Origin of the sequence: Agrobacterium burrii, from assembly GCF_017313405.1 — a bacterium.
Lineage (GTDB): Bacteria > Pseudomonadota > Alphaproteobacteria > Rhizobiales > Rhizobiaceae > Agrobacterium > Agrobacterium burrii.
On sequence record NZ_JAFLNA010000008.1, the window covers coordinates 172336 to 230006 of the forward strand.

The window sequence follows — 57671 nt, forward strand, 5'->3', positions numbered from 1 at the left end:
TACGTGCGTGAAATACGCGAGTTCGATGACCTCGCAGGCCGGGTCCGTGCCCTATTAGACCTCACATCCGGGTCGGATATAGCGGTCTTTCCCGAGCTATTCACGATCGAGCTGTTCACGACCTTCAAGGACTGGCAAACCCGGCCGATCTCGGAACTCGGCGTCATCGATGAGTACACCCAGGCGTACAAGGCGCTCTTCCGCGACGAAGCGAAGAAGCGCGGTCAGTTTATCGCCGCTGGGTCGCACCTCGAGCAAGTTTCCGACGGCCGATTCGAGAACATCGCCTACATCTTCGGCCCGGACGGAGAAGTCTTTAGCCATGTGAAGACCCACATCTTCCCGGCCGAAGCGAACTGGAACACTGCCGAGGGCAACAGGATGGAGGCAATCCAGCTGCCGTTCGCAAAGGTAGGCTTCAACGTCTGCTACGAGACCGAGATTCCCGAATGCTCTTCGTCCTTGGTCGAACAAGGTGCAGAGATCATCCTGACGCCGTCTGCCACGTTCACCGAACAAGGTTTTTGGCGCGTTCGTCACTGCGCACAGTCGCGCTGCATCGAGAATCAGGTCTATCTCGTCCACAGCTGCCTTGGCGGGCAGCCGGGCGCGCCGCTACCTAACGCATGGGCTCGCAGTTCCGTCCTCGGCCCCTGTGACCTCGCCTGGAAAAACCCGGCAGGCATCATTGCCGAAGCTGAGGCAAACGTCGAAACGGTTGCCACGGGCACCGTCAATCTCGACCTTCTCTACGAGAACCGTCTCAAGGGGGCTGCGCCCACATATCGGGATCGCCGCCGGCAGGTAGCTCTCTACCAATCCTGGCCCTCGCACATCCGCGCCTAGAACGACTGCCCAATCAAAGATCGCACGCAATCTCCCATGGAGCCCATGGGAGGAACCCGAACCTATTTGGAGGAGAAAATGGGTCACATCAAACTGCCAGCAGGCAAACGCATCGCGGTCAATCTGGGCGTAGACTTCGACGCCCAATCGCTTTGGCTTGGCGGATTCAACCGCCCCTCACCTTCGTTCATGTCCCGCGGCGAATTCGGCGCGGAAGTCGGAACACCCCGGCTTTTGGCCTTGTTCCGGAAGCACGACATTCGGACGACGTTTTTCACCCCAGGCCACACAGTCGACACGTTCCCTGAAATCAATCGGAAAGTATTCGACGCCGGCCATGAGATCGCGCATCACGGCTACTATCATGAGAACCCCACGCTGATCGGTCGCGAAACCGAACGCCGTCTGATGGACCTTGCCTTTGCGACCTACAAGAAGCACTTCGGCATCCGTCCGAGCGGCTATCGTTCTCCTTATTGGGACTACAGCGAGAACACCCTCGACCTCATCGAGGAGTCTGGTTTCCTCTACGACAGCAGCCTGATGGCCCGTGATCTCGTGCCCTACCGCCCGCAACGGTGGCAGGTGAACTGGGAGAAGGGCAACGTCGCCGGCCCGGCCAGCAAAGTCCTGGAAATCCCCGTTAGCTGGTATCTCGATGACTTCCCGGCGCTCGCCTACACCGGAAATCAGGAAGGCATGTCCGACACCGACGCCGTCTTGCGCCGTTGGAAGGACATCTTCGACTATGCGTACAACAACCAGGAAAACGGCGTCTACGCGATGGCGTTGCATCCGCAGATCATCGGCCAGGCGCACCACATGATCATGTTCGAGCGCCTGATCGAGCACATCAAGGGGCACGAAGGCGTCTGGTTCGCGACCTGCGATGAAATCGCGCGGGCATGGGTGGACGATGAGGATGACCATCGTCGCATGTCCCTGCAGGACGTCCGCGGCGTGACACCGATGCCGGACGACTACGGATGGCCCGGCAAGAAATAAGACTTGGGACCGGAGGCCCGGACTTGCCGTCCGGGCCTTTCCCCTACCCCAGCATGTGCCTCCTAGCCTCGCACTTGACATTGGAGGGCGGACCCAATCTCCTTCTCGGTGAACCTGCTCTGCTTGAGGCAACAAGGAGCACCGACATAGGCGACACCGCAAAGCGCGATAGATGGACCTGCCTCATCGACGAAGGCGGTCAGTTGGAGGAATTGGAGGATCGCACGGGTGCCGAATATGTCGGCCGCCTCGACGACGTCGTGCGGTACGCGCGCGCATTCTTGTCCACTGACCGAGATCAGTTGGCTTTCCATCTTTCTGACCCGAGCGGTCAGTGGCTGCGCGTGTCGCTGTGGCGCAGTAGCGTGGGGCAAAAGCTCCGCGCCGCCGTGCAGGTCTGCGTGATCGATCCTCCGTTTGACCTGACCTGGCGCGAACTCGACATATTGACGCTCGTCGCCGCTGGGTTTGCGAATGAGACAATCGCCGCCCGACTTGAGATAAGCCTGCGCACGGTGGCGAAACACGTCGAGCATATGTTCAGAAAGACTGACATATGGACCCGGGCGGGCCTTGCCAGCCACGCCGTGGACAACGATCTCTTGCGGCTGCCGATCCCCGGCGGGCCCTCCGGGTATCCGTTGGCCATCGGCGGTGTGCATGCGATCGCCGATCACCTACGGCTGGCTACTCCCCCGGCCCGAACTCGATCGCGCGCTCTATCATTACGTCCGTTGATCATCGGTATGCCATTTGCGAGCGAGGGGCGTGGCGCGGCCGATTCAGCCGAGATGCTCAACGGCGCGGAACTCGCGATAGCCGAAGCCAACGAGCGAGGCGGCGTCATGGGGCGTCCTGTCGCCCTGCATGCTGTGTCGTACCGAAGCGGTGATGAGGAAAGTGCTCTTTCGGCTTATCGCGATCTGGTCGAAAACGAAGTGGACGCCATCACCGCTGGATATGCCTGCTACTCGCCTAAAGTCCATGACCTCGTCGGCGATGCTCGAATACCATACCTTCATGCGGCCACCATGCGTCGGGCGGTCGAGCGGGTCCGGGATAGCAGACTACGCCTTGGCAACATCTTCCAGACGTGCGCCAGCGACGTGAACTACGGTTTGGGTCTGGTACGGTTCATCAAGCAGATGCGAGCCGGCGTGGAGAGGAAGAACCTCTCAATCGTTCTTCCCTATTGGCCGGGACTGGATATCGGCCTTGATTTCGTCGACACGGCCCTGGGCCGTCATGGATGGCGCGTCGATGTGGTTGACGTGAAGGTCGACGAGCCCGGCTGTTGGGAGCGGACAGTCGCTGAGCTTCATCGAAACGATCCATCGGTCATCGTACTGGCATCATTTTTCGTCGAAGACGCCATCGGGTTCCAGCGGGCCTTTCTTGAGAACCCGCTCCGCGCGCTGATTTACGACATCTACAGCCCGTCCGTACCGCAATTCCTCGCCGAGCTTGGTAACCGCGCAGAGGGCGTGGTGTGGGCAACGACGAGCGGTGTCTATTCCGACGCGATAGGCGACAGGTTCCGCCAGCGCTACGAGAGCCATTTCCACAGATCGCCCGGTAGTTCCCAAGCTGGCCTCGCCTATGATCGTGTCGGACTTCTTCTTGGCGCGTGGTTGAGAACCGGTCATCCGCGAATTTTCAAGGAGGTTCTCCACGACTTGCGGACCACGATAAGCCGAGGCGTCAATGGTGCTTATTACCTCGGAAACGAGGGACAGGTCGGCCTCGCATTTCCCGACGATACCCGTGATCACTCCATCAGCCAGGCTCACCTTGTGTTCCAGGTCCAGAACGGACGCAACACAATCATCGCTCCGGATGTATATGCTCACGGCAGATTCCGATTGCCGCCCTGGTTCTAGCTTGAGGAATTAGACACCGCGACGCCGGCACTGGCCTCAGCCGCCTTGCAGAATCCACTCGATTGCAATTATTTTGCGTTGGCAACTGACGGTTCAGTCGCTCGGGGCGACATACACGAACCGTCTCGGAGGGGGCACTGTTGTTTTTATGAAGCTAGAAGCGGCCCGCGTTTATGACGACGGCGTCAAAGACGCGCCTCGGACCCATGTGCTTATAATTGGAGTGGGCCACTATTCTCATGGAGACGATGGCGAGCAGCCAACCGTGGTTGGCAGCGGGCTTGGACAACTGACGTCGCCACCAAAATCTGCGTTGGCTGTCGCTGAATGGTTCATAGAGGAGTTTCAAAACCCCGATCACCCGTTGGGCACGGTAACCATGCTCCTGTCAGACGAAAAACCACCAGTTCTCAATGGTCCCGAACTACCCGCCGCGACCTGGGCCAATGTGCGGTTGGCACTGTCCGATTGGCACGACGCGTTTCAAACGCACTCCGGCAATATGACCGTATTCTATTTTTGCGGCCACGGCGTTTCTCTCGGTCAGAAGGCGGCGCTTTTGCTGAGTGATTTCGGCAACGAAGACAACGCTTATGAACCCGCCATCGACATCGATGCGCTGCGCGGTACGATGCGGAACGCGCAACCCGGTAAGCAAGTTTTTCTTGTCGATTGCTGCCGGACAACGGCGGACGCGCTCTACCGGAACGAAACCAACATCGGCGGTCGGACCCTTTCGATTCAGCCCAATGTTAAGCAGCCCGGCGCACTCGTCAGACAGTTCCTTCTTTTCCCGTCGATCGACGGACAGCAGGCGTTTGGCCTTCCCAATGAGGTCAGTGTCTTCACTTCCTGTTTTCTTGACGCGGTCAGATTCGCTGGTTTCGACAACGAAACCGGGCAATGGGTAAGTACCACCGCGCTGATCTTGAACGCGATCGACAGGCTGGTGACATGCAGGCTCCCGGCAGACATGCTCAGCCGGACAGTGCCGACGGCCATGAATTCGGTAAGCTTCGAGTTCAACCACATTGATGAGCCTCAGACCGCGCGATCGGTTGTGACAATCGATCCCGCGGTGCCTTGGCCCACCGGCGTGTTTACTGCCTCCTGCATCAACAACGCGGACCTGGCTCAGCAACAACTGCCATCGTCGCGCGATGATCCCTACAGATGCTGCGTATTCGAGGTCGAATATGGCAAGTGGGAATTCTCTGGCGTGCCTGCGACGACACCGCCGAGAATCCAGCCGGCTCAGAGAACGGTCACACGACCCGTCGCGTACGTGAAACTCGAGGTGACGCCATGATCGAACTTGAGATCGCGGTCACCGTGAGTGACGCTCAAGATGCGCTTCAGCGGGGCGCAATCGTAACGGTTGCACAGCTCGCTGATTTGGATGGGGAAAGGGTCGCATCGCGTCAGCAACGAACCCAAGCAGTTGACATTGTCAGCGGTGAGCCAGAGTACCGCGTCTTTTCGTTCGAAAACCGTGGGATATATGAGATCACGATCCGTTCACCCTCTGGGACGGATGCTCATGAACTCACAGTGCAGCAATCGCTGAAATTGTCGTTTGAAGTGCCATCTCGACGCAGCGCCACGGAATTCGCGGCCGGGATGGATTGGTCACGCCTTATCGAGCCCTCGAGCGTGCTCGTTCCTCGGCCGCAGTTCGAGGGCCCTCCACATTATGCAGCCCAAGCCCTTGAGGATGCTATCGGGGGCGCTCGCGTGATGAATTATCTTAATGTTTTGGCGACAAGCGAGATGGTTGCTCCTGGCTACGGCAGTTTCGCGGATACGAAACTTCTCGTGCCACGCCTCGACGTCAAGGCGGACGGTATAGTGCAACGTTTCGAAACTCCCCGCTACTCGCACTCAACGGTCATCGCGTCTCCCACTTTCCACGAGCTGAATGAACTCTACTTTGAGCTTCGAGGCCTGCCCACCAACGGCGATCCGCCCATCCGGTGGATCAATTCTTTCGGTATTTCTGGACGCGATCTAGTCTCCATACCTTGGACTTGGTTTCCCTTCCCCGATGATCCTGAACGTGCCGTGGAGCTCAAGCTTTCGAAGAAGGATGCCAGATCGGGACCGATGACGGCGTTGATAGTGCGGGACACCAAATGGGGCGCGTTGCTGGATTTCGTGACGCAGGGTCGTATGCAGGACGCCGCATTGGTCGCTGACAGCCTACTCGAAGGGCATGGCTCCCCGCGCGGCGGACGTAGTCTTCCGGAATACGCTTTGGAAGGTAAACTTCAGGAGCCTTTGGTGGCTGCGCTTGGTGGAATCATACTGGTTTCCAATATAGCCAACCTTCAACGAAAACGGTGGGATGAGTGGCTTGAGAACCTCGCGAACTGGTTTCCCAATATGCCGGACGCCGCGGCGATCTTTGGCTATCGCTGCCTACAGATGGGTGAGATCGAAAAAGCCCATGTTTGGCTGACCCGCTCGGTCAGTCAGGGACTTCCCTTCTTCTCCGCAACCTTCCGACTTCTCACGCTAGGTTTCGCGCAGCTCGAAGATCGGCGTTCACTTGACCTCATATCTGCCGCAGCGGCCGCGGTGGACGTCACCCAGCCGTTTACCGTCATTCACGTGCCTTGGGGAACCACCACCCGAGACCCTGCAACCACCGAAGGTCATGGCTGATGTTGAAGCTTACTATGTATCCAGCCACAGACGGCGATTGCCTCGTTGTGAGTTGGGGTGACGATCTCAAGGTCTGGAACGCCATCGTCGATCTCGGCCGCGGTGCCACGTGGAAGGCGGTTCAGCCGACCTTCGCTGCCTTGAAGAATATCGAACTCTTCACGATCAGCCACGTCGACGCTGATCACATCGCGGGTGCGGTGCCCCTGGTTCGGGAGACGGTTCCTCCCTTCAAACCCCGCCGAGTTTGGTTCAATTCATTGCAGCAACTGGAACGGGCGGCCAACCGGAACAAGTTCGAGGCTTTCAGCCCCGCGGATGGCGAAAAGCTCTCTCAAGGAATCTCGAAGTTCCACTGGCCGCGAAACGCAGAGTTCGAAAGTCGGGTCGTCTCGACCGATAGCCCTGAAGCCGGCGGCTGGATGGATATGGGTGGGGGCTTAAAGCTTCTGCTCCTGTCCCCCGATGACAAGAGCCTGGCAAAAATGCTTCCGGTTTGGGAGACAGCTCTCAAGGAAGCCGGAATCAGTCCCTTCGAGCCGGATATGGACGACGACGAGGGCAGCGCCGGCAAATTTGAGGCCTTTGGCGGTGTTCCGGATGTCGATACGCTGGCCGCCGTTCCGTTCGAAACGGATGACAAAGCGGCCAATATGACGTCGATCGGTTTTGTCGCCGAGTACGGCGGCAAGCGTATCATGTTGGCGGGTGATGCCAATTCCGAAGTCGTGGAGACTCGCCTACGCCCCTTCGCAGACGCGGAGGGCGGTCGGTTCAAGGTTGACCTGCTCAAGGTCTCGCACCATGGATCGAGAAAGAACACATCTCCGAAGCTCTTCCAAATGATCGACTGTAAAGCGTTCGCCTTCTCGACAGACGGCTCTCGCAGTCATGGCCATCCGCATCCGGAGACCATTGCCCGTATTCTCAGCAATGACCCGAAAAGGCAGAAAACCCTGTACTTCAACTACCAGGGACCGCATGCCAAGGTGTGGAAAAACGCTCTGCTTGAAGCGCAGTGGAAGTATCGACCAGTGTTTCCCAGTGATACCAATCCAGGCACTCTTGAAATAGCCGTCTAGGAATTTCGCGTACGCATCCGAAGGTCAAAACCGATCTTCCGTCTGCTTCATCGTGAAGCTGGCAGGGGTGACGACGCTGTGCCATCACCGCGATCTGGCAATTTGCGGCGGTTTGAGACCGTTTAAACGGCCGGTCTCGCCGCGTCGTCTTGCCGGGACGTGCACGCCGGTAGTTTCAGCGAGCGACCGAATTCGCCGCCGCTGCAAGCTTCGGTTAACCGTGGAGTGGCAATCTTTCCGCGCTCATCCTCATTGCCAAGGGTCGGACGCTTCTCCTAAAGAGCTGCCGGAGTTGACCTAAGCGACGGGGCGGCTCACCCTTCAACCATGAGCAGCGCGCACATGAAAAACAATCGAGGCCTCGTCACGAACGACGGCATGATCCGCGAAGCGGTGCGTGCGCGGCTCGCGCGTGCGCACGCTGGCGAAGACGCCGTCATCGTGGATGAGCTCAAGGTGGCGCGCGGTAGCTCCAGGATGGACGTCGCGGTAATCAACGGCCGTATCGAGGGTTACGAGATCAAAAGCGACAAGGACACCCTCGACCGCCTGCCGAAACAAGCTGAAATGTTCGGTCAGGTCGCTGATCGGATGACGCTCGTCGTTGGTGAAAGGCACCTTGCCCAGGCGAGCGCTATCGTCCCGGATTGGTGGGGCATCATGACGCCGGAACCTTCAGCGACTGGCGCGCTCCGCCTTCGGGAAGTCCGAAAGGGCCGCACCAACAAATGCCGGGACAACACTGCTATGGTCCAATCGCTGGAACGGGATGAGATTGTCGCACTGCTCTCCCTTCACGGTATCGCCAAAGGCATGCGAACCGCGGGGTACGCCACATTGGTCCGCCATGCCGTGGCGTCGCTCACTCGCGATCAGATCGCCGACCATTTAAAGCACATGCTCAAAGTGCGGGCGAAGCTGGGCGCACGCTTCTGCGACCGAGCGTTCGGTAGAAACGCGATCATCTGTTCAATGCCATCTGAGTGACGTGCTGATTGGCCCGAACCGTCAGCCAGGAAGTCGGTGTCGTGAATCTCTTGCCATCTATCGCAAGAGATCGCTCGGACGAAACACGCTCGATGATCGTAGCTCCCCAGCAGTTCTCGCGCTTCCTCCAATACTCGCCTTTCACGATGTCGACAGCGGCGTCTATGTATTTGGTCTCATCGCTGTTGTTCTCGTAAAGTGAGATGTGCCAGTGGTCCGGAGACACCAAATCCACATGCGGGAACCAGCCGTTTGCCGTAATTCCGCTGCCCCGGCGAGGCGGTATGGACATGTAGTCCCCGTAGTGGGTCGCGAACGTGGTGGAGAGCTCACGATGGAACCTGGTGTCTTCAATTTCCAGGTTCCTCGCAACGTCTTTGAGTGGCGGCTTAGGAAAGCTGTTCGATAACAAAATCGTCTGGAGTGTGTCGGCCGCATCGCCCAGCCCTTCATAAAGCTGCGAGTAAAACGTCTTTGCCGCTTCCAGGGTCGGACTTATTCGCCCTCTAACGTCTTCGAAGTCCACCACCACGGCAATAGAGTTTGCGTTGTCGCGCACCGCAGCGATGCTTTCCAGGAACATTCGCGTCTGATTGGGATCGCGAGCCTTGATGCGAAAGGCACCCCGCATGCCCTTTCGCCGGACGATGTCGATCTGGGGTTCGATCTGACCCGGCGCGATTTGAATTACAGGGATGAGGGTCGGGAACTCCGAAATCATCTCGATCCAACGTGAGGCTCCCCCTCGAGGATCGATGAGGTCACTGACGTGTTGGTTGAAAACCTCGGTGCGGTGGCGGTTCTCTGCGTCGTTGCCAAGTTGCTTAATGCTTCGGGGGCGCGCTGGCGGTTCGCCCTTGGCCATCCGAGCCTCGGCATTTCGCTTTCGGCGCTCTGCGGCCTCTTCGGCGGAAGTAGTGGGCCGTGGTTCTGGGTCGAAGTCAACGATAGCCGACCTGCCACCCAGATCGCTCAATAGGACGCTTGCAGTTTCCGCTAGCGTCTCGCTCTTCTTGTATCTCGTCAACGTGACGATCGGGACCATGGCGTCCTTTACGTCGTCGGGGCATTTTGCATAGGCCAGCTGCTCGTGAACGCGGGTGCTCATCGCTGGGAAATATGGACTGCCGTCGAACATAGACATCGATTTCCTGTAGACGCGAATCAATCTCCGACTGCAACCTTACCACGAAATGCGGTGAAACCCGTAAGATTAAGGAGGTGGGACGAGCCATTCCGAAATACGCGCCCGGCAAGAAACGGTCGACGTGACCGTCTGGACGACAAGGGCGGTAAGTTCATTGTGATTGACGCCGAAGATTCGGCTTCTGAAAATCCACCGTTGAAGAACTACTGATCCCTCTCCAGGCCGCTTAGGACGACGTAGGAGCGATCCTTGGTCGGGACGAGCTCGTGGGAGCCTCGTTGCGGGAGGGTGACTTGTCCAGTTCGTGCCCGAACATAATCCCCCCTTCCCGTGGTGTGCATCCGTGCGGCGGGCAAGGCCCATCTGTTTGCGGACTTGCTCGTCAAGAGGACTTGGGCCCCTCCGTCCCGGTTTCCCGGGCGTGAGCGGTCGAAACACAAGTTGTGTGCAGGCTAACCGAACGTTTCCTTTTGACCTTCTATGAAAACGGCATCTCGGTCCACGGAGCTTAAATGACGACGCCGCTAGACGATCCTGACGTCCCCATTTCCCATAAAGACTATCTTCGTCAGAAAACCGACGGCGGTGCCGACGGTCGGAGCGGGACCGAGTACGAAGTTTTCGTTGCCGCATTCGAACTGATTAAGTTGGCGAAAAGGGTCTTGCTTGGGAAGCTCGATGCGACAGCCGTTCACATTACGTGGCAAGCAGCGGGAATGTATATCGACGACGTCGTCATCAGGAAGGGCAATCTCTTTCGACACTTCGAGATGAAGACTGGCAAAGAAATCTGGGGCAAAGCTCCAAAGACGATCCGCTGGAACTTCCACAATCAAAAATTGTTCAATGAGAGGCATAGCCGCCCCTCCTCTTATCGCCTCGTTCTCGCGAACCCGGACGTCTTCCACACGCTGAATGGCTCCCGCGCTGAGTGGATTGACGTCATCTTTTTCCCCAACACGTCTAAGCCGACTGAGATTAACCTTCAGGTCCCCGGGTTCATTCAATCGGTTACAGACCTATTGCCTTTCGAAAAACAAGGCCCCCTCCTGGAGAAGCTCGCAGGAAAGAGACGCATTTACCTCGAGTTCGACCACAATTGTGTTCCGGCGTGCAAATTTGACCCCCTTGGCGGGGTAATCGGCGTCCAATTTTGACCCCCCTCAGATTTCATCTGACCATCCGGCTTTTTGCGGCGGATGGAGCGGGAGTTGAAGCGAGTGGATACGATTGCGCGTGTTCGACGGGCCTTCCATGTGCAGGGCTGGTCGATGAAGAAGATCGTCCGGGAACTCCACGTGTCGCGCAACACGGTTCGCAAGATACTGCGCTCCGACGAGACCGATTTTACCTATGAACGCGCACGGCAACCGCTGCCAAGGATCGGAGCCTGGAAGGCCGAGATCGAGCGGTTTCTGACAGCCAATGAGGGAAAGCCGTCGCGTGAACGGCTGACGTTGATCCGGATTTACGAGGAGGTTCGGGCACTCGGCTACGATGGCAGTTATGACGCGATCCGGCGATATGCCAAGACCTGGGCGAAGAACCGGGGAGCCGTGACGGCGGAAGCCTATGTACCGCTCTACTACGCGCCTGGTGAGGCTTACCAGTTCGACTGGAGCCACGAAATCATTCTGATCAACGGCGTGACGACGACCGTGAAGGTGGCGCATGTCCGGCTCTGCCACAGCCGGATGATGTTCGTCCGGGCCTACATGCGCGAGAGTCAGGAGATGGTGTTCGACGCACACGACAAGGCGTTCGCTTTCTTCCATGGCACCTGCACGCGCGGCATCTACGACAACATGAAGACAGCGGTCGAAGCGGTGTTCGTTGGAAAGGAGCGGCAATACAATCGCCGCTTCCTGCAGATGTGCAGCCATTATCTGGTCCACCCGGTCGCCTGCACGCCCGCATCCGGATGGGAGAAGGGACAGGTCGAGAACCAGGTTGGTCTCGTGCGCGAACGCTTCTTCACCCCACGCCTGCGGGTCAAAAGCCTGGAAGAGCTGAACGTCTGGCTGCTCGATAAGTGCATCGCCTACGCCAAGGCACACCGCCATCCCGAGCAGACCGAGCGGATGATCTGGCAGATGTTCGAGGCGGAGCGCGGCAGCCTGGTGCAGTATGTCGGCCCGTTCGACGGTTTCCACTGCGTTCCGGCCTCGGTGTCGAAGACCTGCACCGTCCGCTTCGACAACAACAAATACTCCGTCCTCTCGACTGCGGTCGGCCGCCCTGTCGAGGTTCATGCCTATGCCGAGAAGATCGTGATCCGGCAGGATGGCGTGAACGTCGGTGAGCATACTCGTTGCTTTGGCCGTGGCGAGACGGTCTACGATCCCTGGCATTATGTCCCTGTTCTGGCCCGAAAACCCGGTGCTTTGCGCAACGGAGCGCCGTTCCGGGAATGGGTCTTGCCCGCAGCCATGGAGAAAGTGCGCCGGCGGCTGAAGAGCGTCCATGACGGTGATCGGCAAATGGTCACCATCCTCGGCTGTGTTCCCACCGACGGTCTGGCGGCCGTCGATGCTGCCTGTCAGGAGGCTTTGGAGCACGGCGTCTGCTCGGCCTCGGTAATCCTCAACATTCTGGCCCGGAGCCGTGATCCGGCTCCGACCGCAACCCTGCAAACCCCGGATGCGCTACGACTGACCCATGAGCCGGTCGCCGACTGCGCCCGCTATGACAGCCTCAGGAGGGCAAGCTGATGGAACGCACACAGGTTCTCGAACTGATGAGCACGCTGAAGCTCTATGGAATGCGTAGCGCTTACGACGAGGTCATGGGCAACGGCATCAAGCGGCAGCACGAACCGCCCCGCATCGTCGGCGAACTCTTGCAGTCGGAGATCGCCGAGAAGCAGGCACGCTCCATTCGCTACCAGCTCAGCATCGCCAAGCTGCCGCTCGCCAAGGACATCGACGACTTCGACTTCGCCGATACGCCCGTCAATGAATCCCTGGTGCGGGAGCTGGCCACCGGCACCTTCGTCGCCGATCAGCGCAACGTCGTCCTCGTCGGCGGCACGGGAACCGGAAAGAGCCATCTGGCCATCGCGATTGCCCGTGCACTGATCCGCAATGGGACACGCGGGCGCTTCTTCAATGTCGTCGATCTGGTCAATCGGTTGGAAACGGAAACCCGCAGCGGCAAGCAGGGGCGGACGGCCGACAATCTCAACCGTCTCGACTTCATCATCCTCGACGAACTCGGCTATCTGCCATTTGCCCAGGCCGGTGGCCAACTGCTGTTCCATCTGATCAGCAGGCTCTACGAGCGCACCTCGGTCATCGTCACCACGAACCTGGCCTTTGGAGAATGGCCGACAGTGTTCGGCGACGCCAAAATGACGACGGCGCTCCTCGACCGCCTGACCCACCACTGCGAGATCGTCGAAACCGGGAACGAGTCCTGGCGCTTCAAAAACCGCTCTCAAAGCTAAAGTCGAAGACACCCATCACCCGCACTTGGCCTACCCTCTGCAACCCCGGCCAGCGCCGGGCAGGCCAAGCGCTGATCTACACCACCAGGGGGGTCAAAATTGGATGCCGATAAGGGGTGAATTTTGGACGCTGATTGACAACCACAATGATGTTGCGACGGCATACGAAGGATTCCAGCGGGCTTTTCAGGACCTCGCGTCAGGCTGTGAGGAGACGGTCGACAGAGTCTTAGCTGACGTTGCGCGGCTCACCCACGGTTTAGTGCGATACCAGCAGCAGGGTTTCAACGAAGGAGTGCAAGAGAAACTTGACCAGATCGACGGCATTAAGTTTGTCGCTTTCAACGGAGTAATATTTTTTACGAGTGTGGAAAATATTTCTGGCCGGGCTCCGATCGAACTGGGCGGTCTTTCCGGCGAAGTTTTCCAGGATTTGGTGATGGATAACCACTTCACGAATGCCCAACAGCTTCGGGCATACATGGAAGAGCGGGCTGAGGAGGAGGACGGGGATGGCTGTGGCGACGATGACTGATTCCGAAGTTGACGATATGATCGCTCTCCTGCTCGATCAGAGATCGCCTGGCTCCGAAGCGTTCGAGCACAACATGAAAATCGCCGGGGCTTCCCTTGCGGTGAAATTCGCTGAGCAGGCCGACACAACCGACAAGTCGTTCGCTATCGTCACCTCTGCTCAAGACCGCGAGTTTTTCGCACTGGGATTCGCAGAAGCGTTGGCAAAGAATGGAGCCAGGGTGACCATTTCCACGCTCTGGAACAAGTTCTTGCCGCCGAAAGGCTTCGTAAGAAGCACGACGATTTTGCTTGCGCAGCATCACGACCCGCATCCGGAACGCGTCGACTGTGTCGCATACGTCTGCTCGTCGTTGGCCGAAGACGCCACCGTCGCCGACGCGTTAAGCCGGGTGTCAGGCGTCATCGAGGCCGACGATTTCCTGGTCTTCTCTTTGACCGGCTCGGAAACAGAGAGGGGCAACCTCGACGATCACCTGGACTACCGTGATTGCCCTCGTCCGGCCATTCATCTCCTCGAGGGAGATCGCTCCTTCGATCTTGCGTCGAGGGGCGCTAGCATTCGGAAAGGTCTGCGAGACCATCTCAAGAGAGCCTACGGTTGGAAAGGACTCGCCTACATTCCTCAGTCCTTAGGTGGACCAAAGCCAGATTACGTCTCGGAATATGTACCCGGCCTGCAATTCTAGCCGCTCCTAGATTTCGACGATGAACGCTGGGTCGAAGTTCGTCCTCTCGCCCGGATATCCCCTTGGGTTCGAGACGACCCGGCAGCTGCCGATCGAATAGTCGTTCCGATGATGGACGTGGCCGTGAACCCACAGCGCCGGTGGCGTTTCGAAGATCAGGTTTTCGAGATCAGATGCGTAGCACGGCGCAAGTGGATCGCTCCGAAACTCGTTCGAAATGGAGCGCGCCGACGGAGCATGATGCGAAACGACCACGGTCTTTTTTGTCCGTGCCTTCTCCAGTTCCGAGGCAACGAACGCTCGCGTCTCCATATGTTTGCGGTAGGCGTGGATGGGTTTGAATTTTTGGAATGGCACCTTCGCGAACTTGATCTTTCGAAAGTCGTTCATGCCGGATTGGGCGGCCGTCATTGCAAATTGAGGGTCGCTGCTGAGAAGACGGAAGTCGGTCCATAAGGTGCCGCCGATGAACCGAACGCCTGAGATTTCGACCGCGTCATTTTCGAGAAAGTGCAAATTGGGATGGCGGCTGGCGGCTTCGCGCGCATTCCGGAGACCTTCCTGAATCGAGCCTCCGTAGAACTCGTGATTTCCGGCGACACAAACGACCGGACGCGAAGGGGCGATGTTATGCGCCAGCCATTCGATGCTCGCGACAACCCCGCGTGTCAGCAAATCGCCGGCACAGACCAGGACATCCGCGTCTGCGGGAGCAGGCTTGCCAAAGGGAACGCCAAACTCAAGGTGTAGGTCGGAGATGGTCCAAATCTTCATGCTTGGGACCTCCGTCTTCGAAGCCGGCTGGTTTTCACGCCTGGCGTCTGCGCGAAGACCTCGCGGACCTCTTCCACGCCAAGTTCGAGGGTTTCGGATAAGCGACTGGCCAGGAGTTCCAACGCGCTTTTGCTGGCCAGGAGAATGGCTGCGGCACGTTGGTATTCGGTATCGAGCCGTTGGCGAACCGCTTCCCTGAGCATTGGGTCAGCCAAGCGCAGGCTTTCGAGCGGGCGGCTTCCCGTTCCCATGTCCGTCAGCAGCCCGTCTCCGAAACCGAAGCTCCGTTCGATCATGGTCGCGAAGTCGGTCGCGATCGCCAGGTCGGCCGAGGCGTCGCCTCCGGAGCCGGCCGAATGATCTCCGAATACAGCGCGTTCTGCCGCCATGCCGGCTAGAAAGATCGCGATGACATCTTGGAAATGTTTAGCGGTAGGCATGAACGGGAACGGTTCTTCGAATTGCGTCGTGCCAATCTGGCTCCAGCTTTTCGTCGCAGGCCTCCTCCCAGTGATCGTGACCTTCACGAGACTGTCGGGCCTGAGGGAATACCCTACGATAGCATGGCCCATCTCATGTACGGCCAGACGAAAGCGTTCATCTTGGGTGAGATGTACCACGGGCGGCATAACGGCGAGGATGTCGCCTTCCGTCACCTCTGGCCGTTCGGCCTGGCGCGCCAGACGGCGAGCATCTCGGGCAAGCTTTTCGATTTCTGCTCCGGACCACCCCTCCGTCGCGCTTCGGAACTGTTCAACGTTGCCCGTGTATTCGTGACGAAGATGAAACTCCAAGATCGCTTTCCGCGCGTCCGCGTCCGGCAGCGCAATGTCGATAACCCGTTCCAGCCGCCCCGGCCGGAGGAAGGCGGGGTCGATTGCTTTGGCATTGTTTGTCGTGGCGATCACAACAACGCCTTCGCGCCCGTCGCTGGGATCGAGGCACTCCAGGAGGCCATTTACCACCTGGACCTTGTAGTCATAGTTTTGGCCGTCTGTGGCGAACCCGCGATGGCCGAAACTGTCGAATTCATCAAGAAGCAGGATGCATGGCTGGGCACCGCGTGCTGTTGCGAACGATTTACGCATGGCCTTGAGCATGTCGCCGAGATGACCTCTCGCCTGCCAAGATGCGGCAGATTCCGCAATAAGCGCAATCCCACAGGTGTTCGCCAGAGCCCGGGCATAAGTCGTTTTCCCCGACCCCGGTGGCCCGTTCAAGAGGATACCGCGATCAACGTCCCTCCACTCGATCTCGCCCCGCATCCACCGTTTGATATCCTCGGCCAGTTGAAGGCCCCAGCTCTTTGCTTGCCCGTATCCATACATGCGTTCGAGCAGAACCGCGCCCGGTGCGAGGACCTTGGGAGCCGGCTCGACATCTCTTTCGGGGAGTGCTTGCAAGTGCCGAACGAGGCGACGGACGGGTCGTCCTGGACGGATCGCAAGGCGCACGTCCCGCAAGGGCTTCGTAGCCAGATATGCGGCATCTTCCTCGGCCATCGGTACTCCGAGCCGTTTTGCGGCCGCCGCGAAGTGAACTCCACGCGGAGAGGCAATGGACGTCCGGTAGTCAATCATGACAGCCAGGTCCGAAGAGATTTCGTCCTCGTCCGTGTAGAAGATGACAACACGGCCGACATCCCGAAATTTGGAAATCAGATTCCAGCCCGTCTGACTGACCTCCGTCGCCTCATTGACGATCACTCCATCGTCGATTTCGATAATGTGGTCCCGCTTCAGCAACTGGCGCGTGGCCGCTTCATACAGTTCAACGTCGATCCTGTCCGGAATCTTGATTGCCACCATAAAATTCGAAGCAGTCAGGAATGGTCGGATGCTAGCTCTGATGAGCATGGTGGCAACGAGTGTCGCCAGGTTCTGCGCAGGTTTGGTGCGCGTCGCGTGGTAAGTCATGATGAGCCTCTGCGATGGGATGGACGACTAGGGGCGGCATCAAGCTCGTATTCGACGCACCATCGTTTCCGGCCCGATAAGGGACTCGTCAAGGTCGACCTCGACCAACCCCTGAAGAATGAGAGAGGCGAGTGCCGCAACCGGCTGGGTTTCCCGCAGGACCTGCAGGCAATCGGCAAAGGACAATGATCCGTTCTCGTCGAGAATGGCGAGGAGTCTCACGCGATCCCCCAACGGGACATTATGGCCGGCATACCGGAGAAGGTCGCTGGCGTTCCTTAAACGAAAACCATCGTAGATTTCGGATCGATCGACGATCCGATAGCGACCGGACTGCTGGGCTGCTGCTGCAGCGACAACCTCGGCGTCAGCCGGAAGCTTGCGATCGAATGCATCAAGCATCCACCAACCGCCATCCGCGTCCTGCATGCGGAGATCGGGGGCGTAATCCCTGCCGCCGACCGCGAAGGGCGGAGGATTGCAGGACCAAGAGAGGACACTGCGGTTAAGGTCCAAAATAGTCGAAAGGTCGCGGACGACCTTGGATCGGAACGTAGGACGTGCCGGTCCTTTCACTGTTGGCCGAAAATTTGTGTGCTGAGGTGTAGCTTCAACGATACCGCGAAGCTTCTGCTGAATGTGATCTGAGGATGCCATAGATGACCTCGATACAAATCGTATGGGAACTTCCGCTGGCGCGGCAGTTGCTCAACCTATTCGTATCGGAAACATCAAGTCCTGGGTCATGCGGGGAACGTTTAGAGAACATTCTCGGAGAAGTCAATTCCTCCGGACAAGTTTGGTTAATCGCCAAGGCGATTTACACGGTATTAACCACAAGCGGCGACCGTGAGTCGGAAAATTCAGCGGACGTTGGGAAGCATGGCTACCGATATTTTCCTGCTCGACACCAATATACTTAGTGAGTCCAGTAAACCCCGCCCTCACCCCAGGATTTCGGCCTGGCTCCGGCAGCAGCATCGCGTCGCCATCCCGTTTGCGGTCCTCCTCGAGGTGGAAACCGGGATCGCAGACAAACACCGCTCCGACCCCGATAAAGCCGAAGAACTCTGGCGATGGATGGACGGGTTACTTGAAACCGACTTCGAGTACCCGGTGGCAACGCCTGAAGTAGCTCGCGTTTTGGGCAAGCTGCTTTGTTGCAAGCCGTTGACACACTTGTGGCTAGTGAACGAGAACGCAGACAGGAAAAAACCGGGTCAGGACCTCTTCATCGCTGCGACGTCAATCGTCTACGACATGCCGATCGCCACGATGAACGTCAGGGATTTCGAAACGATCAATCGCTTCTTTCCTCTTCCCGGCGTCTACAATCCGGCGAATGGAATGTGGGCGCTGCCGCGATACGACGCCGATGCGTTGGGGAGCGACGCTGTGCCCGTCATGGTCGCCTGATCAGGCAAATAGAGTTGGGCAACTTATCTCGACTATCGTGCGAGACGACGCGAGTGATGACGGTTGTTCACAATTCAAGTGCAGCGATTGAGCGATTTAGGGCCGCGGGGCGGACCGTCGAAGTCGGCGCTACTCGTTATCGGGACCTCCGCGCGCGAGAAAGTCTCCTGCGTGTTCTTTTCCTGAAGCGCCGACGAAGCGTATTTCGAACGAACCGTCAACGTCGCGGATCGTCTGCGGATGGCCGGCCTTAGCGTTGTCGAGAACCTCACGGATTCGCCGCTCGCCTTCGACCCTGCTCCATTCGTGCATCCCACGTTTCAAAATCGAGTCCCTCATTTATGCTCGCGATTGTAATGCGTCCGAGAGAACGTGAAAAGAAGACTTCGCGGCAATTCTGTCAGGTAAAACCCGCAGGAAATCGCGTGCTCTGCACCGGGATGCCGGAACACGCTTTCAAAAGCAAGTTGTATCGGCATATTGCGGGAGCGAGTGTGGCGTGGCTGTTTGGCCCGGGCCTCAATCGTCTTGGCGAGGCTTGCGGACAGTCGGCTTTGGGGAGCGTTCGCGACTGTTTCGTGCAACCAATTTGGGGTGGTTTCGACCCGGGGCTACCAAAATACGCTTCCCGAGCGGTTTGAAGTCCGTACCCAGCCCGGACCCGAACGAATCAACACCCAATTTTCCTGGCTGCTTGACGCCCTGATCCTCGGACATGCCGGCAACTCCACCCTTTCGACATTCACCACCTTACTCAGGGTGAACTTGGTTGTCGACTGGCACGGACGAAGGTCCACCCGGCCAAGCGTACTTGTGCAAAACCCTGAGACTACAACAGCCACCAGTTGTAGTTAGGTGATTCTTGATTTCAACTTTCTAAATTTCGTTTGGGGGAGTCGAAATGAGGAAGTCTGGATACCTGATAGTCGCCGGAACGATGCTGTCGGGCTGCACAAATGTGCCGGCGTTCGATCTTACACCGACAGAAAAAGCGTACGGAAGCCCGATAGTGCGCGTCGCTTCCATTATGGCCAACCTGAAGTGCGAATTATGGGACGCTGCCAACAGCCACGAGGAGATGCCCCAGTTCCTAAACGATCCGTCACTCCGGCTTGCTGATCGCGTCACCGATGACGAGAGCCGTAAATTTACGATGAAAAACATCTTTGGTGCTATCGCGTACGTGGGCGAAGTGGAACTTACCATCGACGCCACCCAGACAACGGGTAGCAATCCGTCTCTGTCATTCCCTGGCCTCGGGTCGAGCGCCCATCCCTTCGAGATCGGCGTGAATGCCGAGGTTAGTCAAAAGGGGCATAGATCGAACACGACCTATCATTCGGTTGACTTCGAGCGTCTCGTCGCGGGGTCGGAGCAGCCGCCTGCTGCCAAACCTTCTGTGCCATGCGGCCAAGGTCGTGAGCTGGCGGGCCGCATTGGGCTTGAGGAGAACCTGAAAATGGGTCTCGTAGCGTCGAGCATGAACGACATTTCCGTCTGGCCGAAAAGCGCGTCCTATCCCAACGTCAGCAGCACCGTCGAGGACAAGTATACCGGCGGTCAGATTCATGCGGTGATCGATTTCACGACCACCATGAGCGTGAGCGGGGGGCCAAGTTGGGAACTTAAACACTTTGAAGGCCCAAACAGCGATAGCGGCCTCTTCAATCACAGGCGGGAGGCTCTAAATCAGGTTGCGTTCACGTTCCTCCCCGTCTGCATCAGAGACGCATATGCAGGCACCCGGAATGGAACCCGATGGGAGTACAAACCTAAGCTTCCACACGGCACCCCCGCTTGGGCCAACTACTTGCCACCTTGCCGCGCCCCTGGCGTCGCGCAGCGGAAGAATCAGGCGCTGAATCAAGCGCACGACACCAATATCAGGTCGCTCGACAACATTCGGTTTAGGGCATTCTAGTCGCTGAGGTGTGGCGTGCGAGGTGCGCCACACAACTGGCAGCCCTGAACCCCTTGACTGGTCGCGCCGGCCTCGCCGCAACCCGCGTCAAGCGACCGTGGCGGGTGATAATCTAGGTATGCAGTCGGCCTCCTAGATGCTCAAGCAGAGGTACTTGATCTCGACATAGTCTTCGATGCCGTATTTCGAGCCCTCGCGACCCTGTCCTGACTGCTTGATCCCGCCGAAGGGGGCGACTTCCGTGGAAATCAGCCCGGTATTGATCCCGACGATGCCGTATTCGAGCGCTTCGGCCACCCGGAAGATTTTTGAAGCGTCCTTGGAGTAGAAGTAGGAAGCCAAGCCGAACTCGGTATTGTTTGCCATCTCGATGACGTCATCTTCGGTCTCGAACTTGAAGAGCGGTGCGACCGGGCCGAAGGTTTCCTCAGACGCCACCTTCATGTCCGAGGTAACCTCCGTCAGGATCGTGGGCTGATAGAAGAGGCCACCGTTCCGGTGAGGCTTGCCGCCGACCTTGACGGTCGCCCCCTTCTCCAGGGCGTCCGCGATATGCTCCTCTACCTTGGTCACGGCTTTTTCAGTGATAAGGGGCCCGGCACCAACGCCAGGCTCGAAACCGTCGCCGACTTTGATGGCCGCCACTTTGGCTGCGAGCTTGTCGGCGAAAGCGTCATAGACGCCTGATTGAATGTAGAGACGATTGGCGCAGACGCACGTCTGACCGTTGTTGCGGTACTTGGACACCATTGCGCCCTCTACGGCAGCATCCACGTCTGCGTCATCGAAGACGATGAAGGGTGCGTTGCCGCCCAGTTCGAGTCCGAGCTTCATGATCTGGTCGGCACCCTGCCGCATCAGAATCTTGCCGACCCCCGTTGAACCGGTGAAGGTGAGCTTGCGGACCTTGTCATTCTCGGTGAATTCCTTGCCGATCGAAGCCGAATCCGCGGACGTGATCACGTTGAAGACGGCGGCGGGCAGGCCTGCGCGCTCCGCGAGCACGGCCAGTGACAACGCTGAAAGTGGTGTCTCCGCTGCGGGCTTTGCGACCATGGAGCACCCGGCCGCTACTGCCGGTGCAAACTTGCGGGCCAGCATGGCGTTCGGGAAATTCCACGGCGTTATGGCCGCAACTACACCGACAGGCTGCTTGATAACAATTATGCGTTTGTCCTGTTGATGGCCGGGGATCGTGTCACCATAGACACGCTTGGCCTCCTCTCCGAACCATTCGACATAGGACGCGCCGTAAAGAATCTCTCCGCGTGCCTCGGAGAGAGGTTTGCCCATCTCCATCGTCAATATTGTCGCCAAGTCATCGGCGTTGGCTACCATTAGGTCGTAGAGGTTCCGAAGGACCGCAGCGCGTTCTTTGCCGGTCTTTTTAGCCCATTCTTTCTGAGCTTTGTTCGCAGCTTCGATGGCTCTAGCAGTTTCGGCTCGCCCCATGTCCGGCAATGTTGCGATGACCTCGCCGTCGGACGGGTTGGTCACTTCGAAAACGTCGCCGCTATCGCTGCGGGGAATCCATTGACCTGCGATCAGGGCCTTGTCGGTGACCAAGGATGGGTCCTTGAGCTTGGCGAGTAGGCGATGGGAAATGGTCATCGAAGCTTCCTCCCTACACGTGCGATCCAAAAACCAGAAAAGCTGCCCGACATCGTTTTCCTCCATTCTACGAAGACAGGGCGAACGCTAACACCTCTCTCATGAGGGACCAACGATCCGGGCATAGTGCGATCGAACAGTTCTTTAGCTTCAATTCCTATGATCGAATGATTGACCCTTCGGCACCCCGGATGAACTATATCGCCATCGTTCAAACATCTGCATGCAAGGGAGGTAGAGATGTGGAGAGTTGGCATTGACGTTGGTGGTACTTTTACCGATCTGTTCGCTTGGGAAGAGAGAACAGGTAAGCAAGTTACCGCCAAGGTTCTGACAACCAAGCAAGATCGTTCAATAGCGGTGCTTGAGTCGATCGTAAAAGCCGGAATCGATATTTCAGATATTTCGTATCTGATGCACGGAACTACTACGGCGACGAACGCTTTGATCGAGCGCAGTTATCCGGACGCGGCCTTCATCACGACGGAAGGCTTCCGCGATACGATCGAGATCGGGCGACAGCACCGTCAGCACCTCTACGATCCCTACCAGACGAAGCCAAAGCCCATCATCAAGCGGCGCTTCCGGTTTACGGTTCCCGAGCGTACCAACGTCCACGGTGAAACCGAACGGCCGCTCGACGTTGCCGCGGCACGCGACGTTGCCCAGAAGATCAAGGCCTCTGGCATCCAGTCTGTTGCCATCGGCTTCATCAATTCTTACGCCAGCGGCAACCACGAAGCGCAGATGCGCGACATCCTTCGCGAGTATTGCCCCAACGTCCACATCGTGTTGTCGGCCGAAACCCGCCCCATCTTCCGCGAGCATGGCCGTTTCGTCACGACAGCCGTCCGCGCTGCCTGCATGCCGGTCATGGTCAAGTACATGGACGACCTAGAAAATCGTCTGAGCCAGAACGGATTCACGGGGAAGCTGCTCATCCTCAAGAGCAGCGGCGGCGTGATGTCGGCAGACGCAGCTCGCCAGCACCCCGAAGACATGCTGGAATCCGGCCCCGCTGGCGGCGTCGCCTACGCCGGATACCTAATGGAGCAGAGCGGCTTCGACCGCATTCTGCACACGGATGTCGGTGGCACGAGCTTTGACGTTTCCATCGTCGAGCACGGCAAGGGCCTGATCACGCGTGACCATGAACTGGAATGGGAAGTGCCGATCGTCGTGCCTATGCTCGACATTCACAGCGTCGGTTCGGGCGGTGGCTCGATCGGCTGGGTCGACGCGGGCGGTTCGTTGCGCGTAGGTCCCAAGAGTGCGGGCTCGGAGCCAGGTCCCGTCTGCTATGGCCGCGGCGGCACCCAGCCCACCATCACCGACGCCAACCTCCTGCTCGGTCGACTGGACCCGACGCTGAACGGCAAGATCGATCTCGACGTGGCGGCGGCGAAGAAGGCGATGGACAAGCTCGCTGACCAGATCGGCCTGTCGACCCTCGCCACCGCAGAAGGCATGATTCGCATTGGCTGCGAATACATGGCGCAGGCGGTGAAGAAGGTCCTGGTCGCCCGCGGCCGTGATCCACGCGATTTCGTCTATGCCAGCTTCGGCGGCGCTGGCGCGCTGCATGCCTGCATCGTGGCGAAGTCTATGAACATTCCCAAGGTCATTGTACCGCCGCACGCGGGCGTCGCCTCGGCCTTTGGCGCAACGGTGATGGACCTGCGCCAGGACATCGAGCAGTTCTACTACTCTCCGGTGAAGGACGCCGATCTCGGCAAGGTCAATGAAATCCTGAACGGCCTGGAAGCGAGGGCCAAGAAGGAGCTGCTCCAGCAGGGATTCGCCAACGAGCAGGAAATCGAGATCGTCCGCAGCGCGCAGATGCGCTACGTGGGGCAATCGTACGAAGTCGATACTCCGCTGCCGAACGGCGTACTGACTGCCGGCCACCTGCCCGGCATCGAGAATGAATTCCATGGGGTCCACCTCCAGGAATTCGGCGTCAGCTCCGACGACTTTGCTCCAGCGTTCGTGTCGTTCAGCGTCACGGCGATCGGCCGGATGGATGATCCGCCGCCGGTCGAGCTACATTATTCTGCCGACGACAGAGCCGCCCGTAAGGGAGCGCGCGACGTCTATTTCGACGGCAAGTGGACCAACTGCGATGTCTATGAAGGCGAAGCGCTTACCACTCACCACAGGATCGATGGCCCGGCGATCATCGAATACGAGCACGCCTGCACCGTTCTCCCGCCCAAAACCTCGGCACACGTGAATGCGATGGGCGCGTTGATCATCGAAATCGAAGTTTAATGGGAGGAAAAGCCATGAGCCAACAGATCGTTCAGACCGATATCGATATCGACCCGATCACCTTCGAGGTGATGCGCAGCATCTTCGAGTTCGCCTCGGACCGGATGGCCACCGTTCTACAGCGGTCGTCGTTTTCGCCGATCCTCGCGGATATGCTCGACTTCTCGAACGCGATTTACGACGCGGACCTGCAACTGCTCAGCCAGGCCGCGAATTGCCCGGTTCATCTGGCCGCGATGAAGTTCTCGGCCGAGGAGGCTGTGAAAGGCATCGGCAAGGACAATGTCTATGAAGGTGACGTGCTGGTGCTCAACGATCCCTATCGGGGTGGCACGCACATCAACGATATCACCTTTACCAAACCGATCTTCTACAAGAAGGAGCTGATCGGGTATGGCGTTAGCCGCGGTCACTGGATGGACCTGGGCGGCGGCGGGGCTGGCGGTCAGGCCTTCAGCACCCATATCGCTGCCGAGGGCCTGCGCCTGCCCCCGCTGAAAATCTACACGGGTGGTAAGCTCAACGAAGACCTTCTCGCCATCATCCTCAACAACACTCGCACGCCTCACTTTATCAAGGGCGACGTGCAGGCCCACCTCGGGGCGTTGTTGGCAGCCGAGCAGGAAATGCAGCGCGCTTGCGACCGTTATGGAGTCCACACCGTCCGGGCGGCCATGAAGAAAATCCAGGCCTATACCGAGAAGATGGTCCGGGAGAGCATCCGCACGATCCCGAACGGCGTCTATGAAGCCGAGGACTATGCCGATACCGACGGGATCACGCAGAAGCGCGTCAAGGTGAAGGTGCGTCTGGAAATCGAGGACACCTCGATCAAGGTCGACTTCACCGGAACCGATCCGATGTGCCAGGGTGCGATCAATTCACCCAAGGCCAATACGATGTCGGCGGCGCTTTATTCTCTGCAGTTCTTCCTTGCGCCGGACGCACCGCAGAACCAGGGCCTTTTCAACCCGATCGAGGTGATCCTCCCGGAAGGGTGCTGGTTGAACGCGCAGTGGCCCGCACCGACGATCGGCTGCACGACGTTGACGGCCTCGAAGATCACCAGCGCCATCTGGCAGGCCCTCGCCAAGGCCATTCCGGAGCGGGTGACGGGATCGACATGTTCGGATGCCAACTGGTTCGTTGCAAGCTGCATCGACGCAAGCGGCAAGTCCGACGTGTTCTCCGACCTGCCGGCGGGTGGCTGGGGCGGAACGCCCTACTCAGACGGCATGAATGTCACCATGGACCCGCTCGGCAACTGCATGAACATGGCAGCCGAAACGGCTGAGCTGTTCTTCCCCATCGCTTACGAAGCATTCGAGCTCAGGACGGATTCGGCCGGAGCTGGCCAGTACCGTGGTGGCCTCGGCTCCGTGTTCAAGGTCCGGTTCTTCGGAGGCGGCGAGCTGGGCATGGAGACTTCCCGAACCCTGGCTGGCAGCCCCGGCGCTGCCGGCGGCCTTGAGAGTGCCGTGCAGCGGGCAAGCCATATCCGGTCGGACGGGTCGCTGGAGGTCATCGGCGGGATTGACGCCGCGGGTGAGTGGCACAATCCCCTGCTTGCCTCACACAAGTTCGGTGCAGGTGAGACGTTCATGTTCGAAAGCACGGGCGGCGGTGGCTGGGGCAACCCCAAGAAGCGTCCGGCGGCCGATGTGCTTGAGGACGTACTCGACGAGTACATCACCATCGACTCCGCAAAAAGCCACTACGGCGTCGTCATCGATCCCAAGACTTTGACGGTCGATGAAGCTGCTACCTCACGGCTAAGGGCCTGAGACCCGGCAACTCTGTGAATGGCTAGTCACTGGGATGCGCGGCACGTCATGGTGCCGCGCCACCCGAAGGTATTGGACTGCGACGGCCGCTCTGGGGTTGGACATCTCTCAAGGCGATGCTCCCTGCCCGCTTGCGCCGATCATGGCAGAACCAATCCGAAGCAAATCCCTGAAGCAGGCCCGCCAACATGGGTAGGACGAGATCATGAAGTTCCGGTTCGCAAAACCGCTCAAGCGCAGCTACTGGCAGGAGTCTATCGAACCCACCGATCCGTGTTCGGCGTTGGCCGGCATCCATCAGGCCGACGTCGCCATCGTGGGCGGCGGTTTCGTTGGTCTCTGGACTGCCCTGACCATCAAGGAACATGAGCCCGACTGCAATGTCGTCATACTCGAACAGGATGTCTGTGGTGGTGGCGCGTCGGGAAGGAACGGCGGCTTCGTCATGTCCTGGTGGCCCAAGATCGGCACCCTGACCTCGTTTTGCAGCCGAGAGGAAGCAGTGTTCCTCGGGCGCAGTTCCGAGCAGGCAATCTCAGAACTCGGTGAATTTTGTCGTGAGCATGCCATCGACGCTCATTTCGTGCAGAAGGGCTGGCTATGGACAGCGACCACACCCGCCCACGTGGACTCGTGGAACGGCACGCTCGACGCCTGCGAACGACTGGGCGTTCGTCCCTTCGAGAGATTGACACGTGAAGAAGTGCAACGGCGCACCGGCTCTCCGACGCACCTGTCGGGTGTCTTCGAACCCTCCAACGCCACCGTTCAACCTGCCGCGCTCGTGCAAGGAATGCGTCGCGTCGCGATCGAACGCGGTGTCACCATCTATGAACGCTCCGGCGTAGTGAGAATTGATCCTGGTGGCCCGGTTCGTTTGCATACCAACGCGGGAACAATCTCGGCCGGCAAAGTCGTCCTGGCTACGAACGCGTGGTCGTCGGCGCTCCCGGAGCTCGCCCGCCTGATTACTCCCGTCAACAGCTCGATCGTCGTGACGAAGCCTCTGGGAAAGCGGCTGGAGGAACTCGGCTGGACCGGAGGCGAATCCATCACTGACTCTCAATTGATGGTCGACTATTACCGGACGACCCACGACGGACGGATCGCATTCGGCAAGGGCACCGGCGCGATAAGCTACCGATCGGAGATCAACGGGGTTTTCAGCGAAGATGAGGACAGCATCGAACTGACGAAAGCCGATCTGTTGTCCACCTACCCCGACCTGAACAAGGACGCGGTGGCACACAGCTGGTCCGGGCCGATCGACCGCACCTACGACAGTCTGCCGGTCTTCGGCAACTTGAACCGTCATCCAAGCATTTTCTACGGCATTGGATGGAGTGGCAACGGTGTCGGGCCAAGTCGGATGGGCGGCCGGATACTCGCGAGCCTGGCGCTAGCGCGCGACGATGCATGGAGCCGATCCTCGCTGGTTGGCCGGCGCTGCAAGACGTTTCCTCCCGAACCCCTGCGCTATCTCGGAGGTAACCTCGTGCGCGGCGCTGTCATCAGAAAGGAGACGGCGGAAATGCAAGGTCGACCGCCGGCAACTCTCGATAGAATGCTGGCCAGCCTCGCGCCTTCCGGTCTCGAAGACAAATCCTAAGGAGCCTTTTCATGACGCCGATCATTATCCGTGTCGAAGACAAAAATTCGTTCAGCGTTCCCTCGCCCGTCGGGGTTCCGACGAGCGAACAGGTCGCGATGGTTCGAACCGCCGCTCATCAGGATATCCCGGTAGGCAGCACCGGCATTTGGGAATGCAGCGAGGGTCGGTTTCGCCGCGGCGTTGCGCAGGCTGAGTACAGCTATTTCATCACTGGCGAAGGAAGCTTCACGGTGGACGGAGGAGACACCGTGCAGTTCCGCGCCGGCGATGCGATCTATTTCGCCGCCAACACGCAGGGTGAATGGGAAATCCGCCAAACTGTTCGAAAAGCGTATGTAATCTTCAGTTGACGAAACCGCAGCCTCGAACTTCAAGCGTTCCTGGGAAGTAGGTAGCGCAAACGGCTCAAAGCCAGCGTCTTCTTTGTGGCCAAACCCATGACGACAAATATACTCGCGCAGGTCAAACACGAGGTGGAACCGGCGCATGCCCTTGCGGATCATAGATATCATCAACACGCCGGAACTCCGGACCAGAATGGTGAGCGGGGAACCGGGGCGGGATCGCCTTGTGCGCTGGGCACACGTTTGCGAGTTGCCCGATCCGACGGAATGGCTTGGCGATGGCGATCTACTGATGACGACCGGAATTGGTATTCCCGCCGATCCGGTTGATCAGACCCGGTACGTCGAGGCGCTCTCCCAGGCGGGACTGGCCGGGATGATGATCGGCGAGAACATGCAGGCACCCAGCAACCTGGATGCGCTGGAAGAGACTGCCGAACGGTTGGGCTTCCCGTTGTTGTTGACCCAGTATGGCGTTCCCTTTGCCAGCGTGACGAAGGCCATTGTCGACGCGACGCGGGCGGAGGAGTTCGAGCGCCGCAACGCTATCGCTAGGGTTTGCATAAGCGCCCGAATGGCTATTGAGGGCCTCGAGCTCGAAGCGCTTCTGTTGCGCCTGGAAAAAGACGTGCACGCCGGACTATCGTTGTGGGACCCGCAGATGCAACAGCTCTGGTTGCCTCGCCAAGCCGAGCTCACCCCTAAGCTGCTCCAGTTTCTTCAGCAACAGAAGCCGGATGCGGCAGATTCCCAGCCCGTCGTCCGCCGGCACTCGGACGAAGATGGAGAAGCACTCGCGATTTCGATACCGTCACGTCGAAAATGCGTCTTGCTGGCGCGGCGCGTAGGCAAAGACTATCTGGACTATAGCCTCCTAAACTACATGTCCGCGGTTTTGGGCATCGCGCTTGAACGTTCGCATGTTGAGAATGAAAGGAGCCTTAGGTCCGGTTCGGAACTGATGGACGACCTGTTGAACCAGCGCTTGTCGGGGAACCGGGCCAGCAAACGCGTGGAGCAGTTCGGTATCAAACTGGAGTCTGCGCATCTCGCTGTAACACCAAGAGGCGAACTGCAATTCGCGGAATGGGCTTTGATGTTCGAGCGGACAGATGCTCCCATCTTGCTGAATCCCCGGGAACATGAGCTTCTCTTGATGGTGCCTCGAGAGTCGGCTGCGGCAGTGCAAGCCATTCTCGGAACGAAACTCGGACTGAGCAATCAGATCGAGGGCTGTGACCGACTGGAGGACGCGCTTCGGGAGGCGCGACTTGCCCTTGCCCATGCGAGCGCCGATCAGGCGTCGGTATTCTATTCAGAGGTTGCGGACAAGTTCCCCTGGCTTCCTCAGAACCTCGATGACGCCACCCAGACGTTCCGTCATGTCCTGGGCAACGTTGCCGATCATGATGAAGAGTCCCAGACATCGCTCATCTACACCTTGAAGATTTTCCTTGAGCACAATCGATCCTGGCAGTCCGCCGCGGAGAAGCTCCATATCCACAAGACCAGCCTGACCTACCGAATACGACGCATCGAAGCGTTGACCGGGCGGTCGCTGAACAACACCGCAGACGTTGCTGCGATGTGGCTCGCTTTGCAGTCCGCGGAGATTTTGGGCCTTCCCCAAGTCCGAGAAAAACGACGCTGACGAATAATTCCAAGACTTTGCGTTGCGGCAGTGTTGCCTCAAGAGCACACGCAGACCTTGAGCACAATTTAAACGGATCGAAGCAAGTACCGGAAACTGCAGCGTAAGTGTTCGGTGCCTACAAATTTAATAAAATCTCCTCAAAAAATCAAAGTGGTACGGGGGTCTTCTCAGGTGAGAAATCACCTTGAAGGGCCCAGTTCAATGTGTATTTTGAAAACACTTCGGAGACGTGCCGCGGGCTTAGGTTGGTAGCCGCGCGGAAATCCATTAACTCCCAAGATGAGCGCGCGGCCCAGACAACAACCTGTCCCCGCAGAATGCTGAAGGCTGGTAACTTCAGCGGCATGCTGCCTGGTGAGGGTCAAACCAGGGAGAGTTTTGTCTCTGCAAACGCTCGCAAAGGTGACCCCATGAACTATCCTCCCTCCTAACGATCCCTTTCGAGCATTCGGTCGCTCGGCTGTCGCAGCCGTATTCTCCGAAGCACGCAATTCCACGCGTGCAAGGACGAATGCGCGCTCGGCATCCGAGCTGACCTCCCCTCGACGTTGAACTGAAAAACGGGCCCGCATCCGGCGTCTCCGAACGACGCGTCGCGCCGGTCGTTTGCCCGCTCTGAAAGGTACTGACGTGACTGATACTTCATCGACCATCTCTCAGATCGCCGACTTCTTCGACGATGAAAACCGCGAACGTCTCCTCGACATCCTCGGCACAGCTGTGGAAGCGGCCGAGGATTTCATGGTCGCCATCGACGAAATGGCGATCTCACCCCGCGTGTTCGCAAAACCATGCCTCGAACTCCGTTCGCCGCGGTTCGTCCTCGACGAATATCATGAACTTTGTGAGCGCCCGCAATCGGATGCGTTTCGCAAGCTAGTGGTGATGGAAGGCTTCGAGGAGATGGCCGCCTCCGAGATCGCCCGGCTGATCCAGGCTGACAAGCCGGGGGCGTTTACAGCCTTGTTGCACGTCGGCCTTGCCACGCGTGCTCTCGCCGATCTGGGCGGCGACAACGGACGCCAGGTTATCTTCCACCAAAAGGTCGAGCACTTCCTTGGTGGCCTTCGCAATCTCTATCGTTCGGAGCAGTAACATGATCAGCCCCTACCAGCGTCTCAGCACCGCAATCATCGACCTTGAGTCCAACCCGGAAGTGCAGGCCGTTCTCGCCTTCGCGAAAGAAATCGTCGATCGTTTCTGCGACGATCTGCGAACCGCGGCTACGAAGGGCGAAAAGTACAAGCTCGGGTTTCTCCTCATGTCGTTCGACAAGGTGACATTTGGCGACCCTCCAGTAGCGAGCGAGGAGCATTTCGCTGCCACGTCGACCGGCAAGGTCGGCCGGTTCATGTGCTTTCCGGATGAAGTTACTGCAAAGGAGGTATTGCGCGTCTTCACCGCCGAGGAGATGGACATCCAGACCTTCCTCATCATGACGCTCGTGAGCCTGCGCCAGATCGAAGTCGAAGGCCCATCGCACATGGCCAACTTTCTGCTCGACGACTCGTACAATCGCCTGAAGGGGTTTCTTGCGCGTGCTCTTTTCGACAAAGTGGAGAGTTAACGCCAGGAATCCAGCACCTACCTCGCCTGAAGTGTTGCGCCCACGCACCCCGCAACCGGACTATCGACGCATCAACGAGAGGATTGGGGTAGCATGCTTCTCGGAGGTGGAACCTCCGCAGCCAACAGCGTGTGTAAGGTCGCTCCACATTTCGCCCACTGCAGCCACTACGTCTGGATGGTCAGATATCCTAAGTCGACCATAGAAGGCGGTTTCCGGTCCTGGCTTGTCCGCATTCCACGTCGAGATAAACATGCTAGCCTGATGTCGCGTCAGTTCGTCGAGCGACATCACGCCTACGTCTCGCTCGAGGTCGCCGCTAAACAGGAAGGTCATGGCCCAATCCCGCTGCCCATCGTGGTGCTGTTGGCCGGAGATGAAGGCCCCTTCGAGGCGTAAGGTTTCAGAGCCAACTGAAATTGAGGGAAACTGATTAAGCCGCAAGTAGTGCGTCCCGCGTGTCACATCGCGGGCGTCTATCTCCCCCTGCCGTATGATCCTGCGTCCGTACTTCCACCACTCATAGAATGTTGACTTTGCGGCAACGCAAGCCTGTTCGATCCTTGAGTTGTCGGTACCTAGAGCACTGCCGAAACCTGCGCTCCCCAGCGCGCGCCGGAACGAAAACTCCGGGTTCGAAACGCCACGCTGCGTTTCAGCGGCCTGGGCCGCGATCCGGCCGAACTGAAAGTCGATCGCATCTGATATAGCGCCGATAAGGTATGGCTGCATTGGATATGACATTGATTTCCCCTCTTGGGGGAATTCGAAACCGTCAGTCTGCAATTCACAACTGGCGCACCCAAATTGGCGTGGTGGGCGGGCGTTAACCATTTTCATAGAAACGTTCCGTTCCGGTGCACTGCACGGCGCTTTTTTCGAGGTTCTTGGCGGAGGGGCACTTCCCAAGACGAAGTAAAACTGCTTTTAGATGGCCAGCTGACGACGGAGTAATGCATGCGCACGATCGGAATACAAACCAAGTAACGCGAAGCAGACGGAAGTCTTGCTGGTCGTTGATGGCTGTGTGTCGATGATGTGTTTTAAGCCCGAGGAGGCTGCATGTTTTACGCAGGTCAGTTATCCGAAAACCGATTGAAGCGCTCTGCTTGCCTCGTCGAAGGCAAGTTGCTCGTCGCTGTCTTCCTCATGCGTCACCACACCATACCTCTGGCAAGCGCCAGAGCCGGTCGGTCCTTGCCGTCCGTTTTGTCAACGTGTGGAGCTGTGCATGAAGAACGCCGCGCTTGCCATCGATTACCTTCACAGCCTTCGCCACGGCTGGGACCCGCTCGCGATCGAATTTCACCACGAAACCCTCTTCGGTGAAGCTGACGCCGCGGAGGTAGGCGGCTATACCACCGAAAGGAGCTGGGCGATAACGAGGCTGGCCCTTCCCTTGAGGAGCGCGCCGGCTTTGAAGTTCATCGTCTCCCCTGCTGGCGTTCTGTTGATCGCGATGTCACGCTCAAGTCGACCACGAATTGCCGCGTCGCGATCCACGACAAAGCGCGCGATCAGTTTTTGCGTTGCGAAAGCCTGATTGAGGCGAACTTCGTCCTTCACCTTATGGCCGATAGGAACGTCGTTGATATTGAGACGCAAGTCTTGGTCGACTTCGAGCGCGAGACCGGACCGACGAAGCAGTTCGTCGACGTCCGAGCCACCTATCGCAACGGCCGTGTGAAGCTTTTTCCCGTGCGCCCATCGACGCTCGACAAATCTGGCCGCCTCAAGGCCGACGTCGAGCTGATGCGCGACCAGGTACTGGGTGTCATCGCCCATGATATCGAAATTGTTGACGAAATGATCGTCACTGAAGGTCTTGTTTACCGGGCCTGTGCCATTTTGCGGGCGCGCGATCTCAGGAACAGCCGAGACATTCACCGAATGAGTGAGCTCTTGGAGGGCAAGAGCCAGCCCGTGCAGGTTTTTCGGCTTCTTCAGGAGTTTGGCGACCTTGGACTCGGTTGGAACGCGATGTGGAATCTTATCGACGACGGCATGATCGAGCATGACTGCCCCGATCCGACCAACATGCGACTGACCCACATTTCCTGGCTGCGGACCAATTTGTAGTGCGTGTGGGGCGACATGGGCGAACCTGAAAAACTGTCGAGCACAGTCTTCACGATCGGATCGGAAGACCGGGTGAAATTCGCGGAGCGGTTCTTTACGGCCGAGCCTTACCCTAACGGCTACGTGCTCCGTGAAGTTGACGGCAACGGACGGTTCGAATTCGAAAACTGGCAGATCAGCGAACATGTGATCCGTCAGATCATCGAAATCGAGAAGGGCTTCTTCGGCATCGACGCCATGAACGCCCGCGCTCTTAAATATGCCCTCGACACGCCGCACCTGCCGCAGGATGTCGTCTATCGCATGCGTATGGTTCACATGTTCCTGGAGGGCATTCAGCGCGGGCGGTGGAAGCGCTCGAAGGAATGCGTCAACGAGTTTTATAGCGTCTTCGATGCCATCGAAGCGGAAAACCGCAAGAGTCGAGGTGGCACCGATAGGATCGAAGCCACGGACAAGAACAGGGTTGCTTGGCGTCAGTTTCTTCGCATTGTCAAGCAATTCGAGCAACGCGGCCGGACGCCAAACGCGCTTGTGAAAAACTACACAGGCAAGAACCTCCACACGAAAAACGTGGACTACGAACTCGAAGCCTACGTGCGATCGTGGGCAGCGAAGAAGGCGACGCGCCTCAAGAGCTCGGCGGAAGTCCTTTATGGCGAAATGGTCAGCGACAACGAAACAAGAGAGGTACCCTTCAAGCTTCCGAATGTACGGACTTTCCAACGACGCGTAAAAGCTTTGGAGTACCTTCGGGTTCAGGCTGGAATGCACAGCCCAGAGGTTGCCAAGGCAAGGCTCGCGATCTCGCGGGGTGGTCTGGAGATCACCAGGCCACTGGAACGCGTCGAAATGGACGAAAAGGTGGTCGACCTGATCGTTTTCCTTATGGACACCGGAATCTGGGACGCGTTGCACTCTGACGTTCAGAAGGTAATTCGTGGAGTCAAACGCCCGTACCTATCGTTGGCTATGGACCACGCCAGTCGTTCTGTTCTCGCGATGAGGTTGCTAAGAGAAGCTCCCAAGGCGTCCACGGCGATCGAGACGCTACGCATGGCCCTGCTGCCAAAGACCGATTACGCCAAGAAAGCCGGCGCGCAAAGTGACTGGCCGCAATGCGGCACCATGGAGTGCGTCAGTACCGATGCCGGCAGTTCCTGGTCAAACGAGGACTTTCAGGCCTGCGTTCTGCTGACGACGGGCCGTCATTTGATCCCGCCTTCGAAGACGCCCATCTTGCGAGGAACTATCGAGCGGTTTTTCAAGACCGTCGACGACCGTTATATGCATCTGTTTTCAGGAAGGACTTTCGGCAACGTTGTTGCTCGAGGAAACTACAATTCCGTCGCGAATGCCTCGATGAAGTTCGAAGACCTAGCCGACGCGCTCGTACGCTTGATCGTCGATTGTTACCATCACACCCCCCACGATAGCCTCAACGGCGAGACGCCGATCGACGCCTGGTCGCGCCTGAACAAGCTTTATCGGGTGAAGTCGTTTCCCACCCAAGAAGAAATGGCGAAGATTTTTTCCCTAACTATCAACCGAAAGATTGGAGACAACGGCCTAGTCTTTCTCGGCATCCCATACGGCAACGAACCACTGCAGAAGCTTCGAGACCTTCTGGGCGGTGCTACGGTGCAGATGCGCGTCAATACCTACGACTTGGGTTCCGTCAGGATGCTCACCCAGGACGGGCGAGGATACGTCACCATCCCATGCGCGCGGCATGGCTTCGAGGGCGTGAAAGCCCAGGAATGGATCGCGGTCTTGAGGACTATCGATAAGCGTTTCTCCGATCGCTCGAAAATCCACGGCGAGTCGGTCCGCCGAGCGATGAGCGAGGTCAAAGCCATGTCAAGCGCAGCCATGGCCGGTGCTGGCATCGGGGAACCAGTCATGTCGCAGGAGGAATACGAGAGGGTGGAGCGGCAACTCGTGCGTGGGTGGGTGATGCCAGATCGGTCACGACCCGACTATCCGGAGGTGTCGCACGCGCCCATCCCGCCCTCTTCTGCAACGCAGGCTTCTATCAAATCCTCTGAAGCAGCCGAGCGACGTAAGGCCGTACTCGGTATGGGTGATGCACCCGCGGAGCCGTTGTCCGGTCTACGCACCAATGGTGATGGTCGCCCTGCTTTCCGTCCCGCGTCGGCCGATTTCGAAAAGAACCAGCCTCTCCGACCAGTCAGCGAGGCTATGCAAGTAGAACCGAAGCCAGCCGCGCCCTCAAAGCCATGGACCTTCGAGAAGAAGTAGGAACGCACGATGTCAGATGATCAATTGAGCCCACAGGACATCGTCATGGCCCGCATCTTTGACGATTTGTCGGAGGATGATGTCCGCATCTCCAGAATCATGGAGACCATCGAGTCGGAATATGTTCGCACTCCGAATGATGATGTCGTGGAAAGCGAAATCCGCCTCCTTGTCCGCGCGGTAACCCGCAAAACGCGCGACGGACATGTGCTTATTTTCACGGGCGAATCCGGCGCGGGCAAATCGACGACGATCCATCATCATCTGAACAAGTACAAATCGTTGCGGCCCAGCGTGGATCAATACGGCGACACACTTGTGCCGCTGATCAGAGTCAAGGCCCCTTCGGATTGTACGATGCGCGACCTGGGTCTCGAGATGCTCGGAAGGATGGACTACGAGGTCAAGCGTGAACTTTCAGAAGCCGCGGTCTACCGTTATGTTCGCGAGCGTCTCAAGATTCTGGGGACGAAAGTCGTGTTCATCGACGAGTTCCAGCACATCCTCGACGCACCAACAATCAAAGGCGTGCGGCATCTTACAGACCAGCTCAAGAACCTCCTGCAGGAAGAAGGTTATCCGATCTACATCATCGTCGCCGGGCTACCCGAGATCGCCACGGTCGTACATCGCGATCCGAAAGAGCAGATGGAAGGCCGCACCGTCGTCTGGAGGTTTCCTGACCTTTCGTTCGAGAAAGACAAGGAGTTTCTTTGCGAGGTGGTCTGCCACTACGCCGCTTTGGCGGAAATGGAACTCGCCGTGGAGCCGACCGACGACTTCATTAGTCGGATGCTACATGCAGGGCGGCACAGGTTGGGCATTGTGATGAGGATTGTCATGTTCGCTATCGAGGATGCACTCGACCGAGGTGACAAGATGATCGCAAACGAACACTGGACAAGGTCTTATCATCGCCTGGCCAAGCGCGGGAGGAATGTCTTCAGCGATGACGAGTGGTGGACGATCAAGCGTAACGTGATGAGAGACGGAACCCTCGGACCCGAAGGCATCGAGGAACAACCAAAGCCCTCACGATCACGAAGCGCCAAGAGGAAGGCCTGACATGAAAAGGCTACGTACGGCCGCTCTCCAACCGGACGAGACGTTGACGAGTTTCTGCTCGCGTGTGGCCGCCGCCAACGGTCGTCTCATGGACGATCTGTGCCGCGACATCGGTATTCGAACCCGCGGAATCGTGGAAGGAGACCGATCGGCGATTGAGGCGCTCTCGGGGTTTGCGGGTGTAGCGTATGAGGCACTATCCGAGAGAAAGATCACGAAGAAAGGCAAGCTCTGGGTTATCGGTGGCGAGGAATTCGGTTACCGGAGTTTGATCAGAACGAATTTCAGATTTTGCCCGAAATGCTTCGAAGCCGACCAGTCCAACGACGCGATTCATCCGCGACTGAGGAAATATCAGCGAATCAATTGGTCCTCGCGGTTCATCCGGACGTGTCCCGATCACCACTGGTCGATCGCAGACGCAGGAAGGCAAATCAACTCTCGCCTATCGTACGATACGGCTTATAACCTTATCGACATGCGTTCGGAACTCACGAAGGCGGCGTCTCAGTCTCATCATCAAGAGCCAACTGCCTTCGAACACTACGTCGCCGAGCGGCTGAAAGGCGTGAGCAATCACGGTGATTTCCTCGACCGCCAGCCGCTTCAGATCGGTGCAGAGCTATGCGAGTTGGTCGGTATGGTGTTGATCCACGGCAAGCACTGCCAGATCAAAGAACGTCGAGAGCACGAGTGGCATGCCGCTGGACAAGAAGGTTTCGCGAAGCTCAAGCAGGGTCAGGCCGGATGGGAAAACATCCTTGCTGAACTCTGTGCTTCGACGGACCCTTCGAAATCGCTCCTTGGCGGAAATGTTATCTATGGAACGCTCCATACTTCATTGGGCGGAAGTCGCGACGCCGCATACTACGGCAAAATCCAAGACGAAATGAGAGATTTCGCGACGAGCCGCCTTGAGCTTGGAAGCGAAACGATCATCTTCCGCAAACGGGTGCCGTCGCAAAAGATGACACTTGGGCGCGCCGAAGTCGAATTTGGTTGTCATACCAAGCTCATCAAGAAATTCATGGTTGTAAACGGTGATCTTCCCCGTGTGATCCCGCCAGGTCGCTTCACCGTCGAAAGAGCGGCGGTTATCAAAGCTGTAGAACGGATCAAGGGTTCCGTGAAAGGGCTCGAAGCGGGCGAGATTTTAGGTGTCCGTAGGGGAACGTATAACGTCGTCATGGACGAGTGCTTCCTCGTCCCCCGTATTCAGTCGGACGAGGAGATCAGTCTCGGTCACTACTACGCGCGCAGTGATGTCGAGGCCCTCCTGAAATCGGTAATGCCAGCCCATCCTGTCGCTGACACAAGCGCATTGGTCCCGCTCACCTCGGCGGCCAAGATCGCGCGAGTTAAACAGGGCGACATTTTGCGGCTCCTGATCGCCAAGAAGCTCGAGCGCGTTGGAACCGACCGCGCGCTTAACGGCATCGGAAGCTTGCTCCTGGACCCGGCGGAGATCGTAAAGAAATCTGGCAGACAGGATCGCGAATTTCTCTCCATCAAGGAAGTGGCCGTTCGTTTGAAAACGGCTTTCCAGGCGGTGTCCTTCCTGGTCAACAGCCGGTACTTGGAAAGCGAGATTGTGCGTAATCCTGTGTCCAACGCGCTTCAGCGCGGAATTCTGCCATCCGCTTACATGCGGTTCCGTACTGACCACGTCACCCTTCAGGACTGGTGCAAGGAAGTGGGCACCCCTGTAAGGGGGAAGAAGAAGTTGATGGAGGCTCACGGCATCACTTCGATCATCCCGCCTGAAGTTGTGGGATCGCGCTTCTATCGGCGATCGGATTTGGAGCGCCTCCCTGTTTGAGGCGTCGGCGGCGCAGCACGTGTAATCTCACTTCCTAGCAACCGAGCCTTCCCATCATCCGCAAGAATTGAAAGTGCATGCCTTCCGCGGCGTGGCTCGGCTCTCGTATGGGGGCCAAAATTCGTTTGAATCTCCGATTCATCGCCGGACCTACGGTCCGCCCCATCGCGTTCCGTCGCATTCGGATTTTTGTGTCAAACCGATGTGTCGTTGTGTCATCCGGTATGTCGCCGGACGATCGCAGAATCCCGGTTTTGCTGGTGTCGAAAGAACGATTTGTGTCAAACTCATTGTCGCCCCACACCCGAGGAAACTCGGGCTAAAAATCCAAAGAACAAATAGTGAATGAAGATGGCATCCGTTACATACTTTGGAGAAGCGCGTATTGGGTTCGACAACTGAGCAGTTGAAGGGAGCAATCATAGGCGCTTTTGCGACCGTACTTGTAACAACGACTTTCTTTTTCTTCCAAGAGCAGATTAAGGCTTATTGGGAAGAAAATATCGAAGTTTCATACGAATACACCGAGCTCGTCGTCCCTACACCCATCGTGGAATCACTTCCCAGCTCTGCGGAAGCAGACGCATTAGAGGGTTTATTTAAGAGGCTAAAAACTGTCGGAGACGCCGAATTCAAATACGATTACGAATTAAATAACTATTACGAGAGGATCAAATCCCTCAAATTATTCTATTTGGAAAACGGTGGATTCGACAAATCATTTACAAGCAAAAATATATTTAGTGCATACAATATCGAAATAAAAAATACGACGGAAAAAACAGTTTCGAGTCTCAAATTCCCTATTCCAACAGGATACAATTTGGGATCAAGTAGAAAAAATATAGATATCTCCGCAGAGTCAGCCACTATTAAAGACATACTGCCCAATGAAAAAATAAATATTTATCTTTTTAGTATCGGAAATCAATTATCTATATACAGTAATGAAATCACATTTACAGCGAATGATAAGAAATTAAGCTCCAAAAATAGGTCATCAGATACGTATAGACCTACTGAATATCCATCATTTATAGAGTTTACACTCCCTATTTTCACTATTTTCACCATTTTCATGACGGTAGGTTTTATCGGAACAATAGTAATTGACGCGAATACAGGACTTAGAAGGAAAACCCAAAATAGAACCATCATTGATCGGATGAAAAGCGATCTTCTGTATCATTCGGAAAAAGGTGAAATTGATCTCCCTTCTAATCCGTCAAATGATAAACCTTAAATATCAGGTCGCAAATAATTTCCACCCACGACCTGTCTCGCTTCGCCACCTTTGATAGGTTGCAAGTTTGGGCCGCGGCAGTAACGGACCATGTTTGTATATGTGCCTCATCGATGTCAATTCACACAGCACTTTCAAAGCGCTTCTTAAACCCGTAGCCTGACCCGCCTCACCCCATAAAATCCAGCAGCAACTTCACATTCAGCGCCGCGATCACCACCGCAATCAGCCACGCAAAAGCCGAGAGCCAGAGCGGCGCTTTCAGTGCGCCCATCTTGGCCTTGTCGGAGGTGAACATCACCAGCGGGAAGACGGCGAAGGAGAGTTGTAGGCTGAGCACCACCTGCGTCAGGATCAAGAGTTCCGCCGTGCCGCTGTCGCCGTAAAAGATGGTCACGCCGGCGGCCGGGATGATGGCGATGCCGCGGGTGATGAGGCGGCGCAGCCAGGGGGCGAGCTGCATCTTGAGGAACCCCTCCATCACGATCTGGCCGGCAAGTGTCGCCGTGACGGTGGAATTGATGCCGCAGCATAAAAGCGCCACGCCGAACAGCGTCGGCGCAATCGCAAGACCCAGCAGCGGCGCGAGCAGATTATGCGCTTCGCCAAGTTCGGCGACATTGGTCTGCCCCGTCTTGTGAAAGGTCGCTGCCGCGAGAATGAGAATCGAGGCGTTGATGGTGAGGGCGAACATCAGCGCGATGGTGGAATCGAGCGTCGCAAATTTCAGCGCCTCGCGTTTTTCGGCAAGCGTTTCACCGATTTCGCGGGTCTGCACGATGCCCGAATGCAGATAGAGATTATGCGGCATGACAGTCGCCCCCAGAATGCCGAGCGCCAGATACAGCATGTCCGGATTGGTGACGATCTCGGTCGTCGGTGCGAAGCCGAGGATCACCTGCCCCCAGTCGGGGTCGGCAAGCGCCACCTGAATGGCGAAACACACGGCGATGACGCCAAGCAGCGTGATGACCATCGCTTCCACCCAGCGGAAACCGAGCTTCTGCAGATAAAGGATCAGGAACACATCAAGCGCGGTGATGAGAACACCGAGTTCAAGCGGAATGCCGAAAATCAGGTTGAGGCCGATCGCCGTGCCGATGACTTCGGCAATATCCGTGGCGATAATGGCGATTTCGGCCAGCACCCACAGCACCATCGCCACGGGCTTTGGATAGGCATCACGGCAGGCCTGGGCGAGATCGCGGCCGGAAGCAATCGCCAGACGGGCGCAGAGCGATTGCAGCACAATCGCCATGATGTTGGAAACCAGCGCGACTGTCAGCAGCGTATAGCCGAATTTGGAGCCGCCGGCGAGCGATGTCGCCCAGTTTCCGGGATCCATATAACCGACGGCAACGAGATATCCCGGCCCGAAAAAGGCCATCGCCCGGCGAAACGTGCCGGCATTCGGCTTGACCTTGATCGAACCGTGCACGTCGGACAACGACAGATCGTCGCCATTCCGCCGCCATCCAAAGACTGGCTTGTCCATTCCAAGAACTTTCAATTGGGAAATTGAGTTTATGCAATTGCAAATCATTCGCATAAACTGCATGGGCTGGCAAGCGGGCTTTTGGACCTTGTATTATTGCAGGGGATTGCGGGCATTTCGCCGCAAGGATCACTTCGCCGGATGCCCTCGAATCGACGGGATCAAAAGCGTCGCATAAGAACCGGCAGGATCAGTCTCGCCAGAAAACCCCGGCTTTCAGGTGGCCAAGCGGCCCGATTGCGTCTGGCCGTTGACAGCATCGATGTCGTGGCGTGTACACAGATAGCCAATAGACTTCGGACATATTTCAGAAGGAACAACCGCGTGAACCTGATTGCCCATGTCGAAATTCCCGTGCTTGATATTGAAAGGGCGATGCGTTTCTACGGTGTCGTTTTTGATGTGCGCTTTGCGGAAATCGTCACGATCCACGACAACAGGATGGCCTATTTCCCCTTCGAGGAGGGCAAGGATGGGGCAAGCGGCGCGCTTGCCGAGGGTGAGACCTATGTTCCAACGAAAGACGGGGCGATCATCTATCTCGGTGTGAAGAACATTGACGGTGTGCTTGAGAGAGCCGTGCAGCAGGGCAGCGAAATCCTGTTTCCCAAAACGCCGGTCGATGACAATCTCTTCGTCGCCGAAATTTCCGATAGCGAAGGAAACCGCATCGCGGTGCAATCCGCCTGATCCGGCCGTCTCCGTTGTAAATTGAAGAATGGCCGGGGCATCATTCCGTTTTCGATGCCCGGCCTTTGATGACAAGGGTCGGCCGTTCAGGTGAGCGCCCTCACGGCCTTGTCATCACCCTGCCCCTGCCGGTGCGGAACAGCGGCGCTCGCGCCTGCGTTATCTTTCAGGAAGCAATCCAGTTCCGGGGAAGTTCATGCAAGACGGCAGTAAATTCAGCCTGGCGAACCGTCCAAGGCGATGGCCCAGATATATCATGGCACATAGAAGGCCGCGTGACTGGCTGATGACGATCAGCGGCATCGTGCTGCTCTTCGTGGTCGCCGCCGCGGTCGCCATGGGTTATCTCGTCACCAGCCATCCCGGCAAGCCGGAACCCAATCCCGGCATCGTTGAGGAACAGGCAGCGGAAAACGGCGGATAAGCGGGCAGCGCAGAAAGCGCCGCTCTCAATCAGCTCAGCTGAGGCCCGCAAGATGCCCGCTGAACTGCGCCTCATGCAGCCGGCTATAGTGGCCCTTGGCGGCCAGAAGCTCGGCATGCGCGCCGGTTTCGGCAATGCCGGTCTGGTCCACCACCACGATGCGCGAGGCATCACGGATCGTTGCCAGCCGATGGGCGATGACGAGCGTCGTGCGGCCCCTGGCAAGCTCCGTCAGCGATTGCTGGATGGCCCGCTCCGTTTCCGTATCGAGCGCCGAGGTTGCTTCGTCCAGAATGAGGATCGGCGGGTTCTTGAGGAACATGCGGGCAATGGCGAGGCGCTGCTTCTGCCCACCGGAAAGCTTCACGCCGCGCTCGCCGATGACGGTGTCGAGCCCAAGCGGCATGGCCTCGATGACGCCATCCAGCCGCGCACGCCGCGCCGCATCCATGATCTGCGCATCCGACGCGCCAAGCCGGCCATATTCGATATTCTCGCGGATTGTGCCGCCGAACAGAAAGACATCCTGCTGCACGATGCCGATCTGGTTACGCAGCGAGGCAAGCTTCATCTTGCGGATATCAATGCCGTCAATGGTGATCGCACCGCTGGTGACATCATAAAAGCGCGGTAGAAGCGAGCAGAGCGTCGTCTTGCCGGCACCCGACGGACCGACAAAAGCCACGGTCTCGCCGGCGCTGATCTTCAGCTCGATATTGTCGAGAACCCGCTTGCCCTCGGCATAACCGAAACCGACATTGCGATATTCGATGGCACCGGACAGTGCCGGCGCATCGATCGCATCCGGCGCATCGACGATATCGGGCGCGGTATCCAGAAGCTCGGTGAAGCGACGGAAACCGGCAATGCCCTTCGGATAGGTCTCGATGACCGAATTGATCTTTTCCACCGGGCGGAAAAACACGCCGACCAGCAGCAGGAACCCGACGAAACCGCCTTCCGTCAGGTCGCCGTTGATGACGAACCATGCACCGCAGATCATCACGATCATCTGCGTCAGGCGCATGCTCATATAGCTCAGCGAGGTGCTGGCCGCCATGATCTTGTAAGCGTCGAGCTTCGTGCGGCGGTATTTCTGGTTGTCCTTCTCGAACAGCGCGCGCTCGTGGTCTTCATTGGCAAAGGCCTGCACAACCCGCATGCCGCCGACATTTTCCTCGATGCGCGCGTTGAAATCCCCGACACGACCATAGAGCGCACGAAAGTTCTGCGTCATGCGGCCGCCGTAACGGCTGGTCACCCAGGCGGTGACGGGCACGACGGCGGCGGTGATGAGCGCCAGCTGCACATTGACCGACATCATCAGCAGAAACGCGCCGATGAAGGTCATGATGGCGATGAACAGATCCTCAGGCCCGTGATGGGCCACTTCGCCGATCTCTTCCAGATCCTTGGTCAGCCGCCCGACCAGATGGCCGGTCTTCTGGTTGTCGAAGTAACGGAAGGAGAGTTTTTGCAGGTGATCGAAGGCCAGACGCCGCATGTCGGTCTCGATATTGATGCCGAGCATATGTCCCCAATAGGTGACTGTCGCCATCAGCCCGGTATTCAGCACGTAGATGACCAGCAGGCCCACCGAGGCGGCAAGAATGATCGCCCATTCACCGCCCGGCAAAAGCACGTCAACGAAGGCCTTCACCGCCATTGGAAAACCGAGTTCGAGCACACCCGACAAGACCGCGCAGGAAAAGTCGAGAATGAAGAGACCACGATAGGGACGATAATAGGCGAAGAAACGGCGAAGCATGGCATGACCTGGAGAGCGGGCGCGGCAAAATTCGCGCCGTAGAAAACGGGAGTTCAATTGTCATATTTCAATGCGCGCGCCAAGACCGATGTTCTATTTTTACCAAAATCGTTCAATAGCTTCGGCAATAAACACACAACGGTAATGTGATCGGGTTATATTGCACTTATATGTATCGGTGTGACAGAGTGAATGCACCCCTTGCGGGGAGAATGCGAGAAAGAGCCTGCCGTGAGTAACAATGACAGTCGTAAGCAGAGTGGCGAACCGAGATGGCTTGGTCCCGCCAGTCCGACGCGGATCGCCCTGATCCCGCCCATCTCGGCTGCGCGCTGGCTGCTCGTTCTCGTCGCGCTTGCGGGCACCTATTTCTTCCACGGCTTTCTGGTTCCGGTTCTCGCCGCCCTCGTCATCGGTTTTGCCAGCTGGCCGGTCTACACGCGGCTTCTGCGGCAGGTGGGCGGCAACACCACGCTCGGCGCATCCATCGCCATCGTCCTCATCCTTACCTTTCTCGTGGTGCCGATCTTTATCGCCGCTTCCTATACGGCAAGCGAAATTCGCGAATGGTTCGGCTGGGCGGTGCATGTCAACAAGGCGGGCGCTCCCGTACCGGACTGGATCGCGGCGCTGCCCGGCATAGGCCCGTGGCTCGGCGAACAATGGGTGAAATATATCGGTACGCCGGGCGCCATCGGTGAAGTCATTCAGCTCGTTAGCGGCGCCAATATCGGCAATATCTACCGGGCGATCCTTGCCGCCGGCAACGGTGCCTTCCACCTTGTCCTTACCCTGCTGTTCATGCTGATCGCGCTGTTCTTCGTTTATCGCAACGGCGCCGGCTTCTCCCGTCAGGTCGATCTCGTCGGTGAGCGCATCCTGCCGACACGCTGGGAGCGCATCTCCCGCGTCGTGCCGGCCACCATCAGCTCCACCGTGACAGGCATGACGCTGATCGCCATCGGCGAAGGCATCATCCTCGGCATCGCCTACTGGATTGCCGGCGTGCCCTCGCCCGTCACGCTCGGCGTACTCACCGGCGTCATGGCGCTCATTCCGGGCGGCGCGCCGCTCTCCTTTACGCTGGTGTCGATCTACCTGGTCGCCAGCGGCTCCCCGGCTTACGGTCTGGCGCTGTTCGTCTGGGGTTCGGTCGAACTTTTCATCGTCGACAAGACCATCCGCCCGAAACTCGTCGGCGGACCTATCAAGCTGCCTTTCCTGCCGACCTTTTTCGGTCTCGTCGGCGGCGTCAAGACCATGGGTTTCCTCGGCCTGTTCATCGGCCCGGTGCTGATGGCGCTGCTGGTGGCAATCTGGCGCGAATGGGTGCGTGAAGTGGAAATCTCCGCCGCCGTAAGCACCGAGACCCCGCCCCCGCCACCCACGCAGGACGACCCGGTCGCAGATGCCATCTCGCGTGAAGACGAAAGCGACGAAACGACGGCGTTTCGAAAAGCGGCGTTTTGATGCTGAAGCCCGCGGCGAAGGGCGATTGCCTGAAACGCCAGATGGCAGGCCAAAGTCGATTCTCTCTTCTTCGTCATGCCGGACCTGATCCAGCATCCAAGCTACGGCGCGTCTGCGCCGTGCACAACGTGTCTTCGCGATCAGGGCTTGATCGCAACAGACCCCGAATCTGGTCCGGGGTGACGCGGGGCTGATGCTGCTGCCAACGCCTCCTCATCCCCGAACCATTCGAATCTGCGCCCGGCCCCTAAAGCGCCTTTTCCATGAACATGCTGAGCGGATCCGGCCTGTAGGGCGCAAAGGCCTCGATCTCCACAAACCCCGCCTTGCGGTAAAGACCGATCGCTTCCGGCTGGCTGATGCCGGTTTCGAGCCGGATGGCGGTAAGGCCAAGTTCGATGCCGCGCGCAACAAGCGTATCCATGATCAGCTTGCCGATCCGCAATCCCCGCGCGTCGGGATCAACGAACATGCGCTTGATTTCCGCCGTACCGTCGCCCGCTTCCACCAGCGCGCCGCATCCAACGACACGCCCCTCATGGCGCGCCACAAAAAACGAGACATTGTCCTTTTCCAGCAGGCCGATATCGACCAGATGGTTGCTCTCGGCGGGATAAAGTGACGCCATGTAAGCATTGGAAAGATCAATGAGGCGCAGAACCGCTTCCTGCCGGGGTGTTTCAAGTTTGATTTCGATGGCCAATGCGATGCCTGCTTTCTCTCAAAAAATGCGTATTTCGTCGTAATGTCACTGCAATCCGGATAGATGAGTTTCTAGAACAGATTTCCCGACAGAGGCAACACACCCATGAAAACAGCCCTCGTTCTCATGACCTTCCTTGGCTGCGACGACAGCGCCACCGACTGCCATTACCTTGCCACCTCGCAGCAGCGCTGGACCAGCATCGAGCTTTGCGACGCCGTGTCGGAAAAGGAGCTGGAACGTTACGCCAATGCCTCTTATCCGGTCGTGGTGGCCGTCTGCCAGACACCGGACGAGCAAACGCCGCAGACGGCGGGTAACGCTCCCGGCGCACAGCCGCCTGCCGCTGCGGCACCCGCAGGAACGCAACAGGCGATGGAACAGGTGACGCCAAAGGAAGAAGAGAGCCTCACCAAGCGGGCAATCAGCCGCGTCAGCCGCATCCTGCCTTCTACCGAAGGCATAAAGCATCTGCTGGGCACGCCGGTCAGAGTGGTCGAAAACAGCTATTCGTGGATTGCCAAACGCCTGGAGAAATAAAACTCAGGCAGCCTCAACCGTCAGCGCCTCGGCATAATACCTGGCCTTCTGCCGTTCTTCCGCAATCGCCAGCTTGCGCACGGCATGCAGCAGTTCGAACAACGTTTCGGAACCGTTGACGTTGCGGAAATGCGCCAGCAACTCGGCGGAGACGGAGGCTGCCGCCTCGGAAAGCTGCGAGCGGGCGGCACGCCGCCACATCAGCGTCGCCTCGATGAAGACGTCAACGACGTCGCCGAAAAGACCGATCGACTGGAACAGGGCCTTCAGCGCGTGCGGCCGCCCTGTTGCCAGGATGGCGCGCACCTTGCGGTCTTCGAGACCGGAGAGATTGACCATGGCCGCCGTGAAGAATTCCAGCCGGCCCGAGCAGACGGCATGGATGAGCAGCGCCGGGGTCAATTCCAGCCTCTGGCGCAGATGTTCCACCAGCGCCGGCAATTCGGGCGACGCAACAGCTGCTGCGATGAGGATGGTGGCGGAATCCTCCGCCTCGCGGAAAATACTGTCGGCGCGGTTGCCTGCGATGAGCGCATGAACCAGCGCCGAACCCGCCAGAGCTTCGCTGACACGCGCCATCAACAGGTGCCGCGCATCAGCGGGCAGCGCCTCACGGCAAAGCAAGAGATCGCGAATATCGGCGTCGCAGCCATGGCGCTCGGCAATGCGCCGCAGCGAGAACGGCGTGATGAAGGCGTCGTCATTCTCGAGAAGAATGATGGTTTCCGAGAGGTCGCCGACCTCGGCAAGTGCAGCGCAGACCCCGCGCGGCAAACCCGGCCTTGCGGCAATGAGGGCACGCGTCAGGCTCTCGCCGCGCCCGGCAAGGTCGACCAGATCGGCTTCGGTGAGAACAGGCGAACGGGCAATCACCGTGCAGGCGATTTCCGGCTGGTCTTCGGCAAGTGAAACGAGAATGGCACGCGGCGCATCGGTAGCATCCGCCAGCGCCTCGGCAAGTGCCAGCCGCACTCGCGGCGACGGGTCGTCGAGCAGATAGGTCATTGCCATATAGGCAGCATCGCGGTTTTCCCGCGCCATGTCGGAATGCAGATAGGCACGGCCGAGAGCATTGGCGGCCTTCGCCCGCTCGGTCGATCCAGCCTTTTCAGACCAGCGAAGAAATGCCTGTACGATCACCTGAGCCTCGAAACACATTCGCAACAATGGATGACGGCATCATCGCCGCCACCATGTATAAAACTCTAGGCGCAAATGGTTTACGTTTGGTTCACCATAAAATTTAACCCTTGCCGGCGAAGGAATATATTTACGGCGCAGTAGAGGGACGCTGCAGCTGGAATACATCGCTGCCGCCATCGCAGTAATCCATATAACCCATGCGCGCCACGGGGCGCGCAAGCCCCATATCGATGCGGCCATCGCGAATGATCGCATCATCAATATGGATCGCCATGACCTGACCGATCACCATCCACGACTCCGATGGCTTTCCGTCTATATCGTTCAGCTGCTGAATCTGGGTCACGCGGCATTCCAGCGCCGCCAGCGCCTCGCCCACATAAGGCGCATCCACCACCCGGCCGTTAACGGCTGTTAGCCCGGCAAGGGCGAATTCATCGACATCGTAAGCAACCGGCGCGGAAGAGGCATTCATCCGGTCGATCAAATGGCGACTGACGAGGTTGGCGGTGAAAACACCGGTCTCCTCGACATTGCGCAGGCTGTCCTTCCGGCCGCTGGAGGAAAACATCACAAGCTTCGGCCGGTCCGAAATCGCGTTGAAGAACGAATAGGGCGAGAGGTTCAGCACGCCCTCCCTGCCCTTCGAGCCGATCCAGCCGATTGGCCGCGGTGCGACGATGGCCTTGAACGGATCATGCGGCAGGCCATGCCGGTTGGTGTCGGTGGTGTAGAACATCAGACGTCCCCGACCCAGGTGACGATATCGGCAAGCTCCGGACGCGGCCGCTCCACCGGCGGGAATGTCGTCGAGCCGATATGGATATAACCCGCCACCTTCTCTTCGGCGCTTACACCGATTTCCGCCAGAAAGGCCGTATCGAAGGCAAGCCATTCCGTCAGCCAGTTCGCGGCATATCCGCTTGCATTGGCGGCGAAGATGACATTGAGGCAGACCGCACCGGCCGACATCACCTGTTCCCACTCCGGGATCTTGAAATGCGGCTTGGCGGTGCTGACGACGGCAATGACGACTGGCGCGCGGGTAAAGCGGGTGCGCTCGGCATCCTGCTGCTGCAGATCCAGTTCCGGGTTTTTCTCAAGCGCGATCCTGAGCGCGGCCTCCCCGAGACGCACACGATCTTCACCGCGATAAACCACGAAACGCCAGGGGGCGAGTTTGCCATGGTCAGGCACGCGCACGGCAAGCCGCAGGATTTCCTCGATCTGCGTCTTCGAAGGCCCCGGCTCGGCAAGCTGCAAAGCGGGCGTGGAGCGGCGAACCTTGAGGTAGTCGAGGAGCTTGATATCGCTGGTCATGATCAAAAATCTTCCATTCTGCTGTCATCGCGAAATTATGGGCCTTGAAATAGCCATGGCATTGGTTTTGAAGTGATCCGGGAAATTCTAGAAGTCAATCGGTATCGAAAATGTCGGCAATCAAATTCGCGGCCAAATTCGCGACACGTCTGGCCATTGCATGCGCCGCGCTCGGCGTTTTATCACAAGCCGCTTTTTCGCAGGACGCCTTTAAAGACTTCAAGCAGCTGGGCGGCACGCCGAAAATGCCGAAGCTCAATGCTTTCACCGCCCCGACAGCACCCAATGCCCCGGAAAGCACCGCCCGCGATATCGCCATGGAAGCCAAACTGACGAGCGGCGGCGAAGCGGTGAAGGAAGGCCTGTCCTGGCGCGTCTTCAGCCCCATTCCGGGTGCCGATGGCAAATTGCCGATGCTGGCAAGCTCGGAAGGCGGCTCGGCGGAATTCCATCTGGTGCCCGGCGAATATTTCGTCAACGTCGCCTTCGGCCGCGCCGGCGTCACCAAGAAACTCAATATTCCGACATCAGGCAACGTCCAGAAGCAGGTGCTTATTCTCGATGCCGGCGGTTTCGTGCTGAATGCGGTCGCAGGGTCCGACAAGCAGATTTCCGGCGGCCAGCTGAAATTTTCCGTCTACTCCTCCGATGCCCGCCCGGACGGTGAGCGCGGCCTCGTGATGGCCGACATCAAGCCCAATACCGTCGTTCGCCTCAATGCCGGCACCTATCACGTGGTTTCCGAATACGGCAACGTCAATGCCGTCGTGCGCGCCGATATCCAGGTGGAAGCCGGCAAACTCACCGAAGCAACGCTTCAGCATCAGGCAGCGCAGATCACCCTCAAGCTTGTCTCCGACGAGGGCGGCGAGGCGATCGCCGATACGGCCTGGTCGGTGCTGAACGGCGGCGGCGACGTGGTGAATGAAAGCGTCAGCGCTTTTTCGACCATGGTCCTGGCGGAAGGCGAATATACCGCCATCGCCCGCAACAAGGACAAGGTCTTCCAGCGCAATTTCAAGGTTACGTCCGGTCGGGATTCCGATGTGGAAGTGCTGATGAAGGATCAGGCGCCGGAAGATATGACCGGGGATTTTGAGTAGGTTTCGCTGCCTGTTCAGAGACGAAGTGCCTTTGAAATCCCATCACACTCCGCGTCATCCTCGGGCTTGACCCGAGGATCCACAGTTCGGCGGTGAGAATGGATCCTCGGGTCAAGCCCGAGGATGACGTGCAGATAGCTTTTAGCGCCCCTCACCCACAAACGAAAACGGCCCCCGAAGGGGCCGTCATCTTCATCAGGCAACCTGCTTCTTCGCCGCAAGCTTGCGCTTCACATCCGGCGGCGTCGCCTCGTCCACGAGGCTGGTAATCGCATCTTCCAGCGACATCGGCGTCTGGTTCTGCGAACCGAGGCGACGGATGTTGACGGTGCGCTCTTCCGCTTCCTTGCGGCCGCAGACGATGATGACCGGAACCTTCGTCACCGAATGTTCGCGGACCTTGTAGTTGATCTTCTCGTTGCGGAAATCGGTCTCCACCACCATGCCCGCCTCGCGCAGCGCTTCGGCCACTTCGCGGCCGTAATCGTCTGCATCCGAAGTGATGGTGGCGACAACGACCTGCAGCGGTGCGAACCACAGCGGCATATGACCGGCGAAGTTCTCGATCAGGATACCGAGGAAGCGCTCCATCGAGCCGCAAATGGCGCGGTGAATCATCACCGGCTGCGTCTTTTCGGAATTCTGGTCGATATAGAAGGCGCCGAAGCGTTCCGGCAGGTTGAAGTCCACCTGCGTCGTGCCGCACTGCCATTCACGACCAATGGCATCCTTCAGCGTATATTCGAACTTCGGCCCGTAGAAAGCGCCTTCGCCCGGCAGGATGCCGGTCTTGATGCGGCCTTCGGACTGCTCCTCGATGGTCTTCAGAACCTCCAGCATCACGCTTTCGGCGCGATCCCAGAGATCGTCGGAACCGACGCGCTTTTCCGGGCGCGTGGACAGCTTGACGACGACTTCACTGAAACCGAAATCCTCGTAGACGGAGAGGATGAGGTCGTTGATGCGCAGGCATTCCGCCGCCATCTGCTCTTCCGTGCAGAAGACATGCGCATCATCCTGCGTAAAGCCGCGAACACGCATCAGACCATGCAGCGCACCCGATGGCTCATAACGATGGACATTGCCAAATTCCGCAAGGCGAACCGGCATTTCTCGGTAAGACTTCAAGCCATGCTTGAAGATCTGGACGTGACCGGGGCAGTTCATCGGCTTGAGCGCAAACACACGCTGGTCAGCCTCTTCGTCATCGGGATGGGTAAAGGCATGGGCGGATTTCACCGCGAACATGTTTTCCTGATACCAGCCCCAGTGACCGGAGGTTTCCCACAGCGACTTGTCCAGAATCTGCGGCGCGTTGACTTCCTGATAGGTGTTGGCAAGACGCCGGCGCATATAGGCCGTCAGCGTCTGGAACATGCGCCAGCCCTTGCCGTGCCAGAACACGACGCCCGGACCCTCTTCCTGGAAATGGAACAGGTCCATTTCGCGTCCGAGGCGGCGGTGGTCGCGCTTTTCAGCTTCAGCCAGAACATGCAGATAATTGTCCAGCTCTTCCTGTGTCGCCCAGGCGGTGCCGTAGATGCGCGTCAGCATCGCATTGTTGCTGTCACCACGCCAGTAAGCGCCAGCCACCTTCATCAGCTTGAAGGCCGTGCCGATCTGCCCCGTGGAGGCCATATGCGGGCCACGGCAAAGATCGAACCAGTCGCCCTGATAATAGATCTTCAGGTCCTGACCTGCCGGAATGGCATCGACCAGCTCGACCTTGTAGTTCTCGCCCTTGGCGGCAAAGACTTCCTTCGCCTTCTCGCGCGACCAGACCTCGCGGGTAAACGGCTTGTTGCGCTGAATGATTTCCTTCATCCGCTTTTCGATCTTCGGCAGATCTTCCGGCGTGAAAGGCTCGTTCTTGGCGAAGTCGTAATAAAAACCGTTTTCGATCACCGGGCCGATCGTTACCTGCGTACCGGGCCACAGTTCCTGCACGGCTTCAGCCATGACGTGCGCGGCATCGTGGCGGATAAGCTCCAGCGCACGCCCGTCTTCACGCGTGACGATCTCGATTTTGCCATCGGTGATGGTCTCGGACAAATCGCGCACGGTGCCATCAAGCGCAATGGCGACAGCCTTCTTGGCAAGCGATTTGGAGATGGATTCGGCGACTTCACGGCCAGTCGTACCGGCGGGGTAGCTGCGCACGGAACCATCGGGAAATGTAAGGGAAACAGCTTCAGACATTGTCGAATTCTCCTGTCCAGTCCCGCCAACGAATGCGGGTGGTGTTGGAATAATAATCGCCCGAATGATAATATTGGGCAGGCAGGCTGATAAATGCTTTTGCCATTCCAGTCAAAGGTGAACGGCGTTTCACCCGAGCATTTTCGCCAGCCCGTTGACCGTATTGGCGTTGCGGGTCGTGCCTATGCCAAGCCTTTTCGTGGTCAGGACTGACAGCAACCGGCTCTCGCTCGGCTTGCCCTGAAAATCGATCCAAAGCTCGCCACCGACCACGGCAATCTTTTCCTGCTGACGATATTTCTCCAGTAATCCGAGAACCTCTTCGCCAAGTGGCTGCCGCATCACCCGAATGCAGACGTCAGGAGAATTGCCGTGCGGAAACGGATTATCCGACGCCAGTTTCAGCCAGTCGCTGCCCGCCCGAACAAGTATATCGACATGTTTGCCGAACCGCTTTTCGAAGGCGCGCTCAAGACGGCCTTCGAATTCCGGTATCGGCCCAGCCTCGGCACGAAAAACCAGATTCCCGGTCGCAACCAGCGTCCTGCAGTCCTGAAATCCCAGCTCCTCCGCCATTGCCCGCAGATCGGCCATCACAAGCCGCTTGCCGCCGCCAAGAACGATGCTGTGCAGCAGAGCCACATACTCGCTCATCTGGGCAGGTTCCAGTAACGCCACGGCGTCCACCAATGCCTCTTTTCGCCCAGCGTCTCCGGCACCGGGTCCAGCCCGCTGGTACCGCCCGGGCCGCAGCGCGCCACACGAAACAGCGTCATCCAGCCGCCCGGCCAAAGTCCGTGACGGGCGATGGCCTCATAACCATATTCCGAACAGGTGGGGATATGGCGACAGGAATTGCCGATGAAACCGGAAAGCGTCAGCTGATACAGCCTGATGAAACCGACACCCAAAAGCCGGCCCGGCGTTTTGGCAAAGGTCCCGCCCCAGTTACGGGATTGCCCGGCCCTCGCCGTCTCTTGATGCCGGCAGCCCGGTTCGCCACACATCGTCTAACCCGCAACATTCAGGACCGGCCGGCCTTCGATCTGGTCGAGCGCATCAACCACCGCTTCGAAAGTCAGCATGGTGGAAGTGTGGCGTGCCTTGAAGTCCCGGACGGGGGAAAGCACCCGCATATCCTCAAAACGGCCCGTCGGCCCCTCGCCGCCCTGTTTCAGCATGGCCAGCATATCTTCCCGCGCCTGGCGGATTTCACCGCTGGAAGCGCCGATGACATGATGGGCCATGATGGAGGCCGAGGCCTGACCAAGCGCACAGGCACGAACCTCGTGCGAAAATCCGGCCACGATGCCGTCTTTCACCTTCAGATAGACCTTGAGTTTCGAGCCGCATAGCCGCGAGTGTTTTTCGGCGCTGGCATCGGCATCCTCAAGAACACCGATCAGCGGAATATTCCCGGCAAAGTCCAGAATGCGGTTATTATAGATGTCATCCATCGTCAGGTGTCCGGCGCGCTCAAAATGCCCAAAACGGGACAGGTCATATTTTCCAAACACAGCGTTTGTCGCAGTGAAGCTTTCCTGCCCTTCATTCTCATTATATGCTAACGAGCTTTCTGGACATCAAGCCATGATGAAATTAACGGCTTCGATACCGAATTATCAGCGGCGGCCTTGCCAAAATGCTGTAAAACAACCAGATAGCAGCAACTGCGAACACGAGTTCGCGATGAAAAACGAGTTCAGGTGCGGCCTTTACCCGCATCGGGAGAGACGAAATGGATGCGATCGTGAAGAATTTCCCCGGCGCTGGCACAAAACCCGACGTGGCCGAGGCCCGCCCAAGCCAGGCGGAAGCGGAAGAAGCAGTACGCGTTCTTCTGCGCTGGGCGGGAGAAAATCCTGCCCGTGAAGGACTTCTGGATACGCCGAAGCGTGTCGCCAAGGCCTATCGCGAACTCTTTGCCGGTTATGAGTTGAATGTTCAGGACGTGCTCGGCACGACCTTCGAGGAAGTCGGCGGTTATGATGATGTGGTGCTGGTGCGCGACATCCCGTTCTTCTCCCATTGCGAACACCATATGGTGCCGATCGTCGGCAAGGCGCACGTCGCCTATCTTCCGGCTGGCCGCGTGCTTGGCCTGTCGAAGATTGCCCGCGTCGTCGAAATCTTCGGCCGCCGCCTGCAGACGCAGGAAAACATGACCGCGCAGATCGCCAGATCCATCGAGGAAACGCTGAAGCCGCGCGGCGTGGCCGTCATGATCGACGCCGAACATATGTGCATGTCCATGCGCGGCGTAAACAAGCAGGGGTCGACAACGCTGACCACCAGCTTCACCGGTACGTTCAAGAACGACCCGGCCGAGCAGGTCCGCTTCATGACCATGGTGCGGAACCGCTAGGCATCGGACCGAATCGCCAGCGCGTTTTTCGGAAAATCCGGTGATCAGATTAAGACCTGGAGCGGCGGAATCGATTCCGTTCTTTCGCCGCTCTGATCATTCCGCCAGTTCAGTTTCCGGGGTTATCATGTCCATTCCCTTTCCATCCGCGCCTGCGGATAAGGAAGCGCTCGAAAACGCGGGCCTTTTTTCGCCGAAATTCGATGCCCACGGCCTCGTCACCGCCGTGGTAACCGACGCTCGCGACGGTGAATTGCTGATGGTCGCCCATATGAATACCGAAGCCCTGTCGCTGACGCTGGAAACGGGCATCGCCCACTATTACAGCCGCTCGCGTGACAAGATCTGGAAAAAGGGCGAAACATCCGGCAACCTGCAGACGGTGAAGGAATTCCGCACCGATTGTGATCAGGACGCCGTATGGTTGAAGGTCTCCGTCGCCGGCCATGATGCGACCTGCCACACTGGGCGCCGATCCTGCTTTTATCGCACCGTGGAAATGTCTGATGGCAATGCCGTGACCAAAATCACCGACGACACCCGCCATTTCGATCCGGCGACCACCTATTCCGGCACATAAACGGCCGGCTTCCATCGGCCGCACCAATTTGCTACCAATATAGCAGGTTCCGGGGATAGGACGGAGCCTCACGGAACTGGCAGGGAGTGCGATCATGTTGGGATGGGGAAATCGTCGCAATCAGCTCGCGGCTGGAAACCCCGAAGACATGGAGCCGCCCATCGTCACCGAGCGCGTCGATACGCGCCGCATCGCGCTGGCGCTTGGTGGCGGGGCCGCGCGCGGCTGGGCACATATCGGCGTCCTGCGGGCGCTGGATGAGGCAGGCGTGAAGATCGGCATGATTGCCGGCACGTCGATCGGCGCGCTGGTGGGCGGTTGTTACCTCGCCGGCAAGCTCGATGAACTGGAAGAATTCGCCCGATCTCTGACGATGCGCCGCATTGCCGGCCTGCTCGACCTGACGATCGGCGGCGGCGGCCTGTTTGGCGGCATGCGGCTGACCAAGCGCATGCAGGAGCATCTGGAAGGCCTGCGCGTCGAAAACCTCGAACATCCCTTCATCGCCGTCGCCACGGAACTGCGCACCGGCCATGAGGTCTGGATCCATCAGGGCGACCTCGTCACCGCGCTTCGTTCATCCTATGCGCTGCCGGGAATTTTCGAACCGGTGCAATGCAATGGCCGCACTTTGATCGACGGCGCGCTGGTCAACCCCGTGCCGGTTTCGGTCTGCCGGGCCTATGAGCAGGCGCTGGTCGTTGCCGTCAATCTCAATTACGATCTCTTTGGCCGTTCCGCCGTGGTCAAGCATGCAGCCTCGCCGCATGCAGGTTCCGCTCCGCCCGTAGAGAGCGCGCCGCGTCCCGGCCTGCCGGGCGTCATGGTGCAGGCCTTCAACATCATTCAGGACCGGATTTCACGCTCGCGCCTCGCCGGCGATCCGCCCGACCTCATGCTGCATCCACGCATCAACGATATCGGCCTGTCGGAATTCCATCGCGCCAGTGAAGCCATCGACAGGGGATATCAGGAAACGCGCGCCCGTATTCCCGAACTGGAGCGCATGCAACAGGCGTTCCGGCGCTGAGATAAAGGCCGCCGATAAGGCTGTCAGGCAATTGTACCGCGCCGGAAACGTAGAACACCTCCTGCTTAATCCGCTACTGGAAATGCCCTGCCCCCGGCGCAAGGTTTCAGCCGGCGATATAGGCCTTGATATGCTCCGCCTCGGCCTCGATCTCGCCGATCCGCGCCTTCACCACGTCACCGATGGAGATGATGCCGGCGAGACGTCCGTTTTCCTCGACCGGAACGTGGCGGAAACGCCCGCCTGTCATGATTTCCATCAGTTGGTCGGTAGTGGAATTACCATGACAGCGGATGACGTTCTTGGTCATGGCCACCGAAACGGACTGCTGGAGAGAAGCGGCGCCCTGACCTGCCACGGCCTTCACCAGATCACGCTCCGTGAAAATGCCGAGAACGACACCATCGGCATCCGTCACGACGACCGAACCGATCTTGTGCGCATGCAGCGTTCCCGCTGCCTCGCCGATGCTGACCTCCGGACCTACAGTCACAACGTCCCGACCCTTGCGGTCGAGAAGATCTTTTACGAATGTTGCCATGCCTTCCTCCTCTTTTCAGCGATCACAGCACGCCGCAGTCTCCCCCGGCGGTTGCAAATCATGAACCATGGTGCGCTGAGGCCCGTGTGAATGCAATCCCGGATGGGACGTGCCCAAGCAAATTTGCGCCATGGCCGACAAGGAGCGTGATCGCTTCGATGCGCTGCCACAAGCCGTGGCGGGCCGCTGCTCGGCCCGCTTTAGCGCAGCGGGCGATCAAACAGGCCGAAGAACAGGAAGCCCAGCAGAAACCCGAAAACATGCGCGTCCCAGGCGATTTCACCACCGACATCGCCAAACAGCGGTATCCCGACTGCGATCAGGACATTGCCGAACAGCCACATCAGCGTGAAGATCAGCACGGTGCGGTTGGAAAGCGCCTCCAGAATGCCCTGCCGCGGCATCAGATGGCCGAAAGAGGCGTTGTAGCCACCACGGGCGGGGAAAACAAAACGGCAGGCTGCTCCCATCAGTGCCGAAACAACGCCGGACGCGCCAATCAGCACCGTGACATCACCCCAGTTCAGCGCCGCATGGCCGAAGGCCGAAACGGCGGCGGAAATGCACCATAACAGCACGAAGCGCCATGTTCCGATCCGGCGCAGAACCGGTGCGCCGAAGGCCATCAACCACAATCCGTTAAACAGAATATGTTCGATGCCGCCATGCAGGAAAGAATAACT

Annotated in this window: 51 protein-coding genes and 1 pseudogene (2 of these 52 only partly in view); 33 read left to right on the forward strand and 19 right to left on the reverse strand. The window is 58.2% G+C overall.

Annotation, left to right across the window (positions count from 1 at the left end; genetic code table 11):
• The 7 genes from JZX89_RS16175 to JZX89_RS16205 all read left to right on the forward strand — a co-directional run.
• On the forward strand, positions 1–846 hold the 3' portion of the coding sequence (locus JZX89_RS16175) for a carbon-nitrogen hydrolase family protein (RefSeq protein WP_207134708.1). 36 nt of this gene lie to the left of the window's left edge; only the last 846 of its 882 coding nucleotides appear in the window; the start codon falls outside the window, past its left edge; its stop codon occupies positions 844–846.
• Between the two features lie 78 nt (positions 847–924).
• On the forward strand, positions 925–1851 hold the full coding sequence (locus JZX89_RS16180) for a polysaccharide deacetylase family protein (RefSeq protein ID WP_207134709.1): 927 nt from the start codon (positions 925–927) through the stop codon (positions 1849–1851).
• A gap of 203 nt (positions 1852–2054) precedes the next feature.
• On the forward strand, positions 2055–3731 hold the full coding sequence (locus tag JZX89_RS16185) for an ABC transporter substrate-binding protein (protein WP_207134710.1): 1677 nt from the start codon (positions 2055–2057) through the stop codon (positions 3729–3731).
• A gap of 148 nt (positions 3732–3879) precedes the next feature.
• Positions 3880–5040 (forward strand): caspase family protein, encoded by a 1161-nt coding sequence (locus tag JZX89_RS16190; RefSeq protein ID WP_207134711.1) that lies wholly within the window; start codon positions 3880–3882, stop codon positions 5038–5040.
• Complete coding sequence (locus JZX89_RS16195; RefSeq protein ID WP_207134712.1) at positions 5037–6395, forward strand: hypothetical protein; 1359 nt, start codon at positions 5037–5039, stop codon at positions 6393–6395. Before JZX89_RS16190 ends, JZX89_RS16195 begins: the two co-directional genes overlap by 4 nt.
• A complete protein-coding gene (locus tag JZX89_RS16200) occupies positions 6395–7477 on the forward strand; it encodes a ComEC/Rec2 family competence protein (RefSeq protein WP_207134713.1) in 1083 nt (360 codons plus the stop codon). Before JZX89_RS16195 ends, JZX89_RS16200 begins: the two co-directional genes overlap by 1 nt.
• Before the next feature lie 342 nt (positions 7478–7819).
• Entirely contained in the window at positions 7820–8464 is a 645-nt protein-coding gene (locus JZX89_RS16205) for a sce7726 family protein (protein WP_207134714.1), read from the forward strand.
• On the opposite strand, the gene JZX89_RS16210 is transcribed toward JZX89_RS16205, so the two are convergent.
• A complete protein-coding gene (locus JZX89_RS16210; protein ID WP_207134715.1) occupies positions 8439–9602 on the reverse strand; it encodes a beta family protein in 1164 nt (387 codons plus the stop codon). The two genes, JZX89_RS16205 and JZX89_RS16210, sit on opposite strands and share 26 nt — an antisense overlap.
• 521 nt (positions 9603–10123) lie before the next feature.
• Here JZX89_RS16210 and JZX89_RS16215 point away from each other — a divergent pair.
• From JZX89_RS16215 to JZX89_RS16235, 5 genes and pseudogenes are all read left to right on the forward strand, one after another.
• Positions 10124–10768, forward strand: coding sequence for a hypothetical protein (locus JZX89_RS16215; protein WP_207134716.1), 645 nt, complete (start codon positions 10124–10126; stop codon positions 10766–10768).
• A gap of 54 nt (positions 10769–10822) precedes the next feature.
• Positions 10823–12380 (forward strand): annotated as a pseudogene (gene istA / locus JZX89_RS16220) (IS21 family transposase).
• Positions 12322–13056 carry an IS21-like element helper ATPase IstB gene (istB, locus tag JZX89_RS16225; protein WP_060528836.1) on the forward strand — a complete coding sequence of 245 codons (735 nt, stop codon included), beginning with the start codon at positions 12322–12324 and terminating at the stop codon, positions 13054–13056. The pseudogene istA and the gene istB overlap by 59 nt, the downstream one beginning before the upstream one ends.
• Before the next feature lie 103 nt (positions 13057–13159).
• Positions 13160–13591, forward strand: coding sequence for a hypothetical protein (locus JZX89_RS16230; RefSeq protein WP_207134718.1), 432 nt, complete (start codon positions 13160–13162; stop codon positions 13589–13591).
• Positions 13569–14279, forward strand: a complete 711-nt coding sequence (locus JZX89_RS16235) for a hypothetical protein (protein ID WP_207134719.1) — start codon at positions 13569–13571, stop codon at positions 14277–14279. The genes JZX89_RS16230 and JZX89_RS16235 overlap by 23 nt, the downstream gene beginning before the upstream one ends.
• 6 nt (positions 14280–14285) lie before the next feature.
• On the opposite strand, the gene JZX89_RS16240 is transcribed toward JZX89_RS16235, so the two are convergent.
• Genes JZX89_RS16240 through JZX89_RS16250 form a run of 3 tightly spaced genes read right to left on the reverse strand, consistent with a single transcriptional unit; the run spans position 14286 to position 17371 of the window.
• Positions 14286–15053: a metallophosphoesterase gene (locus JZX89_RS16240; RefSeq protein WP_207134720.1), complete on the reverse strand. Its 768-nt coding sequence runs from the start codon at positions 15051–15053 to the stop codon at positions 14286–14288.
• Positions 15050–16969, reverse strand: coding sequence for an AAA family ATPase (locus JZX89_RS16245; protein ID WP_207134721.1), 1920 nt, complete (start codon positions 16967–16969; stop codon positions 15050–15052). Before JZX89_RS16245 ends, JZX89_RS16240 begins: the two co-directional genes overlap by 4 nt.
• A gap of 39 nt (positions 16970–17008) precedes the next feature.
• Positions 17009–17371, reverse strand: a complete 363-nt coding sequence (locus JZX89_RS16250; protein ID WP_207134722.1) for a hypothetical protein — start codon at positions 17369–17371, stop codon at positions 17009–17011.
• Between the two features lie 480 nt (positions 17372–17851).
• Between JZX89_RS16250 and JZX89_RS16255 the strand changes: the two genes are divergently transcribed.
• Together JZX89_RS16255 and JZX89_RS16260 are read left to right on the forward strand one after the other, a co-directional pair.
• Positions 17852–18385, forward strand: a complete 534-nt coding sequence (locus tag JZX89_RS16255) for a PIN domain-containing protein (protein WP_207134723.1) — start codon at positions 17852–17854, stop codon at positions 18383–18385.
• A 901-nt stretch (positions 18386–19286) separates the two neighbouring features.
• A complete protein-coding gene (locus JZX89_RS16260; protein WP_207134724.1) occupies positions 19287–20306 on the forward strand; it encodes a hypothetical protein in 1020 nt (339 codons plus the stop codon).
• Positions 20307–20438: 132 nt separating this feature from the next.
• Here the strand turns inward: JZX89_RS16260 and JZX89_RS16265 are convergent, their stop codons facing one another.
• Complete coding sequence (locus tag JZX89_RS16265; RefSeq protein ID WP_207134725.1) at positions 20439–21917, reverse strand: NAD-dependent succinate-semialdehyde dehydrogenase; 1479 nt, start codon at positions 21915–21917, stop codon at positions 20439–20441.
• Positions 21918–22157: 240 nt separating this feature from the next.
• Here JZX89_RS16265 and JZX89_RS16270 point away from each other — a divergent pair, with 240 nt between their 5' ends.
• The 7 genes from JZX89_RS16270 to JZX89_RS16300 all read left to right on the forward strand — a co-directional run bounded on the left by JZX89_RS16270 (position 22158) and on the right by JZX89_RS16300 (position 31149).
• On the forward strand, positions 22158–24188 hold the full coding sequence (locus tag JZX89_RS16270; RefSeq protein ID WP_207134726.1) for a hydantoinase/oxoprolinase family protein: 2031 nt from the start codon (positions 22158–22160) through the stop codon (positions 24186–24188).
• A 14-nt stretch (positions 24189–24202) separates the two neighbouring features.
• Positions 24203–25972: a hydantoinase B/oxoprolinase family protein gene (locus tag JZX89_RS16275; RefSeq protein ID WP_207134727.1), complete on the forward strand. Its 1770-nt coding sequence runs from the start codon at positions 24203–24205 to the stop codon at positions 25970–25972.
• Positions 25973–26177: 205 nt separating this feature from the next.
• Complete coding sequence (locus JZX89_RS16280) at positions 26178–27581, forward strand: NAD(P)/FAD-dependent oxidoreductase (RefSeq protein ID WP_207134728.1); 1404 nt, start codon at positions 26178–26180, stop codon at positions 27579–27581.
• Between the two features lie 11 nt (positions 27582–27592).
• Positions 27593–27934: a cupin domain-containing protein gene (locus JZX89_RS16285; RefSeq protein WP_207134729.1), complete on the forward strand. Its 342-nt coding sequence runs from the start codon at positions 27593–27595 to the stop codon at positions 27932–27934.
• Between the two features lie 136 nt (positions 27935–28070).
• Positions 28071–29579 carry a PucR family transcriptional regulator gene (locus JZX89_RS16290; protein WP_207134730.1) on the forward strand — a complete coding sequence of 503 codons (1509 nt, stop codon included), beginning with the start codon at positions 28071–28073 and terminating at the stop codon, positions 29577–29579.
• Between the two features lie 633 nt (positions 29580–30212).
• Positions 30213–30677 carry a hypothetical protein gene (locus JZX89_RS16295; protein ID WP_207134731.1) on the forward strand — a complete coding sequence of 155 codons (465 nt, stop codon included), beginning with the start codon at positions 30213–30215 and terminating at the stop codon, positions 30675–30677.
• Position 30678: 1 nt separating this feature from the next.
• Entirely contained in the window at positions 30679–31149 is a 471-nt protein-coding gene (locus JZX89_RS16300) for a hypothetical protein (RefSeq protein WP_207134732.1), read from the forward strand.
• A gap of 60 nt (positions 31150–31209) precedes the next feature.
• On the opposite strand, the gene JZX89_RS16305 is transcribed toward JZX89_RS16300, so the two are convergent.
• Together JZX89_RS16305 and JZX89_RS16310 are read right to left on the reverse strand one after the other, a co-directional pair.
• A complete protein-coding gene (locus JZX89_RS16305; protein WP_207134733.1) occupies positions 31210–31893 on the reverse strand; it encodes a hypothetical protein in 684 nt (227 codons plus the stop codon).
• Positions 31894–32502: 609 nt separating this feature from the next.
• Complete coding sequence (locus JZX89_RS16310) at positions 32503–33165, reverse strand: hypothetical protein (protein WP_207134734.1); 663 nt, start codon at positions 33163–33165, stop codon at positions 32503–32505.
• Positions 33166–33243: 78 nt separating this feature from the next.
• Here JZX89_RS16310 and JZX89_RS16315 point away from each other — a divergent pair, with 78 nt between their 5' ends.
• The 4 genes from JZX89_RS16315 (at position 33244) to JZX89_RS16330 (ending at position 39617) form a co-directional block, all read left to right on the forward strand.
• The gene (locus tag JZX89_RS16315; protein ID WP_207134735.1) at positions 33244–35490 is read left to right on the forward strand and encodes a TnsB C-terminal domain-containing protein; all 2247 of its coding nucleotides are present in this window, start codon (positions 33244–33246) and stop codon (positions 35488–35490) included.
• Positions 35491–35499: 9 nt separating this feature from the next.
• Positions 35500–36555: an ATP-binding protein gene (locus JZX89_RS16320; protein ID WP_207134736.1), complete on the forward strand. Its 1056-nt coding sequence runs from the start codon at positions 35500–35502 to the stop codon at positions 36553–36555.
• A gap of 1 nt (position 36556) precedes the next feature.
• Positions 36557–38374 (forward strand): TniQ family protein, encoded by a 1818-nt coding sequence (locus tag JZX89_RS16325; RefSeq protein WP_207134737.1) that lies wholly within the window; start codon positions 36557–36559, stop codon positions 38372–38374.
• Positions 38375–38759: 385 nt separating this feature from the next.
• A complete protein-coding gene (locus JZX89_RS16330; protein WP_207134738.1) occupies positions 38760–39617 on the forward strand; it encodes a hypothetical protein in 858 nt (285 codons plus the stop codon).
• A gap of 169 nt (positions 39618–39786) precedes the next feature.
• Here the strand turns inward: JZX89_RS16330 and JZX89_RS16335 are convergent, their stop codons facing one another.
• Positions 39787–41112: an Nramp family divalent metal transporter gene (locus JZX89_RS16335; protein ID WP_207134739.1), complete on the reverse strand. Its 1326-nt coding sequence runs from the start codon at positions 41110–41112 to the stop codon at positions 39787–39789.
• 324 nt (positions 41113–41436) lie between these two features.
• On the opposite strand from JZX89_RS16335, the gene JZX89_RS16340 reads away from it, so the two are divergent.
• Both JZX89_RS16340 and JZX89_RS16345 read left to right on the forward strand, forming a co-directional pair.
• Entirely contained in the window at positions 41437–41802 is a 366-nt protein-coding gene (locus JZX89_RS16340; protein WP_207134740.1) for a VOC family protein, read from the forward strand.
• A gap of 196 nt (positions 41803–41998) precedes the next feature.
• Complete coding sequence (locus JZX89_RS16345; RefSeq protein WP_153513945.1) at positions 41999–42226, forward strand: hypothetical protein; 228 nt, start codon at positions 41999–42001, stop codon at positions 42224–42226.
• A gap of 34 nt (positions 42227–42260) precedes the next feature.
• Here JZX89_RS16345 and JZX89_RS16350 read toward each other — a convergent pair whose 3' ends face one another.
• Positions 42261–43994 carry an ABC transporter ATP-binding protein gene (locus JZX89_RS16350; RefSeq protein WP_207134741.1) on the reverse strand — a complete coding sequence of 578 codons (1734 nt, stop codon included), beginning with the start codon at positions 43992–43994 and terminating at the stop codon, positions 42261–42263.
• Between the two features lie 231 nt (positions 43995–44225).
• On the opposite strand from JZX89_RS16350, the gene JZX89_RS16355 reads away from it, so the two are divergent.
• A complete protein-coding gene (locus JZX89_RS16355) occupies positions 44226–45464 on the forward strand; it encodes an AI-2E family transporter (RefSeq protein WP_174373623.1) in 1239 nt (412 codons plus the stop codon).
• A gap of 247 nt (positions 45465–45711) precedes the next feature.
• Here JZX89_RS16355 and JZX89_RS16360 read toward each other — a convergent pair whose 3' ends face one another.
• Positions 45712–46167: a GNAT family N-acetyltransferase gene (locus JZX89_RS16360; RefSeq protein WP_207134742.1), complete on the reverse strand. Its 456-nt coding sequence runs from the start codon at positions 46165–46167 to the stop codon at positions 45712–45714.
• Between the two features lie 105 nt (positions 46168–46272).
• On the opposite strand from JZX89_RS16360, the gene JZX89_RS16365 reads away from it, so the two are divergent.
• Positions 46273–46707, forward strand: coding sequence for a hypothetical protein (locus JZX89_RS16365; RefSeq protein ID WP_174373622.1), 435 nt, complete (start codon positions 46273–46275; stop codon positions 46705–46707).
• Positions 46708–46710: 3 nt separating this feature from the next.
• On the opposite strand, the gene JZX89_RS16370 is transcribed toward JZX89_RS16365, so the two are convergent.
• From JZX89_RS16370 to JZX89_RS16380, 3 genes are all read right to left on the reverse strand, one after another.
• Complete coding sequence (locus JZX89_RS16370) at positions 46711–47865, reverse strand: DUF2336 domain-containing protein (RefSeq protein ID WP_207134743.1); 1155 nt, start codon at positions 47863–47865, stop codon at positions 46711–46713.
• A 112-nt stretch (positions 47866–47977) separates the two neighbouring features.
• Entirely contained in the window at positions 47978–48589 is a 612-nt protein-coding gene (locus JZX89_RS16375) for a flavin reductase family protein (RefSeq protein WP_207134744.1), read from the reverse strand.
• Positions 48589–49170 carry a nitroreductase family protein gene (locus JZX89_RS16380; protein WP_149897407.1) on the reverse strand — a complete coding sequence of 194 codons (582 nt, stop codon included), beginning with the start codon at positions 49168–49170 and terminating at the stop codon, positions 48589–48591. The genes JZX89_RS16375 and JZX89_RS16380 overlap by 1 nt, the downstream gene beginning before the upstream one ends.
• A 110-nt stretch (positions 49171–49280) precedes the next feature.
• Between JZX89_RS16380 and JZX89_RS16385 the strand changes: the two genes are divergently transcribed.
• Positions 49281–50273 carry an RgsD C-terminal domain-containing protein gene (locus tag JZX89_RS16385; protein ID WP_149897406.1) on the forward strand — a complete coding sequence of 331 codons (993 nt, stop codon included), beginning with the start codon at positions 49281–49283 and terminating at the stop codon, positions 50271–50273.
• Positions 50274–50468: 195 nt separating this feature from the next.
• Here the strand turns inward: JZX89_RS16385 and thrS are convergent, their stop codons facing one another.
• The 4 genes from thrS to JZX89_RS16405 form a co-directional block, all read right to left on the reverse strand.
• Positions 50469–52472, reverse strand: a complete 2004-nt coding sequence (thrS, locus tag JZX89_RS16390) for a threonine--tRNA ligase (protein WP_149897405.1) — start codon at positions 52470–52472, stop codon at positions 50469–50471.
• A gap of 129 nt (positions 52473–52601) precedes the next feature.
• Entirely contained in the window at positions 52602–53126 is a 525-nt protein-coding gene (locus JZX89_RS16395; RefSeq protein ID WP_207134745.1) for a DUF1697 domain-containing protein, read from the reverse strand.
• Positions 53123–53479, reverse strand: a complete 357-nt coding sequence (gene yidD, locus JZX89_RS16400; RefSeq protein ID WP_149897403.1) for a membrane protein insertion efficiency factor YidD — start codon at positions 53477–53479, stop codon at positions 53123–53125. Before yidD ends, JZX89_RS16395 begins: the two co-directional genes overlap by 4 nt.
• Before the next feature lie 3 nt (positions 53480–53482).
• A complete protein-coding gene (locus JZX89_RS16405) occupies positions 53483–53929 on the reverse strand; it encodes an iron-sulfur cluster assembly scaffold protein (protein ID WP_207134746.1) in 447 nt (148 codons plus the stop codon).
• A 281-nt stretch (positions 53930–54210) separates the two neighbouring features.
• Between JZX89_RS16405 and folE the strand changes: the two genes are divergently transcribed.
• From folE to JZX89_RS16420, 3 genes are all read left to right on the forward strand, one after another.
• Complete coding sequence (gene folE, locus JZX89_RS16410) at positions 54211–54837, forward strand: GTP cyclohydrolase I FolE (RefSeq protein ID WP_046798300.1); 627 nt, start codon at positions 54211–54213, stop codon at positions 54835–54837.
• 127 nt (positions 54838–54964) lie between these two features.
• Positions 54965–55417, forward strand: a complete 453-nt coding sequence (hisI, locus tag JZX89_RS16415; protein WP_207134747.1) for a phosphoribosyl-AMP cyclohydrolase — start codon at positions 54965–54967, stop codon at positions 55415–55417.
• A gap of 94 nt (positions 55418–55511) precedes the next feature.
• Complete coding sequence (locus JZX89_RS16420) at positions 55512–56447, forward strand: patatin-like phospholipase family protein (RefSeq protein WP_207134748.1); 936 nt, start codon at positions 55512–55514, stop codon at positions 56445–56447.
• 106 nt (positions 56448–56553) lie between these two features.
• Here JZX89_RS16420 and JZX89_RS16425 read toward each other — a convergent pair whose 3' ends face one another.
• Positions 56554–56988 (reverse strand): CBS domain-containing protein, encoded by a 435-nt coding sequence (locus JZX89_RS16425; protein ID WP_149897399.1) that lies wholly within the window; start codon positions 56986–56988, stop codon positions 56554–56556.
• A 200-nt stretch (positions 56989–57188) separates the two neighbouring features.
• On the reverse strand, positions 57189–57671 hold the 3' portion of the coding sequence (locus JZX89_RS16430; RefSeq protein WP_149897398.1) for a rhomboid family intramembrane serine protease. Its footprint extends 255 nt past the window's final position; 483 of the gene's 738 nt are visible here — the last part of the coding sequence; its start codon lies beyond the right edge, outside the window — the gene reads right to left on this strand; it ends in the stop codon at positions 57189–57191.

What these genes read in the sequence shown, in the direction of transcription:
- JZX89_RS16180 (WP_207134709.1), top strand. Translation starts at nt 925, where the DNA reads ATGGGTCACATCAAACTGCCAGCAGGCAAACGCATCGCGGTCAATCTG.
- JZX89_RS16190 (WP_207134711.1), top strand. Translation starts at nt 3,880, where the DNA reads ATGAAGCTAGAAGCGGCCCGCGTTTATGACGACGGCGTCAAAGACGCG.
- JZX89_RS16195 (WP_207134712.1), top strand. Translation starts at nt 5,037, where the DNA reads ATGATCGAACTTGAGATCGCGGTCACCGTGAGTGACGCTCAAGATGCG.
- JZX89_RS16200 (WP_207134713.1), top strand. Translation starts at nt 6,395, where the DNA reads ATGTTGAAGCTTACTATGTATCCAGCCACAGACGGCGATTGCCTCGTT.
- JZX89_RS16205 (WP_207134714.1), top strand. Translation starts at nt 7,820, where the DNA reads ATGAAAAACAATCGAGGCCTCGTCACGAACGACGGCATGATCCGCGAA.
- JZX89_RS16210 (WP_207134715.1), bottom strand. Translation starts at nt 9,602, where the DNA reads ATGTTCGACGGCAGTCCATATTTCCCAGCGATGAGCACCCGCGTTCAC.
- JZX89_RS16215 (WP_207134716.1), top strand. Translation starts at nt 10,124, where the DNA reads ATGACGACGCCGCTAGACGATCCTGACGTCCCCATTTCCCATAAAGAC.
- istB (WP_060528836.1), top strand. Translation starts at nt 12,322, where the DNA reads ATGGAACGCACACAGGTTCTCGAACTGATGAGCACGCTGAAGCTCTAT.
- JZX89_RS16230 (WP_207134718.1), top strand. Translation starts at nt 13,160, where the DNA reads ATGCCGATAAGGGGTGAATTTTGGACGCTGATTGACAACCACAATGAT.
- JZX89_RS16235 (WP_207134719.1), top strand. Translation starts at nt 13,569, where the DNA reads ATGGCTGTGGCGACGATGACTGATTCCGAAGTTGACGATATGATCGCT.
- JZX89_RS16240 (WP_207134720.1), bottom strand. Translation starts at nt 15,053, where the DNA reads ATGAAGATTTGGACCATCTCCGACCTACACCTTGAGTTTGGCGTTCCC.
- JZX89_RS16245 (WP_207134721.1), bottom strand. Translation starts at nt 16,969, where the DNA reads ATGACTTACCACGCGACGCGCACCAAACCTGCGCAGAACCTGGCGACA.
- JZX89_RS16250 (WP_207134722.1), bottom strand. Translation starts at nt 17,371, where the DNA reads ATGCTTGATGCATTCGATCGCAAGCTTCCGGCTGACGCCGAGGTTGTC.
- JZX89_RS16255 (WP_207134723.1), top strand. Translation starts at nt 17,852, where the DNA reads ATGGCTACCGATATTTTCCTGCTCGACACCAATATACTTAGTGAGTCC.
- JZX89_RS16260 (WP_207134724.1), top strand. Translation starts at nt 19,287, where the DNA reads ATGAGGAAGTCTGGATACCTGATAGTCGCCGGAACGATGCTGTCGGGC.
- JZX89_RS16265 (WP_207134725.1), bottom strand. Translation starts at nt 21,917, where the DNA reads ATGACCATTTCCCATCGCCTACTCGCCAAGCTCAAGGACCCATCCTTG.
- JZX89_RS16270 (WP_207134726.1), top strand. Translation starts at nt 22,158, where the DNA reads ATGTGGAGAGTTGGCATTGACGTTGGTGGTACTTTTACCGATCTGTTC.
- JZX89_RS16275 (WP_207134727.1), top strand. Translation starts at nt 24,203, where the DNA reads ATGAGCCAACAGATCGTTCAGACCGATATCGATATCGACCCGATCACC.
- JZX89_RS16280 (WP_207134728.1), top strand. Translation starts at nt 26,178, where the DNA reads ATGAAGTTCCGGTTCGCAAAACCGCTCAAGCGCAGCTACTGGCAGGAG.
- JZX89_RS16285 (WP_207134729.1), top strand. Translation starts at nt 27,593, where the DNA reads ATGACGCCGATCATTATCCGTGTCGAAGACAAAAATTCGTTCAGCGTT.
- JZX89_RS16290 (WP_207134730.1), top strand. Translation starts at nt 28,071, where the DNA reads ATGCCCTTGCGGATCATAGATATCATCAACACGCCGGAACTCCGGACC.
- JZX89_RS16300 (WP_207134732.1), top strand. Translation starts at nt 30,679, where the DNA reads ATGATCAGCCCCTACCAGCGTCTCAGCACCGCAATCATCGACCTTGAG.
- JZX89_RS16305 (WP_207134733.1), bottom strand. Translation starts at nt 31,893, where the DNA reads ATGTCATATCCAATGCAGCCATACCTTATCGGCGCTATATCAGATGCG.
- JZX89_RS16310 (WP_207134734.1), bottom strand. Translation starts at nt 33,165, where the DNA reads ATGCTCGATCATGCCGTCGTCGATAAGATTCCACATCGCGTTCCAACC.
- JZX89_RS16315 (WP_207134735.1), top strand. Translation starts at nt 33,244, where the DNA reads ATGGGCGAACCTGAAAAACTGTCGAGCACAGTCTTCACGATCGGATCG.
- JZX89_RS16320 (WP_207134736.1), top strand. Translation starts at nt 35,500, where the DNA reads ATGTCAGATGATCAATTGAGCCCACAGGACATCGTCATGGCCCGCATC.
- JZX89_RS16325 (WP_207134737.1), top strand. Translation starts at nt 36,557, where the DNA reads ATGAAAAGGCTACGTACGGCCGCTCTCCAACCGGACGAGACGTTGACG.
- JZX89_RS16335 (WP_207134739.1), bottom strand. Translation starts at nt 41,112, where the DNA reads ATGGACAAGCCAGTCTTTGGATGGCGGCGGAATGGCGACGATCTGTCG.
- JZX89_RS16345 (WP_153513945.1), top strand. Translation starts at nt 41,999, where the DNA reads ATGCAAGACGGCAGTAAATTCAGCCTGGCGAACCGTCCAAGGCGATGG.
- JZX89_RS16350 (WP_207134741.1), bottom strand. Translation starts at nt 43,994, where the DNA reads ATGCTTCGCCGTTTCTTCGCCTATTATCGTCCCTATCGTGGTCTCTTC.
- JZX89_RS16365 (WP_174373622.1), top strand. Translation starts at nt 46,273, where the DNA reads ATGAAAACAGCCCTCGTTCTCATGACCTTCCTTGGCTGCGACGACAGC.
- JZX89_RS16370 (WP_207134743.1), bottom strand. Translation starts at nt 47,865, where the DNA reads ATGTGTTTCGAGGCTCAGGTGATCGTACAGGCATTTCTTCGCTGGTCT.
- JZX89_RS16375 (WP_207134744.1), bottom strand. Translation starts at nt 48,589, where the DNA reads ATGTTCTACACCACCGACACCAACCGGCATGGCCTGCCGCATGATCCG.
- JZX89_RS16380 (WP_149897407.1), bottom strand. Translation starts at nt 49,170, where the DNA reads ATGACCAGCGATATCAAGCTCCTCGACTACCTCAAGGTTCGCCGCTCC.
- JZX89_RS16385 (WP_149897406.1), top strand. Translation starts at nt 49,281, where the DNA reads ATGTCGGCAATCAAATTCGCGGCCAAATTCGCGACACGTCTGGCCATT.
- thrS (WP_149897405.1), bottom strand. Translation starts at nt 52,472, where the DNA reads ATGTCTGAAGCTGTTTCCCTTACATTTCCCGATGGTTCCGTGCGCAGC.
- JZX89_RS16395 (WP_207134745.1), bottom strand. Translation starts at nt 53,126, where the DNA reads ATGAGCGAGTATGTGGCTCTGCTGCACAGCATCGTTCTTGGCGGCGGC.
- yidD (WP_149897403.1), bottom strand. Translation starts at nt 53,479, where the DNA reads ATGTGTGGCGAACCGGGCTGCCGGCATCAAGAGACGGCGAGGGCCGGG.
- JZX89_RS16405 (WP_207134746.1), bottom strand. Translation starts at nt 53,929, where the DNA reads ATGGATGACATCTATAATAACCGCATTCTGGACTTTGCCGGGAATATT.
- folE (WP_046798300.1), top strand. Translation starts at nt 54,211, where the DNA reads ATGGATGCGATCGTGAAGAATTTCCCCGGCGCTGGCACAAAACCCGAC.
- hisI (WP_207134747.1), top strand. Translation starts at nt 54,965, where the DNA reads ATGTCCATTCCCTTTCCATCCGCGCCTGCGGATAAGGAAGCGCTCGAA.
- JZX89_RS16420 (WP_207134748.1), top strand. Translation starts at nt 55,512, where the DNA reads ATGTTGGGATGGGGAAATCGTCGCAATCAGCTCGCGGCTGGAAACCCC.
- JZX89_RS16425 (WP_149897399.1), bottom strand. Translation starts at nt 56,988, where the DNA reads ATGGCAACATTCGTAAAAGATCTTCTCGACCGCAAGGGTCGGGACGTT.